This window comes from Bradyrhizobium sp. WSM4874, assembly GCF_055811835.1.
The window spans coordinates 1-57081 of sequence record NZ_JBVVPR010000018.1; the positions used below are offsets into that span (position 1 = coordinate 1).

Annotated in this window: 48 protein-coding genes (1 of these 48 only partly in view); 27 read left to right on the plus strand and 21 right to left on the minus strand. The window is 64.4% G+C overall.

The genetic code is table 11. From position 1 onward, the window contains the following. Positions 1 to 189 precede the first annotated feature (189 nt). The 4 genes from AC0L3P_RS19475 to AC0L3P_RS19490 form a co-directional block, all read right to left on the minus strand. Positions 190 to 1263, minus strand: coding sequence for a malate/lactate/ureidoglycolate dehydrogenase (locus AC0L3P_RS19475; protein WP_473304085.1), 1074 nt, complete (start codon positions 1261 to 1263; stop codon positions 190 to 192). A gap of 11 nt (positions 1264 to 1274) precedes the next feature. Further along, on the minus strand, positions 1275 to 2186 hold the full coding sequence (locus AC0L3P_RS19480) for an NAD(P)-dependent oxidoreductase (protein ID WP_473304087.1): 912 nt from the start codon (positions 2184 to 2186) through the stop codon (positions 1275 to 1277). A 12-nt stretch (positions 2187 to 2198) separates the two neighbouring features. Continuing rightward, positions 2199 to 3449, minus strand: coding sequence for an allantoate amidohydrolase (locus AC0L3P_RS19485; protein ID WP_473304089.1), 1251 nt, complete (start codon positions 3447 to 3449; stop codon positions 2199 to 2201). A 79-nt stretch (positions 3450 to 3528) separates the two neighbouring features. Next, on the minus strand, positions 3529 to 4446 hold the full coding sequence (locus AC0L3P_RS19490; RefSeq protein WP_275170535.1) for a LysR family transcriptional regulator: 918 nt from the start codon (positions 4444 to 4446) through the stop codon (positions 3529 to 3531). 120 nt (positions 4447 to 4566) lie between these two features. Here AC0L3P_RS19490 and AC0L3P_RS19495 point away from each other — a divergent pair, with 120 nt between their 5' ends. The 6 genes from AC0L3P_RS19495 (at position 4567) to AC0L3P_RS19520 (ending at position 10166) form a co-directional block, all read left to right on the plus strand. After that, entirely contained in the window at positions 4567 to 5382 is an 816-nt protein-coding gene (locus tag AC0L3P_RS19495; protein ID WP_473304091.1) for a putative hydro-lyase, read from the plus strand. 90 nt (positions 5383 to 5472) lie between these two features. Then, positions 5473 to 6717 (plus strand): ABC transporter substrate-binding protein, encoded by a 1245-nt coding sequence (locus tag AC0L3P_RS19500; protein ID WP_473304094.1) that lies wholly within the window; start codon positions 5473 to 5475, stop codon positions 6715 to 6717. Positions 6718 to 6888: 171 nt separating this feature from the next. Next, positions 6889 to 7767, plus strand: coding sequence for a branched-chain amino acid ABC transporter permease (locus AC0L3P_RS19505; RefSeq protein WP_026233279.1), 879 nt, complete (start codon positions 6889 to 6891; stop codon positions 7765 to 7767). Continuing rightward, positions 7767 to 8750: a branched-chain amino acid ABC transporter permease gene (locus tag AC0L3P_RS19510; protein ID WP_275170537.1), complete on the plus strand. Its 984-nt coding sequence runs from the start codon at positions 7767 to 7769 to the stop codon at positions 8748 to 8750. The genes AC0L3P_RS19505 and AC0L3P_RS19510 overlap by 1 nt, the downstream gene beginning before the upstream one ends. Then, positions 8747 to 9478: an ABC transporter ATP-binding protein gene (locus AC0L3P_RS19515; protein WP_007593737.1), complete on the plus strand. Its 732-nt coding sequence runs from the start codon at positions 8747 to 8749 to the stop codon at positions 9476 to 9478. Before AC0L3P_RS19510 ends, AC0L3P_RS19515 begins: the two co-directional genes overlap by 4 nt. Continuing rightward, positions 9462 to 10166, plus strand: a complete 705-nt coding sequence (locus AC0L3P_RS19520; protein ID WP_473304097.1) for an ABC transporter ATP-binding protein — start codon at positions 9462 to 9464, stop codon at positions 10164 to 10166. The genes AC0L3P_RS19515 and AC0L3P_RS19520 overlap by 17 nt, the downstream gene beginning before the upstream one ends. A 159-nt stretch (positions 10167 to 10325) precedes the next feature. On the opposite strand, the gene otnC is transcribed toward AC0L3P_RS19520, so the two are convergent. Continuing rightward, positions 10326 to 10994 (minus strand): 3-oxo-tetronate 4-phosphate decarboxylase, encoded by a 669-nt coding sequence (gene otnC / locus AC0L3P_RS19525; protein ID WP_473304099.1) that lies wholly within the window; start codon positions 10992 to 10994, stop codon positions 10326 to 10328. 103 nt (positions 10995 to 11097) lie between these two features. Between otnC and ltnD the strand changes: the two genes are divergently transcribed. From ltnD to AC0L3P_RS19555, 6 genes are all read left to right on the plus strand, one after another. Beyond that, positions 11098 to 12015: an L-threonate dehydrogenase gene (ltnD, locus tag AC0L3P_RS19530; protein WP_007593728.1), complete on the plus strand. Its 918-nt coding sequence runs from the start codon at positions 11098 to 11100 to the stop codon at positions 12013 to 12015. 14 nt (positions 12016 to 12029) lie between these two features. Next, positions 12030 to 12812 (plus strand): 2-oxo-tetronate isomerase, encoded by a 783-nt coding sequence (gene otnI, locus AC0L3P_RS19535; RefSeq protein WP_275170541.1) that lies wholly within the window; start codon positions 12030 to 12032, stop codon positions 12810 to 12812. Continuing rightward, positions 12809 to 14098: a 3-oxo-tetronate kinase gene (gene otnK / locus AC0L3P_RS19540; RefSeq protein ID WP_473304103.1), complete on the plus strand. Its 1290-nt coding sequence runs from the start codon at positions 12809 to 12811 to the stop codon at positions 14096 to 14098. Before otnI ends, otnK begins: the two co-directional genes overlap by 4 nt. Before the next feature lie 167 nt (positions 14099 to 14265). Continuing rightward, positions 14266 to 15957 carry a methyl-accepting chemotaxis protein gene (locus AC0L3P_RS19545; RefSeq protein WP_275170543.1) on the plus strand — a complete coding sequence of 564 codons (1692 nt, stop codon included), beginning with the start codon at positions 14266 to 14268 and terminating at the stop codon, positions 15955 to 15957. A 246-nt stretch (positions 15958 to 16203) separates the two neighbouring features. Next, positions 16204 to 19383, plus strand: coding sequence for an efflux RND transporter permease subunit (locus tag AC0L3P_RS19550; protein WP_354207036.1), 3180 nt, complete (start codon positions 16204 to 16206; stop codon positions 19381 to 19383). After that, positions 19370 to 20572 (plus strand): efflux RND transporter periplasmic adaptor subunit, encoded by a 1203-nt coding sequence (locus AC0L3P_RS19555; protein ID WP_354056421.1) that lies wholly within the window; start codon positions 19370 to 19372, stop codon positions 20570 to 20572. The genes AC0L3P_RS19550 and AC0L3P_RS19555 overlap by 14 nt, the downstream gene beginning before the upstream one ends. A gap of 103 nt (positions 20573 to 20675) precedes the next feature. Here AC0L3P_RS19555 and AC0L3P_RS19560 read toward each other — a convergent pair whose 3' ends face one another. Next, positions 20676 to 22193 carry an acetyl-CoA acetyltransferase gene (locus tag AC0L3P_RS19560; protein WP_473304108.1) on the minus strand — a complete coding sequence of 506 codons (1518 nt, stop codon included), beginning with the start codon at positions 22191 to 22193 and terminating at the stop codon, positions 20676 to 20678. A gap of 117 nt (positions 22194 to 22310) precedes the next feature. Beyond that, positions 22311 to 23444 (minus strand): nitronate monooxygenase, encoded by a 1134-nt coding sequence (locus tag AC0L3P_RS19565; protein WP_473304110.1) that lies wholly within the window; start codon positions 23442 to 23444, stop codon positions 22311 to 22313. A gap of 265 nt (positions 23445 to 23709) precedes the next feature. Between AC0L3P_RS19565 and yghU the strand changes: the two genes are divergently transcribed. Continuing rightward, positions 23710 to 24591, plus strand: coding sequence for a glutathione-dependent disulfide-bond oxidoreductase (gene yghU / locus AC0L3P_RS19570; RefSeq protein WP_473304112.1), 882 nt, complete (start codon positions 23710 to 23712; stop codon positions 24589 to 24591). A 167-nt stretch (positions 24592 to 24758) separates the two neighbouring features. Here yghU and AC0L3P_RS19575 read toward each other — a convergent pair whose 3' ends face one another. The 3 genes from AC0L3P_RS19575 to AC0L3P_RS19585 form a co-directional block, all read right to left on the minus strand. Further along, positions 24759 to 26036 carry an acyl-CoA dehydrogenase family protein gene (locus AC0L3P_RS19575; protein WP_027568951.1) on the minus strand — a complete coding sequence of 426 codons (1278 nt, stop codon included), beginning with the start codon at positions 26034 to 26036 and terminating at the stop codon, positions 24759 to 24761. Positions 26037 to 26339: 303 nt separating this feature from the next. Continuing rightward, the gene (locus AC0L3P_RS19580; protein WP_473304116.1) at positions 26340 to 26720 is read right to left on the minus strand and encodes a VOC family protein; all 381 of its coding nucleotides are present in this window, start codon (positions 26718 to 26720) and stop codon (positions 26340 to 26342) included. A gap of 111 nt (positions 26721 to 26831) precedes the next feature. Further along, positions 26832 to 27611 carry an SDR family NAD(P)-dependent oxidoreductase gene (locus tag AC0L3P_RS19585; protein ID WP_473304119.1) on the minus strand — a complete coding sequence of 260 codons (780 nt, stop codon included), beginning with the start codon at positions 27609 to 27611 and terminating at the stop codon, positions 26832 to 26834. Between the two features lie 167 nt (positions 27612 to 27778). Between AC0L3P_RS19585 and AC0L3P_RS19590 the strand changes: the two genes are divergently transcribed. Genes AC0L3P_RS19590 through AC0L3P_RS19600 form a run of 3 tightly spaced genes read left to right on the plus strand, consistent with a single transcriptional unit; the run spans position 27779 to position 29930 of the window. Continuing rightward, a complete protein-coding gene (locus tag AC0L3P_RS19590; RefSeq protein WP_473304122.1) occupies positions 27779 to 28567 on the plus strand; it encodes an enoyl-CoA hydratase/isomerase in 789 nt (262 codons plus the stop codon). Further along, entirely contained in the window at positions 28564 to 29550 is a 987-nt protein-coding gene (locus AC0L3P_RS19595) for a phosphotransferase family protein (protein ID WP_473304125.1), read from the plus strand. Before AC0L3P_RS19590 ends, AC0L3P_RS19595 begins: the two co-directional genes overlap by 4 nt. Before the next feature lie 2 nt (positions 29551 to 29552). Further along, positions 29553 to 29930 (plus strand): DUF6285 domain-containing protein, encoded by a 378-nt coding sequence (locus tag AC0L3P_RS19600; RefSeq protein WP_473304127.1) that lies wholly within the window; start codon positions 29553 to 29555, stop codon positions 29928 to 29930. Between the two features lie 221 nt (positions 29931 to 30151). Here the strand turns inward: AC0L3P_RS19600 and AC0L3P_RS19605 are convergent, their stop codons facing one another. After that, complete coding sequence (locus AC0L3P_RS19605) at positions 30152 to 30931, minus strand: enoyl-CoA hydratase-related protein (protein ID WP_473304129.1); 780 nt, start codon at positions 30929 to 30931, stop codon at positions 30152 to 30154. 209 nt (positions 30932 to 31140) lie between these two features. On the opposite strand from AC0L3P_RS19605, the gene AC0L3P_RS19610 reads away from it, so the two are divergent. Further along, complete coding sequence (locus tag AC0L3P_RS19610; protein ID WP_473304131.1) at positions 31141 to 32415, plus strand: acyl-CoA dehydrogenase family protein; 1275 nt, start codon at positions 31141 to 31143, stop codon at positions 32413 to 32415. 197 nt (positions 32416 to 32612) lie between these two features. Here AC0L3P_RS19610 and AC0L3P_RS19615 read toward each other — a convergent pair whose 3' ends face one another. Beyond that, entirely contained in the window at positions 32613 to 34193 is a 1581-nt protein-coding gene (locus AC0L3P_RS19615) for a fatty acid--CoA ligase (protein WP_473304133.1), read from the minus strand. Between the two features lie 236 nt (positions 34194 to 34429). Further along, positions 34430 to 35302 (minus strand): SDR family oxidoreductase, encoded by an 873-nt coding sequence (locus AC0L3P_RS19620; protein ID WP_473304135.1) that lies wholly within the window; start codon positions 35300 to 35302, stop codon positions 34430 to 34432. Positions 35303 to 35418: 116 nt separating this feature from the next. On the opposite strand from AC0L3P_RS19620, the gene AC0L3P_RS19625 reads away from it, so the two are divergent. Both AC0L3P_RS19625 and AC0L3P_RS19630 read left to right on the plus strand, forming a co-directional pair. Beyond that, positions 35419 to 36228, plus strand: a complete 810-nt coding sequence (locus AC0L3P_RS19625) for a crotonase/enoyl-CoA hydratase family protein (protein WP_473304137.1) — start codon at positions 35419 to 35421, stop codon at positions 36226 to 36228. A 141-nt stretch (positions 36229 to 36369) separates the two neighbouring features. Then, the gene (locus AC0L3P_RS19630) at positions 36370 to 37914 is read left to right on the plus strand and encodes an acyl-CoA synthetase (protein WP_473304140.1); all 1545 of its coding nucleotides are present in this window, start codon (positions 36370 to 36372) and stop codon (positions 37912 to 37914) included. Positions 37915 to 37959: 45 nt separating this feature from the next. Here the strand turns inward: AC0L3P_RS19630 and AC0L3P_RS19635 are convergent, their stop codons facing one another. Beyond that, entirely contained in the window at positions 37960 to 38523 is a 564-nt protein-coding gene (locus tag AC0L3P_RS19635) for a MarR family transcriptional regulator (RefSeq protein ID WP_275170560.1), read from the minus strand. 384 nt (positions 38524 to 38907) lie between these two features. Here AC0L3P_RS19635 and AC0L3P_RS19640 point away from each other — a divergent pair, with 384 nt between their 5' ends. Together AC0L3P_RS19640 and AC0L3P_RS19645 are read left to right on the plus strand one after the other, a co-directional pair. After that, complete coding sequence (locus AC0L3P_RS19640) at positions 38908 to 39312, plus strand: YccF domain-containing protein (RefSeq protein ID WP_275170561.1); 405 nt, start codon at positions 38908 to 38910, stop codon at positions 39310 to 39312. A 63-nt stretch (positions 39313 to 39375) separates the two neighbouring features. Next, entirely contained in the window at positions 39376 to 40125 is a 750-nt protein-coding gene (locus AC0L3P_RS19645; RefSeq protein WP_275170562.1) for a chemotaxis protein CheB, read from the plus strand. Positions 40126 to 40905: 780 nt separating this feature from the next. Here the strand turns inward: AC0L3P_RS19645 and AC0L3P_RS19650 are convergent. Beyond that, entirely contained in the window at positions 40906 to 41823 is a 918-nt protein-coding gene (locus AC0L3P_RS19650) for an NADP-dependent oxidoreductase (protein ID WP_473304144.1), read from the minus strand. A 1238-nt stretch (positions 41824 to 43061) separates the two neighbouring features. On the opposite strand from AC0L3P_RS19650, the gene ppc reads away from it, so the two are divergent. Next, entirely contained in the window at positions 43062 to 45851 is a 2790-nt protein-coding gene (gene ppc, locus AC0L3P_RS19655; protein ID WP_354056392.1) for a phosphoenolpyruvate carboxylase, read from the plus strand. Positions 45852 to 45911: 60 nt separating this feature from the next. Here the strand turns inward: ppc and AC0L3P_RS19660 are convergent, their stop codons facing one another. The 4 genes from AC0L3P_RS19660 to AC0L3P_RS19675 form a co-directional block, all read right to left on the minus strand. Beyond that, a complete protein-coding gene (locus tag AC0L3P_RS19660; protein ID WP_473304147.1) occupies positions 45912 to 47075 on the minus strand; it encodes an SMP-30/gluconolactonase/LRE family protein in 1164 nt (387 codons plus the stop codon). A gap of 115 nt (positions 47076 to 47190) precedes the next feature. Next, on the minus strand, positions 47191 to 48105 hold the full coding sequence (locus tag AC0L3P_RS19665; RefSeq protein ID WP_247288650.1) for an SDR family oxidoreductase: 915 nt from the start codon (positions 48103 to 48105) through the stop codon (positions 47191 to 47193). Positions 48106 to 48211: 106 nt separating this feature from the next. Continuing rightward, on the minus strand, positions 48212 to 49351 hold the full coding sequence (locus AC0L3P_RS19670; protein WP_473304150.1) for a thiolase C-terminal domain-containing protein: 1140 nt from the start codon (positions 49349 to 49351) through the stop codon (positions 48212 to 48214). Positions 49352 to 49354: 3 nt separating this feature from the next. Continuing rightward, positions 49355 to 49768 (minus strand): Zn-ribbon domain-containing OB-fold protein, encoded by a 414-nt coding sequence (locus tag AC0L3P_RS19675; protein ID WP_473304154.1) that lies wholly within the window; start codon positions 49766 to 49768, stop codon positions 49355 to 49357. Between the two features lie 173 nt (positions 49769 to 49941). On the opposite strand from AC0L3P_RS19675, the gene AC0L3P_RS19680 reads away from it, so the two are divergent. The 5 genes from AC0L3P_RS19680 to AC0L3P_RS19700 all read left to right on the plus strand — a co-directional run bounded on the left by AC0L3P_RS19680 (position 49942) and on the right by AC0L3P_RS19700 (position 54833). Beyond that, positions 49942 to 51291 (plus strand): amidase, encoded by a 1350-nt coding sequence (locus AC0L3P_RS19680; protein ID WP_473304157.1) that lies wholly within the window; start codon positions 49942 to 49944, stop codon positions 51289 to 51291. Then, the gene (locus tag AC0L3P_RS19685) at positions 51284 to 51970 is read left to right on the plus strand and encodes a DUF2848 domain-containing protein (protein WP_473304159.1); all 687 of its coding nucleotides are present in this window, start codon (positions 51284 to 51286) and stop codon (positions 51968 to 51970) included. The genes AC0L3P_RS19680 and AC0L3P_RS19685 overlap by 8 nt, the downstream gene beginning before the upstream one ends. A 157-nt stretch (positions 51971 to 52127) precedes the next feature. Further along, positions 52128 to 52874 (plus strand): 2OG-Fe(II) oxygenase, encoded by a 747-nt coding sequence (locus AC0L3P_RS19690; RefSeq protein WP_473304162.1) that lies wholly within the window; start codon positions 52128 to 52130, stop codon positions 52872 to 52874. 9 nt (positions 52875 to 52883) lie between these two features. After that, positions 52884 to 53537, plus strand: a complete 654-nt coding sequence (alkB, locus tag AC0L3P_RS19695) for a DNA oxidative demethylase AlkB (protein ID WP_354206987.1) — start codon at positions 52884 to 52886, stop codon at positions 53535 to 53537. Positions 53538 to 53591: 54 nt separating this feature from the next. Further along, complete coding sequence (locus AC0L3P_RS19700) at positions 53592 to 54833, plus strand: MFS transporter (RefSeq protein WP_473304166.1); 1242 nt, start codon at positions 53592 to 53594, stop codon at positions 54831 to 54833. Here the strand turns inward: AC0L3P_RS19700 and AC0L3P_RS19705 are convergent. Together AC0L3P_RS19705 and AC0L3P_RS19710 are read right to left on the minus strand one after the other, a co-directional pair. Further along, complete coding sequence (locus tag AC0L3P_RS19705; RefSeq protein WP_473304168.1) at positions 54811 to 56439, minus strand: thiamine pyrophosphate-dependent enzyme; 1629 nt, start codon at positions 56437 to 56439, stop codon at positions 54811 to 54813. The genes AC0L3P_RS19700 and AC0L3P_RS19705 overlap by 23 nt on opposite strands. Positions 56440 to 56464: 25 nt before the next feature. Beyond that, a protein-coding gene (locus AC0L3P_RS19710) for a fumarylacetoacetate hydrolase family protein (RefSeq protein WP_473304170.1) crosses the window boundary here: on the minus strand, positions 56465 to 57081 show its 3' portion. 253 nt of this gene lie beyond the right edge of the window; only the last 617 of its 870 coding nucleotides appear in the window; its start codon lies off the right edge, out of view — the gene reads right to left on this strand; its stop codon occupies positions 56465 to 56467.

The window sequence follows — 57081 nt, forward strand, 5'->3', positions numbered from 1 at the left end:
AAGGCGGTTGCGGAGATGGTGGATTGAGCCGAGTTACCAACCACGGGTCGTCCCGGCGAAGGCCGGGACCCATAACCCCAGGAGTGGCTGTGGAGTGAAGCTGGTAACTCCGAGCCTTCGCCAAACTGCTTTTTGTGGTTATGGGTCCCGGCTTTCGCCGGGACGACCAATCTGAGTCTATGACTCCAATCAGCCCGCGATCTTCTCGATCGCCGCCTCGTCGAGCCCGAACGTTTTCCCAGCCAGCAAAATATCCCGCCATGTGGTCGGATCGACCGGGATGCCTTCCGCGAGCCGCTTCTTCTTCGTCTCGCGTTCGGGCTCACCCGCGATCTTCACCTTGTCGACACCGGGGGCCGGAGGTGAGCCGGTGTGCCATGCGACGAAGCTCTCGACTTCGCGCGCGAGATTCTCCGCGGTGCCGAGTTTGGTCGGATCTATGATGATCGAGAGCATGCCGTTGAGGACGTTGTACTTGCCATCGGATGGGCCCTTGACCACTTGCCCGCCGGAGAGTGCGCCGCCGAGGATTTCGCACACCAGCGCGAGCCCCGAACCCTTGTGCTCGCCGAACGGCAGGATGGCGCCGTGCGGCGGGATCACGGTGTACCGCGGGTTGGTGGTCGGCTTGCCCTCGTTGTCGATGATGGTGCCGGGCTCGAGCTCGACGCCCTTGTTGTGGGCGACGCGGGTCTTGCCCTGCGCGATCCTGCTGGTGGCGAAGTCGAGCACGATGGGGTCTTTGCCCGCGCGCGGGATGCCGACGCAGAACGGGTTGGTGCCGTGACGCCCATCGCTGCCGCCCCACGGCGCCACGATGGGACGCGAGATCACGTTGACGAAGTGAATCGAGACCAGTCCGTGGTCGATGCACTGCTCGGCCCAGTGGCCGATGCGCCCGATGTGGTGCGAGTTGGAGAGGCCGACGAGACACACGCCGTTGCGCTTGGCGCGCTCGGCCGCCAGCTCCATCGCTTCATGGCCGATGACTTGGCCATAGCCAGTGAGGCCGTCGAGCGTGAGAAGCGGACCGGTGTCGAGCACGATCTTGACGTGCTGGTTCACGGCGAGACCGCCCGTGGTGACGCTTTGGACATAGCGCGGGATCATGCCGACGCCGTGGGAGTCGTGCCCCTTGAGGTTTGCCTCGACCAGGTTGGTGGACACGAGCTCGGCCTCGCGGTCCGTGGAGCCGCCGGCCTTGACGATGGCACTGATGGCTTCGATGAGCGGCTGTGCCTTGATGGTGCGGTAATCGGCCATTGGTGTTGCTCTTATCCCTTCACGATCCGGCGGCAGTGCTCCCACGCCGCGCCAATCAGGTTTTCGCTCGCCTCCGGGGTCCGGAACGCCGAATGCGCCGACAACGTCACGTTCGGCAGTTTTGTCAGCGGATGATCGCCGGGCAATGGCTCGATATTGAAGACGTCGAGGCCGGCATGGCGGATGTGGCCCGACTTCAGCGCGTCGATCATGGCGGCCTCGTCGATGACGGCGGCGCGGGCGGTGTTGATGAGGATGACGCCCGGCTTCATCTTCGCGATCATCTCGCGGGTGATCATGCCGCGCGTCTCATCGTTGAGCAGCAGATGCAGCGATACGACGTTTGCTCTCGCCAACACCGAATCGAGATCGAGGAATTCCACGCCCGGATAGCTCTTCGGCGAGCGGTTCCAGGCGATCACCTTCATGCCGCTGCCCGAGGCAATGCGCGCGACTTCCCCGGCAATGCCGCCGAAGCCGATCAGGCCGAGCGTCTTGCCGGTGAGCTGCATGCCGTCTTCGCGCAACCAGTTTCCGCCGCGCATCTCGCGGTCCATCATCGCGATGACGCGGGCCGAAGCCCACATCAGCGCGATCGCGCATTCCGCCACCGCCGTGTCGCCATAGCCCTTGATCAGGTGCACGGAGATGCCGAGCTCGGCGAGCTCTTCCGGGTTCATGTAGCTGCGCGCGCCGGTGCCGAGGAACACGACGTGCTTCAGCCCCGCGCACTTCTTCGCGACATCGGTCGGCAGCGCGGTGTGGTCGACGATCGCGATTTCGGCGCCGTCGAGGATTTCAGGATATTGCTCGGGCTTGATGTCGGGATCCCTGTGGATCCGCACCTTGGGATCGCCGGGCTGCTCCAGCCGCTCCATGATTACGGCCAAGGCTTCATTGGCGTCGACGAAAACTCCGCGCATGGCTCTCTCCGGTCAGGATGCGACGCCGGCGATCGCCAGCACAGTGTGCATGAGGACGTTGGTGCCCGCGGCGCAATCGGGCTGCGTGGCGTCCTCCAGCTCGTTATGGCTGATGCCGTCCTTGCAGGGCACGAACACCATTGCGGCCGGCATGATTGTGTTGAGGTTGCAGGCGTCGTGGCCGGCGCCGGAGGTGATGCGGCGAGAGGAATAGCCGAGCGTCTTCGCCGCGTTCTCGACGGCTGCAATCAACTTGGGATCGAAATGCGTCGGCGGCTTGCGCCAGACCAGGTCGATCTTCACCTCGACCTTGCGGCGTGCGGCGATCTCGGCAATCGCGCTGCGCAGATCGCGATCGAGCGCATCCATGATCGCGCCATCCGCACTGCGGCAATCCATCGTGAAGGCGATCTCGCCGGGAATGACGTTGCGGGAGGGGTTTGCGATCACGGCCTCGCCGATGGTGCCGACTGCCTTCGGCCCGTGCTTCCTCGCAATGGTCTCCATCGCCAGCACGATCTCGGACAGCGTCGCCAACGCATCGCGCCGCAGCGGCATCGGCGTCGATCCGGCATGGCTCTCGAAGCCGGAAATCTTGCCGTCGTACCAGAGCACGCCCTGGCCGGAATCGACCACGCCGATGGTCTTGCCTTCGGCTTCCAGGATCGGACCCTGCTCGATGTGCAGCTCGACGAAACAGCCGAGCTTCTGGAAGCCGACCGGCTTGTCACCGCGATAGCCGATGCCGTCGAGCGCCTGGCCGACGGTGACGCCTTCGACGTCCTTGCGCGACAGGATGTCGTCGGTGGTGAAGTCGCCGACATAGGCGGCGGAGGCCATCATCGCGGGAGCGAAGCGCGAGCCCTCTTCGTTGGTCCAGTTGACGACGCAGATCGGAGCCTCGGTTTCGATCCCGGCATCGTTCAGCGTGCGGATCACTTCGAGCGCACCGAGCGTTCCCAGAATGCCGTCATACTTGCCGCCGGTGGGCTGCGTGTCGAGATGCGAGCCGATGCCGACGGGCAGCTTCGACATGTCGCGTCCCTTGCGCAGGCCGAACTGCGAGCCGAGCGCATCGGTGTGCACCTCTAAGCCCGCGTTCTCGCATGCCTTGCGGAACCAGTCGCGCACCAGCTTGTCCTCTGCGCTCAGCGTCAGCCGCCGCACGCCGCCCTTGGCCGTCGCGCCGAACTGCGCGGTCTCGTGGATGGAGCCCCAGAGGCGGGCGGAATCGATTTGCAAATTTGTGGCGGCTCGGCTCATGCGGTCAGTCCATCTTAGCTGTCATTCCGGGTTCGCTCTTCGAGCGCCCCGAACGACGAAAGAAAATCCGGCGCCTGTTTCAATGACGCGCCGGCGCGGGCGCGTCAACTGCGAGGCTGCTCTGCGCGATCTGACATGCAAGCTCGGCGACCCGTTCCACCGCCACGACATCGGGCGAGGCGAGCCAGCTCGCGGTGAATGTCAGCGGCGCGATTTTGAGATCGGTGTCGAGCAGTTGCAACCGCCCGTCTGCGAGCTCGCTCTCGACTATGGCGTCGGGGATCACGGCGATGCCGAGGCCCTCCACCGCCATGTGGATGACGGTCGCAAGCGAGGCGGAGGCGTGCAGCCGGATCGGCGGCAGCTCCGGCCGATCGAACACTTCGCGCACGACCTCGTAAGGCTTGGTCTTGCGCGGGAAGGTGATGATCGGAAAGCGCGCGAGATCCGCCGGCGTCACTGGACCCTTGCCGAGCCCGAGCGAAGGACTTGCCAGAAAGCCGATCGGATAATCGGCGAGCACGCGGTTGTGGACGCCGGAGGCCGACAGCGGCCCGACCACGAACGCCAGCTCGATCTCCTGGGCGAGCAGGCGCGCGGTCAGGTTCGGCGTGATGTCGACCTCGATCTCCAGCGACAGGTTCGGGTAGACCTCGTTCATGCTCTTCACCAGCCGCGGCAGCCAGGTGTGCACGATGGTTTCGGCGACGCCGAGCCGCATCACACCGCGCATCGCCGAGCGGTCGCCGATCTCGGCGATCATCGCCGCCCGCAGGCCGATCAGCTTCTCCGCGTAGACCATCATCTGCCGGCCGCTCGGCGTCGGCGAGGCCACGCGATGGTCGCGATTCAGGAGCTTCACACCCATCTCGCGCTCGAGCTGGGCGATGCGCTGGGAGATCGCCGGCTGGGTCGTGTTGAGGCGTGCTGCGGCCCCGCGAAAGCTGCCGAGCTTCACAACCCAAAGAAACGTCTCGATCGATCTGAAGTCCAGCATTGGAAGGATTTTCCCATCCGATAAATGAAATTTATCGATATTGATTAGAAAGGAAGATTAGACTTTATAGCACGCGTGGTGTTGGCTTGTCTTTGTCGAGTTTATAGGCAGGTCCATCCCATGACTGTTTTGGTGGCAGTGCAGCAAACTGAAACGCCCGACACGCTCCCCAGCCGCAAGGCAAGGCTTGCGTACCGCGAGGGGCTGGTCGCCTCCACCGCCGGCGTCGCCCCCGGCTTCGTCCAGGGCAATCTGGCGATCCTGCCGGCCGAATATGCCGGCGCCTTTCACCGCTTCTGCCAGCTCAATCCGAAGCCGTGCCCGATCATCGGCATGTCCGACGTCGGCAGTCCGCACATCCCGGCGCTGGGCGCCGATCTCGACATCCGCACCGACGTGCCGCGTTATCGCGTCTGGCGCGACGGCGAGGTGGTGGACGAGCCGACCGACGTCACCCAGTACTGGCGCGACGATCTCGTGACCTTCGTGCTCGGCTGCTCGTTCTCGTTTGAAGAGGCGCTGCTCGACGAGGGCATGCCGATCCGCCACATCGAGCACAATGTGCGCGTGCCGATGTATCGCACCAACATCGCCTGCGGCGAATCCGGTCCCTTCGCCGGTCCCATGGTGGTGTCGATGCGTCCGTTCAAACCGGCGGATGCGATCCGCGCGGTGCAGATCACCTCGCGCTATCCGGCTGTGCATGGCGCGCCCGTGCATCTCGGCCATCCGCATCTGATCGGCATCAAGGACATCGCCAAGCCCGATTATGGCGATCCGGTGCCGGTCGCCGACGACGAGATTCCGGTGTTCTGGGCCTGCGGCGTGACACCGCAATCGGTCATCAACGCCGCCAGGCTGCCGTTCGCGATCACGCATTCGCCCGGCCTGATGCTGGTGACGGATCTCAAGAACAGGACCATGGCCGTGATTTAGTGGGCAGCGTTTGCTGCTTCTTCGGGCTTTACCGCATCCACCAATCGCTTCATTCGATCAGCCGAAATTCAGTAACAAGAGGACTTTGCCATGACGATCACTCGCCGCGACGTATTGTTGGGAGCCACCGCTACGGCCGCGCTAGTGCCGCTGGCAGCGCGCGCTCAGACTTCGGAAGTCGTGATCGGCGTGATCTATCCGTTCTCCGGCGGCAGCGCGCAGCAGGGCGTCGACGCGCAGAAGGCGTATGAGACCGCGCTCGAGGTCATCAACAAGGACACCGATTTCGACCTGCCGCTGGCGAAGGGCGCGGGCCTGCCGGGTCTCGGCGGCGCCAAGGTCCGGCTCGTTTTCGCCGACCACCAGGCCGATCCGCAGAAGGGCCGCGCCGAGGCCGAACGCCTGATCACGCAGGAGAAGGTCTCCGCCATCATCGGCACCTATCAGAGCGCAGTCGCCGTCACCGTCAGCCAGATCTGCGAGCGCTACCAGATCCCGTTCGTCTCCGCCGACAACTCCTCGCCGAGCCTGCATCGCCGCGGCCTGAAATATTACTTCCGCGCCTCGCCGCACGACGAGATGTACTCGGCCGCGATGTTCGACTTCTTCGATGCCTTGAAGAAGAAGGGCACCAAGATCGAGACGCTGTCGCTGTTCCACGAGGACACCATCTTCGGCACCGATTCCGGCAACGCCCAGGCCAAGATCGCCGGCGAGCGCGGTTACAAGATCGTTTCCGACATCAAGTATCGCGCCAACTCGCCCTCGCTCTCGGCCGAGGTGCAGCAGCTCAAGAGCGCGAACGCCGACGTGCTGATGCCCTCGAGCTACACCACCGATGGCATCCTGCTGGTGAAGACCATGGGCGAGCTCGGTTACAAGCCGAACGCGATCGTGGCGCAGGACGCCGGCTTCTCCGAGAAGGCGCTCTACGACGCCGTCGGCGACAAGCTCGAAGGCGTGATCTCGCGCGGCACCTTCTCGCTCGATCTCGCGCAGAAGCGCCCGATGGTCGGCAAGATCAACGATATGTTCAAGACGCGGTCGGGCAAGGATTTCAACGATCTCACCTCGCGTCAGTTCATGGGCCTGATCATCCTCGCCGACGCCATCAGCCGCGCCAAGTCGACCGACGGCGAGAAGATCCGCGACGCGCTGGCCGCCACCGACATCCCGGGCGAGCAGACCATCATGCCCTGGAAACGCGTCAAGTTCGACGAGATGGGTCAAAACAACGACGCTGACCCGGTGCTCCTGCAATATGTCGGCGGCAAGTTCGTCACCATCTTCCCGCCGCAGGCCGCAATCGCCGAGGCGATCTGGCCGATGAAGTAAGACACGGCGAGCGGGAGCAGGGAAGCAAATCGAGATCGTCGCAAGAGCCTCGTCATTGCGAGGAGCGAAGCGACGAAGCAATCCAGACTGTCTCCGCGACGAGATTCTGGATTGCTTCGCTTCGCTCGCAATGACGGAGCAGACGATGATATTTCGAGCAGGGGACCACCGGTGACAGCCCAAACCATTATCCAAAGTCTCGCGAGCGGCCTTCTCATGGGTCTGCTCTACGGACTGATCGCCGTCGGCCTCGCGCTGATCTTCGGCCTGATGGACGTCGTGAACTTCGCCCATGGCGAGTTCCTGATGATCGCGATGTATGTGAGCTTCTTCCTGTTCACGTTCTTCGCCATCGACCCCTTGCTGTCGGCGCCGCTGGTGGCCGCCGCGCTGTTCGTATTCGGAGCGGTGGTCTATTTGTTGATCGTACGCTTCGCCATGCGGGCCAAGGCCAATGCCGGCATGGTGCAGATCTTCTCCACCTTCGGCCTCGCCATCGTGATGCGCGGCCTCGCCCAGTTCTTCTTCACGCCCGACTATCGCAGCGTTCCGCAGTCCTGGCTTGGCGGCAAGACGATCTCGATCGCCGGGGTCTTCCTGCCCGAGCCGCAGCTCATGGGTGCGCTGGTTTCGATCCTGGCGTTTGCCGGCCTCTACTTCTTCATCCATCGCACCGATTTCGGTCGCGCGCTGGAGGCCACCCGTGAAGATCCCGGCGCGGTGGCCCTCGTCGGCATCGACAAGAATCGCGTGTTCGCGCTCGGCTGGGGGCTTGGTGCCGCGCTGGTCGGCCTTGCCGGAGCGATCATGGCGAGCTTCTTCTATATCTATCCTGACGTCGGCGCATCCTTTGCGCTGATCGCCTACGTCACGGTCGCGCTCGGCGGCTTCGGCAGCGTGTTCGGCGCTTTCGCCGGCGGGATCATCGTCGGCCTCGTCGAGGCCACGACCGCGCTGGTGCTGCCGCCGTCGCTGAAATCGGTCGGCATTTACGCTGTCTACCTGCTGGTCGTCTTCATCCGGCCGCGCGGCCTGTTCGGATCGATGTGATGGACAAGGATTTCGCCACGCGGCGCCGCCGCGACCTCATCATCGCCGCGGTGCTGACCGCCCTGGCGGCGCTCGCTCCCCTGTTCATCAAGGACGTCTACGTCCAGAATATCCTGATCCTGACCTTGATGTATGCGGCGCTGTCGCAGAGCTGGAATATTCTCTCCGGCTATTGCGGGCAGATCTCGCTGGGACATGCGCTCTATTTCGGCATCGGCGCCTACACCACCGAGCTCCTGTTCACCAAGTTCGGCGTGCTGCCATGGTTCGGCATGCTCGCCGGCGGCGCAGTCGCGGCCGCGATCGCGATGGGGCTCGGCTATCCCTTCTTCCGCTTGCGCGGCCATTACTTCGTGATCGCGACCATCGTGATCGCCGAGATCGGGCTGCTGCTGTTCCAGAACTGGGAATGGGCGGGGGCCGCGATGGGAATCACCATTCCGGTGCGCGGCGACAGCTGGCTGAAATTCCAGTTCATGCGCAGCAAGCTGCCATACTTCTATTTCGCGCTGGTGCTGTGTAGCCTCGCCTGGTTCGTCACCTGGTGGCTGGAGGACTCCAAATGGGGCTTCTGGTGGCGCGCGGTGAAGGACAATCCGGAAGCGGCCGAGAGCCTCGGCGTCGTCGTGTTCAACTCCAAGATGGGCGCGGCTGCCGTCTCCGCTTTCCTCGTTGCCATCGGCGGCGCCTTCTATGCGCAGTTTCTTGCCTATATCGATCCTGAAAGCGTCATGGGCTTCCAGTTCTCGCTGCTGATGGCGTTGCCGGCCGTGCTCGGCGGCATCGGCACTCTCTGGGGGCCCGTGTTGGGGGCGGCCATCCTGATCCCGATGACGGAGCTGACGCGCTCCTATATCGGCGGCTCCGGCCGCGGCGTCGACCTGATCGTCTACGGCACGCTGATCGTGCTGATTTCGCTCGCCCTGCCGCAGGGTCTGGTGAGCCTGTTCTCTCGTGCGAAGCGGAAGGGAGCGACGCGATGACCCCGCTGCTTGAAACCCGCGGCGTCTGGCAGCGGTTCGGCGGCCTCGTCGCCAACAGCGACGTCTCGATCTCGGTCGGCCGCGGCGAGATCGTCGGCCTGATCGGCCCGAACGGCGCCGGCAAGTCGACGCTGTTCAATCTCATCGCCGGCGTGCTGCCGCCGACGCAAGGCTCGATCTGGTTCGACGGCGAGGATGTCACCAGCATGCCGGCCGCCGAGCGCTGCCAGCGCGGCGTCGGTCGCACCTTCCAGGTCGTCAAGAGCTTCGAGACCATGACTGTCATCGACAACGTCATCGTCGGTGCGCTCGTGCGCAACACCGTGATGCGCGAGGCCCGCCGCAAGGCGCATGAGGTGCTGGAATTCACCGGCCTTGCCGCGCGGGCCAACGTGCTCGCGAGCGACCTCGTGCCGGCCGAAAAGCGCCGCCTCGAAGTCGCGCGCGCGCTTGCGACCGAACCAAAGCTGCTGCTGCTCGACGAAGTCCTCACTGGTCTTACGCCGACAGAGGCGCAGACCGGTGTGGCGCTGGTGCGCAAGGTGCGTGATGCCGGCATCACCGTGCTGATGGTCGAGCACGTCATGGAGATCGTGATGCCGCTGGTCGATCGCGCCATCGTGCTTGACCTCGGCAAGGTGCTGGTCGAGGGCAAGCCCACTGAAATCGTCCGCGATCCCAAGGTGATCAGCGCATATCTGGGAGATCGTCATGCTGTCGGTGCGTGAAGTCACGACCGCCTATCAGGGTCTGGTCGCGATCTCCGCGGTCAGCATCGAGGTCGCCAAGGGCGAGATCGTCTGCGTCGCCGGCGCCAACGGCGCGGGCAAGTCGACGCTGCTAAAATCCATCGCCGGCGCCGAGCGACCGCGTTCGGGCACGGTGACGTTCGACGGCAAGCGCCTCGACGGCATGGCGCAGCATCATATCACCGCCACGGGCATCGCCTATGTGCCGGAGAACCGCCGCCTGTTTCCGCGCCTCTCCGTGCGCGACAACCTGCGCCTCGGCAGCTATCTCTACCGCGGCGAGGCCGACCGCGAGAGTCCGCTCGATCTCGTGTTCCAGCTGTTTCCGCGTCTCTCGGAACGCCTTGACCAGCGCGCCGAGACGCTCTCCGGCGGCGAGCAGCAGATGCTCGCGATCGGCCGCGCACTGATGACGCGCCCGCGGCTATTGATGCTGGACGAGCCCTCGCAGGGCATCATGCCGAAGCTGGTCGACGAGATCTTCCAGGCCGTCAAGCGCATCCGCGATGCCGGCATGACAGTCTTGATTGTCGAGCAGCGCATGGCGGAGTGCCTGGAAATCGCCGACCGCGCCTACATCCTGCAAACCGGCCGCGTGCTGATGCAGGGCGCAGCAAGCGAGATCAAGGGCAATCCGGACGTGCGCAAGGCGTATCTGGGGCTGTAACTAGACTGCCGCAGCAATCTCTACCGTCATCCTGAGGTGCGCGCCCTTCGCGCGCCTCGAAGGATGAGCCGCAAGCGCCTGTAGCCCATCCTTCGAGGCTCCCGGCACGATGCTTCGCATCGCGCCACTCGCACCTCAGGATGACGGCGGTACGTGTGGTTAGTGCCCATGCTCCGGCAGCGATACCCCGAACACCTTCACCAGATCCGTCACCTGCTCCGGAGACAAATACCGCGGGTTCATCCCGCGCAGCAGCAGGTACAGCTTCGCCGTCTCCTCCAGCTCCTCGGTCGCGAACACCGCGGCTTCCAGCGTATCGCCGGCAACGACCGGACCGTGATTGGCGAGCAGCACCGATGAATATTTCCCCGCCAGCCCCTTGATCGCATCGGGGACCGCGGGATCGCCGGGGCGGTAATAAGGCACGAGCGCGGTGGCGCCGCATTTCATCAGATAATAGGCCGTCATCGGCGGCAGCGCGGCGCGCGGGTCGATCTCCGGGAGCATCGACAGCGCGACCGAATGGGTGGAATGCAGATGCACGATCGCCCTTGCGCTCCCGCGCGTGGCGTAGAGCGCGGTGTGCAGCGGAACTTCCTTGGTCGGCGCATCGCCCGAAACCAATCGGCCCTGATCGTCCAGCCGCGACAGTTTTGCGGGATCGAGAAAGCCGAGCGAGGCATTGGTCGGCGTCACCAGCCAGCCGCCACCGTCCAGCCTGACGCTGATATTGCCGGAGGAGCCGGGCGTCAGCCCACGCTCGAACAGGGACCGTCCGAAGCGGCAAATGTCTTCGCGCAGCCGCGTCTCGTTGCTCATGGCCGTCATGTCCGTTTGTCTCACGCTTTGGCAGCGCGGCCAAGCCGTGTTATTCGGTTGCCAAGCTGCCGCAAAGGGCGGCCCTCCGGGAAACGTCGCAAGGATCAGTTGTATGTCCGCCTCCACGTCACAGAATCAGCGCATCGCCGTCATCGGGCTCGGCTCGATGGGGTTTGGCATGGCGACCTCGCTGAAGCGCGCCGGTCATGTCGTCACCGGCTGCGACGTCTCGGCTGATGCGGTCGCGCGTTTCGTGACGGAGGGCGGCGCGGGCGCCAAGACGCCGGCTGAAGCCGCCAAGGGCGCCGACATCGTCGTCAGCGTCGTCGTCAATGCCGCGCAGACCGAGACGATCCTGTTCGGCAAGGATGGCGTCGCCGAAACCATGGCCAAGGACAGCGTCTTCCTGTCGTCGGCAACCATGGATCCCGACGTGGCGCGGCGTCTCGCCAAGCAGTTGGAGGCGACCGGCCGGCACTATCTGGATGCGCCGATCTCCGGCGGGGCGCAGCGCGCAGCGCAGGGCGAGCTGACGATCCTCGCCTCCGGCAGTCCGGCTGCGTTTGAGAAAGCGCGGCCCGCGCTCGATGCCATGGCCGCAAAGCTCTACGAGCTCGGCGATGCCGCAGGCCAGGGCGCCGCCTTCAAGATGATCAATCAGTTGCTCGCCGGCGTGCATATCGCCGCGGCCAGCGAGGCGATCGCGTTTGCGGCCAAGCAGGGTCTCGACATCCGCAAGGTCTATGAGGTGATCACGGCGTCCGCCGGAAACTCCTGGATGTTCGAGAACCGCATGCCGCACGTGCTCGACGGCGATTACACGCCGCGCAGTGCGGTCGAGATCTTCGTCAAGGATCTCGGCATCATCCAGGACATGGCGCGCAGTGCCAGATTCCCGGTCCCGGTCTCCGCCGCAGCGCTCCAGATGTTCTTGATGACGTCAGCCGCCGGTATGGGCCGCGACGACGACGCCTCGGTGGCACGAATGTATGCGCAGGTCACGGGCGTCAAGCTGCCCGGCGACAAATAGACAAGAGGATTCCCATGCCCCGTTTTGCCGCCAATCTCTCGATGATGTTCACCGAGGTGCCGTTCCTCGACCGCTTCGACGCCGCAGCGGCGGCCGGCTTCACCGCCGTCGAGTTCCTCTTTCCCTATGAGCATCCGGCCGAGGCGGTCGGCGAGCGGCTCAAGCGCAACGGCTTGACCCAGGCGCTGTTCAATCTGCCGCCGGGCGACTGGAATGCCGGCGAGAAGGGCTTTGCGGCACTCCCGTCGCGATTCCCCGAGCTGAAGGCGAGCCTGGAGACGGCGCTGCCCTACGCCAAGGCGACCGGCGTCAAGCGGCTGCATTTGATGGCGGGCATCGCCAACCGCGGCGAGCGCGTCGCCATCGAGGCGTTCTACAAATCAGTGGCGTGGGCCGCCGAGTTCTTTGCGCCGCACGGCATCGACATCGTGCTCGAGCCGATCAATGCGCGCAACGTGCCCGGTTATTTCCTCAACGATTTCGGATTCGCGCGCGACCTGATCCAGGAGCTGCGGCTTCCGAACCTCAAGCTCCAGTTCGACATCTATCACTGCCAGATCATCCATGGCGACGTCACGATGCGGCTGCGCGAGATGATGCCGCTCATCGGCCACATCCAGATCGCCAGCATCCCCTCGCGCAACGAGCCTGACGGCGAGGAGCTGAACTATCCGTTCCTGTTCGACGAACTCGACCGGCTCGGCTATGCCGGCTTCGTCGGCTGCGAATATAATCCGCGCGGCAAGACCACCGACGGCCTTGCCTGGTTCAGGCCTTATGCGGGAGTGAAGCCGTGACATTTGCAGCGAAAATATCTCTTGGCTGCATTGCCGACGACTACACCGGCGCCTCCGACCTCGCCAACACGCTGACGCGCGCCGGCCTGCGCACCGTGCAGACCATCGGCGTGCCCGCGGACGATCTTGCGCTGCCCGAGGTCGACGCCGTCGTGGTGTCGCTGAAGAGCCGTTCGATCGAGGCCGGCCTTGCCGTGTCGCGCTCGCGCGCGGCCGAGACATGGCTGCGCGGCCGCGGTGCGAGCCACGTACTCTTCAAGATCTGCTCGACCTTCGATTCCACCGATGCCGGCAACATCGGCCCGGTGATGGACGCGCTGCGCGCCGATTGCGGCGAGGCGACCGTGCTGGTGACGCCGGCCTTTCCGGAGACCGGCCGCACCGTCTACCAGGGCAATCTGTTCGTCGGCGCCGTGCCGCTGAATGAGAGCCCGCTGAAGGACCATCCGCTCAACCCGATGCACGATTCCAACCTGGTGCGCGTGCTGGCGCGCCAGAGCAGGACGCAAATCGGCCTCGTCGACCTCGCCACCGTCACGCGCGGCGCGGATGCCGTGCGGGCGCGGCTGGCCGAACTCGCCGGCAAGGCCGTTGGCGCGGCGATCATCGACGCCGTGTTCGACCGCGACCTTGAGACCATCGGCCTCGTGGCTGTCCAGCATGGGGTGTCGGTCGGCGCCTCCGGCATGGGTCTTGGGCTGGCGCGGGCGCTGGTCTCGACAGGCAAGGTCACATCGACCGCGGCGAGCAGCGAGGCGGGGGCAGCGATCGGAGGACCGGCGGCGTGCCTTGCCGGAAGCTGCTCGCAGGCGACGCTTCAGCAGATTGCCAATGCGGAGCGTGTCATGCCGGTGCTGCATCTCGATCCGGACCGTATAACTACGGGCGAGGACGAGGCGCAGCGCGCGCTGGCCTGGGCGAAGCCGCGACTGGCGGACGGTCCGGTTCTGATCGCATCGAGCTCGACGCCCGATGAGGTCGCCGCGCTCCAGGCGCGCCATGGTCGCGACGCGGCCGGTCATGCCATCGAGCAGGCGATGGCCGACATCGCCGAGGGTCTGGTGCAAGCCGGCGTCAAGCGCCTGGTCGTTGCCGGCGGAGAGACATCCGGCGCCGTGGTCGATCGGTTGAGGATTCCCGGCTTTCTCGTGGGAGCGGAGATCGCGGCGGGCGTTCCGGTGCTGCGCGCGGTCGGTGCTGAAAAAAGCGACATGTTGCTCGCCTTGAAATCCGGAAACTTCGGCGGCGCGGAGTTTTTCTCCGACGCGCTTGGGCTCATGCGCTGAGCGCAGGGCATTTTTAGCGCCCTGTTCATTTGTTTCGGGCTTCGTACTCGTACGGAGTCGTCGTTAACATCTGCTCAGGTGCTTTCGTGTTGGATGTCGGTGCTGCTCCCTTAGGTTGATTCGTAAAATTTCCGGACGCGCCGCCGCGCCAGCACAAGAGACTCCATATGCTCGCCACCATTTCCATTCGCGCCAAGATCATCAGTGTCGTGGCGTTCCTGCTGGTCGCGATGGCCGGCATGGGTCTGCTCGCCGTCATGAAGATGCGGTCGATGAATGCCAACACCGTCGACATCACCACGAGCTGGATGCCCAGCGTGCGCGTGCTCGGCGACCTGCGTGCCGGCGTGATCACTTACCGCAACGTCATCCGAGAGCATATGCTATCGGAAACGCTGGACGAGAAGCTCGCGATGGAAAAGACGCTCGCGACCGTGATCGAGGCCAACATGAAGTTTCGCAAAACTTATGAAGGCATGATCACCTCGCCTGAAGAACGGGCGCTCTACGGAGAATGGTCGAAGCTCTGGGAGGAGTACAAGAAGGGCACCCAGGAGGTCATGGCGCTGTCGCGCAAGGACGCGGGCAAGGTCCCGCACGAAGCGCATGAGCTGAACACGAAGACGGTCAACAAGATCGGGCTTCAGGCCGACGAGGTCCTGAGGAAGGACATCGAGCTGAACACCAAGGGTGGAGACCAGGCGGCTCAGGACGCTGCAGATAGCTACAATTATGCCTTCATGCTGGTCTCGATCATTCTCGGCGCGGCCGTCATCATCGGGATTGGCGTTGGCTTCTACCTCGTCCAGGACGTCTCGAACGGCATCAACTCGATTACCGAGCCGATGCAGGCGCTGGGCAAGGGCGACCTTTCCGCCGAAGTCCCTCATCGCGGCGAGAAGACCGAAATCGGCGCCATGGCCGACGTGCTCCAGATCTTCAAGGAAGCGCTGATCGCCAAGAAGGCCGCCGACGAGGCTGCCGCCGCCGACGCGGAAGCCAAGATCGAGCGCGGTCGTCGCGTCGACAACATCACCCGCGAATTCGAAACCATGATCGGCGAGATCGTCCAGACCGTATCGTCGGCCTCGACCCAGTTAGAGGCCTCCGCCTCGACGCTGACCTCGACCGCCGACCGCTCCCAGCGGTTGGCGACCACGGTTGCCGGAGCGTCGGAGGAAGCCTCGACCAACGTGCAGTCGGTGGCCTCGGCGACCGAGGAGATGGCTTCATCGGTGAGCGAGATCAGCCGCCAGGTGCAGGAATCGGCGCGGATGGCGGGCGATGCCGTCGGCCAGGCGCGCTCCACCACCGAACGCGTCAGCGAGCTCTCGAAGGCGGCCTCGCGCATCGGCGACGTCGTCGAGCTCATCAACACCATCGCCGGCCAGACCAACCTGCTGGCGCTGAACGCGACCATCGAAGCCGCACGTGCCGGCGAAGCCGGCCGCGGCTTTGCAGTGGTGGCCTCCGAGGTGAAGGCGCTCGCCGAGCAGACCGCGAAGGCCACCGGTGAGATCGGCCAGCAGATCTCCGGCATCCAGGCGGCGACCAATGACTCGGTCGGCGCCATCAAGGAGATCTCGTCGACCATCGAGCGTCTGTCGGAGATCTCGTCAGCGATCGCGGCGGCCGTGGAAGAGCAGGGCGCGGCGACCCAGGAGATCGCCCGCAACGTCCAGCAGGCGGCGCAGGGCACCCAGCAGGTCTCATCCAACATCACCGACGTGCAGCGCGGCGCAACCGAGACCGGCACGGCTTCCTCACAGGTGCTGTCGGCGGCGCAGATGCTGTCCAACGACTCCGGCCGGCTCAAGACCGAGGTCAGCAAGTTCCTGACCAACGTCCGCGCCGCTTAGGCCGGCGGGCACGAAATTCCTGAAAGCGGCGTCCTTCGGGCGCCGCTTTTTTTACGCGGGGGACAGCGGCTTCTGTCATCTTTCGGGCATGAGCTGCATATCTGGAATGCGATTTCGCAGTGCGATAGCAGGGAAGTTACCGCACGTGACGCGGCGTCGTTGGCCATTTGGGCGGTCTTCAGGTAAATCAGCCGAGGAACCCGCGGGGGCGGTGTTTCCTGTCCCTGATCTGGAATTGCCCAACGAATGATTGCTCTGGTCCGTATTGCCCTGAGCCGGCCCTACACGTTTGTCGTGCTCGCGCTCCTGCTTCTGATCATCGGACCGCTGGCGGCGCTGCGGACGCCGACCGACATCTTCCCGGACATCCGCATCCCCGTGATCGGCGTGGTCTGGCAATACACCGGCCTGCCGCCCGACCAGATGTCGGGCCGCATCACCACGCCGTTCCAGCGCGCGCTGACGACGACGGTCAACGACATCGAGCACATCACCGCCAATTCCTATAACGGCTTTGGCATTATCAAGATATTCTTCCAGCCGAACGTCGACATCCGCACCGCCAATGCGCAGGTCACCGCGATCTCGCAGACGCTGATCAAGCAGATGCCGCCGGGCGCGACGCCGCCCCTGATCCTGAACTACTCCGCCTCCACCGTGCCGATCGTCCAGGTGGCGCTGTCGGGTGACGGGCTGACAGAGCAGAACCTCGCCGATATCGGCATCAACCAGCTCCGTACGCCGCTGGTCACCGTGCCTGGCGCAGCTATCCCCTATCCGTTCGGCGGCAAGCAGCGCCAGGTCCAGATCGACCTCGACCCCACCGCGCTCCAGGCCCGGGGCCTGTCCGGCCAGGACGTCGCCAATGCGCTTGCGGCCCAGAACCTGATCACGCCTGTCGGCACCCAGAAGATCGGGCAGTTCGAATACATCATTCAGCTCAACAACTCGCCGCTGAAGCTCGAGGAGCTCGGCAATCTCCCGATCAAGACCGTCAACGGCGCGATGGTCTATGTGCGCGACGTCGCGACCGTCAGGGACGGCAACCCGCCGCAGACCAACATCGTCCATGTCGACGGCAACCGCTCGGTGCTGATGATGGTGCTGAAGGCGGGCGCGACCTCGACGCTCGACATCATCGCGGGCATCAAGCAGAAGGTGATCGACGTCAAGGACCAGCTTCCGGACGCGCTCAAGATCGGCTTCATCGGCGATCAGTCGGTGTTCGTCCGCGGCGCCATCGAAGGCGTCGCGGTCGAAGGCGTGATCGCGGCGCTGCTCACCAGCATCATGATCCTGCTGTTCCTCGGCAGCTGGCGCTCGACCGTCATCATCGCGGTCTCGATCCCGCTCTCCGTGCTCGGCGCCATCATCATGCTGTCGGCGATCGGCGAGACGCTCAACATCATGACACTCGGCGGCCTCGCGCTCGCGGTCGGCATTCTCGTCGACGACGCCACCGTCACGATCGAAAACATCAACTACCATCTGGAACAGGGCAAGCCGGTCGAGCAGTCGATCCTCGACGGCGCCAACCAGATCGTGACGCCGGCTTTTGTTTCGCTGCTCTGCATTTGCATCGTGTTCGTACCGATGTTCTTCCTCACCGGCGTGGCGCGCTTCCTGTTCGTGCCGATGGCGGAAGCGGTGATGTTCGCGATGATCTGGTCGTTCCTGCTGTCGCGTACGCTGGTGCCGACCATGGCGAACTATTTGTTGCAGGCACATGTCCATCACGAGGACGGCCCGCCGAAGTCGCGCAATCCCCTGGTGTGGTTCCAGCGCGGCTTCGAGGCTCGCTTCGAGCGCATTCGCGGCGGCTATCACAATTTCCTCGGGCTCGCGCTTGCGCACCGTCCACTGTTCGTGATCGGCTTCCTCTGCGTGGTCGGCGCGTCCTTCGCGCTGGTGCCGTTCCTCGGACGCAACTTCTTCCCGGCGGTCGATGCCGGCAACATCCTGATGCATGTCCGCACCCAGGTCGGCACCCGCGTCGAGGAGACCGCGAACCAGCTCGCCGACGTGCAGAAGGCGATCCGCAAGCTGATCCCGGGCGAGATCGAAACGCTGACCGACAACATCGGCATGCCGATCTCCGGCATCAACATGACCTACAACAACACCGGCGTGATCGGCCCGCAGGATGGCGACATCCAGATCAAGCTGAAGGAAGGCCACAAGCCGACCGATGAGCATGTGCGCGTGCTGCGTGAGCAACTTCCGCGGCTGTTCCCCGGCGTCAGCTTCGCCTTCCTGCCGGCCGACATCGTCAGCCAGATCCTGAACTTCGGCGCGCCGGCGCCGATCGACCTGCAGATCCGCGGTGCCAATCTCAGCGCCAACTTCGCTTATGCCAACAATCTGCTGGCCAAGGTCCGCAGGATTCCCGGCGTCGCGGATGCGCGCATCCAGCAGTCGCCGAACAATCCGACCTTCAACATCGATGTCGACCGCACCCGCGCGCAATATGTCGGCCTGACCGAGCGCGACGTCACCAACAGTCTCGTGGTTAACCTTGCCGGCTCCTCGCAGGTGGCGCCGACCTACTACCTCAATCCGGATAACGGCGTGTCCTATTCGATCGTGATGCAGACGCCGCAATACCAGATGGATTCGCTCAGCGCGCTTCAGACGCTGCCGATCACGGCCGCCGGCAATTCGCAGTCGCCGATCCTCGGCGGCATCGCCGACATCAGGCGCTCGACCTCGAGCGCGGTGGTCTCGCAATACGACATCCAGTCGATGGTGCAGATCTTCGCCACGACCTCGGGCCGCGATCTCGGTGCGGTCGCGACCGACATCCGCCAGGTGATTGCCGACACCGCCAAGGAGGTGCCGAAAGGCTCTTCCGTGGTGCTGCTTGGCCAGGTGCAGACCATGAACAGCGCCTTCACCGGCCTGTTGTTCGGCCTGCTCGGGGCGGTCGTCCTGATCTATTTCCTGATCGTCGTGAACTTCCAGTCCTGGTCCGATCCCTTCGTGATCATCACGGCGCTGCCCGCCGCACTCGCCGGCATCGTCTGGATGTTGTTCGCCACCGAGACGACGCTGTCGGTCCCGGCGCTGACCGGCGCCATCATGTGCATGGGCGTTGCCACCGCCAACAGCGTGCTCGTGATCTCGTTCGCCCGCGAGCGCTACGAAGAGCTCGGCGATCCCATCGCCGCGGCGCTCGAGGCCGGCTTCGTCCGGTTCCGCCCGGTGCTGATGACCGCGCTCGCCATGATCATCGGCATGGCGCCCATGGCCCTCGGACTCGGCGAGGGCGGCGAGCAGAATGCGCCGCTCGGCCGCGCCGTGATCGGCGGCCTGATCTTTGCAACTTTCGCCACGTTGATGTTTGTTCCCGTGGTGTTCAGCATGGTCCACAAGAAGCAAGGCGCCAAAGCCGCCGCCTCATCGGAGTCTCCGCATGTCGCCCACTGAACCCCGCTCCCCGGTGTCGCACCGGAAACTGGGCATTTTCGGCGTGGTGGCGCTGATCGCGGCAGGCTTGGTCGTGGGCACCGGCATCCGCGCCCGCGAGGAGCAGGGCTCCAGACTGAAGGCATGGACCGATGACCAGGCTGTTCCCAGCGTCGCGGTGACGCTGCCCAACGCCAAGGCCCTCAATTCCACCATCGATTTACCGGGCCGCCTCGAAGCCTATTATCGCGCGCCGATCTTTGCCCGCGTTCCCGGCTATCTCAAAAGCTGGAGCGCCGACATCGGTGCACGGGTGAAGGCCGGTCAGGTGATCGCCGAGATCGAGGCGCCCGACCTCGACCAGCAACTGCTTCAGGCCCGCGCCGACCTCGCTAGCCAGCAGTCCAGTGCCAGGCTGTCGGAAGCCACCCTCAACCGCCGCAAGACGCTGGTTGCCTCCAACTTCGTCTCCGCGCAGGAGATCGACGAGCGTACCGCCGATCTCTCCAACAAGAACGCGGCGGTTCGCTCGGGCCAGGCCAATGTCGAGCGCCTTGAAGCGCTGGCCGGTTACAAGAAGATCACCGCTCCGTTCGACGGTGTGGTCACGGCGCGCGACACCGACGTCGGTGCGCTGATCAATTCGGGCGGGGGCTCGGGCCCGGCGATGTTCGTGGTCTCCGACATCACCAAGCTGCGCGTCTACATCAACGTTCCCCAGAACTACGTGCCCGCGATCAAGATCGGCGCCAAGGCCGCCATCGTGCTGCCGGAGTATCCGAACCGGACTTTCCAGGCGACGGTGGAGGCTTCCTCGCAGGCGGTTGATGTCGCCTCCGGCACGACGCGCATGCAACTTGGTCTCGACAATTCCGCAGGTGAGCTGATGCCCGGCGGCTACGCCAGCGTGAAGCTCAGCCTGCAGCGCGACACCGCGCCGCTCAGCATTCCCGCCAGCGCGCTGATCTTCAACGGCAGCGGCCTGCGCGTTGCGACCGTCGGTGCGGACGACAAGGTGCTGTTCAAGCCGGTGACCATCGCGCGCGATCTTGGCAAGGAGATCGAGCTCGCCTCGGGTATCGCGCCCGACGACCGCGTCATCACCGCACCACCGGACGGCCTCTCCGACGGCGACCAGGTCCGCGTGACCGGCGCCGGCGCCAAGGGCAAGCCGGCGACGGCGTCGGAGAAGCAGGCGCCGAAGGGGTAGGGCGGTCCTGTAGGGTGGGTTAGCGAAGCGTAACCCACCACTGTTCGTCTCCGAGCAAGCAAAAGAGGTGGGTTACGCCTTCGGCTAACCCACCCTACGAGGCCTACACCACCCGCCACTCCGGTACGCCATCCGCGGCCATCGTGATCTCTCCAAGCGAACCCACCGGCGTCCTGTTCATGTCGAGCAGATGCGCCAGCGTCGCGGTATCGCCCGCCGGAATCCGCGCCAGCGTGCGTCTGTCGTTTTCCGTCCGCAACATCACCACGCCGTGCTCGACATCGCCACCACGGCCGTAGAGCACCGTAAAGCTCTCCACCTTGCCCTTGTCTGAGACATCCGTGACGAACTCCGGCACCGCGCGCTTGTTGCTGTCCGCCGCCGCCTGCACGTTCGTCTCCTGTGCCAATGCTTCACGCGGCGGGGCCTTCGACACCACCAGCGCATGATGCTTGGTGACGAAGCCGCCCTGGCCGTAGAGCAGGCCGAGCTTTGCGCCGTCGCGAACACGCCGCACCATCGCGCAGGCCGCATGGGTCATGTAGGTGTTGAGCGGCGCGCCGAAGAAGGTGAGGCCGCCGGTCACGGTCGGCTGCACGTCCCCATCCAGCCCCAGGGTCCGCCGCGCCATCTTGGGCACGCACGGGAAGCAGCTATAGAGCTCGATCGCGTCGAACTTCTTGCCGTCGCCGCCGGCGAAATCCATCACGGCCTTCAAGACTGCGTTCTGCGGATGGCTTTCATAAAACTGGTCGCGCAGGAGATAGTCGCGCGGCTCTTCCGCCGAGGCGCCGCCGAGCGGGTAGACGAGCTTGTCCTCGGCAATGCCGGCCGCACGCGCCTTGGCGAGGCTGGTGAGCAGTAGCGCACCGCCCATGTTGACGCTGGGGTTGGCGACCATGAGCTTGTTGTAGGGCCAGGCAATCAGCCGGTTGTCGGCGGTCGGCGTCGTGATCTCGTCCGGCGCATAGCGTCGCTTCAACCAGGCATTTGGATTTTGCGCAGCGGCCTCGGAATAGCGTGACCAGAGTGTACCCGACTCCGCCATCGCCTCGCGCGGCGTCTGGCCCCAATGGGCGGACGATGCCGCTTCGTAGAACGGATAGACGGTCACGGGCCGGAACACGCCGAGCTTCACGGCCAGCGGTTTCTGAAACGCTGCGCCGCGTTTCGGCTCCTCGACGTCATGGGCGAAGGGCGTCCATGGCAGCTTCGCGCCGGAGCGCTCCGCCTTGGTTGCGGTCGACTGCGCCTCCGCGCCGCAAACGGCGGCCACACTGCATTCTCCGCGCGCGATGCGCTTTGCGGCTTCGTGAATATTGCGGATCGGGCTCTCGCCGCCGACCGGCCCGTAATAGCAATGCGACGGCGTGATTCCGAGCCGCTGCGCCAGCAGCTGCTCCGGATCGCGATATCGCCAGCTCAGGAAGTTGACGACGTCGAGCGATTGCACCTCGCCGAGCAGCTCTGCGCCCGCATCTGCTTCCGCGCGGCGCAGCGCCCGTTCGAGCAGGTCGAGCGGCTCGAGACCCTTGGTGATCTCCTTGGGGCGGTCGACGATCTCGCCGACGCCGACAATGACGGGGATGCGGTCTTCGGGGGTATTTTTCTGGTCTGTCATGCTTCAAATTCACGATGTCAGTTGTTCGTCATTGCGAGCGTAGCGAAGCAATCCAGGGTCTTTCCGCGATGGTAGTCTGGATTGCTTCGCTGCGCTCGCAATGACGGTGTGTGGCAATCACTCCGCCACCAGCGCATTCATGTGCTCGACGGCTTCGGCAAACTCTTCCTTGAACTCCTGCACCACCGCGCCGGCCGATTTCACGCTGTCGATCAGCCCGACGCCCTGGCCGACGAAGTAACTCACGAGATCGCGCGCCTTCGCGTTGCCGCCCGCAGCGGCGCGGTCGATCGCGTTGAAGGCGTCGCGGCTGACGATGCTTTGCAGCGGCATCGACAATGCGCCGGGGCTCTCGGGTGCGCGGTCCCAGGCGTCGGTCCACACCGAGCGAAGTTGCCGTGCCGGCTTTCCGGTGCGGCCCTTCGAGCGCACCGCATCGCGCGACGACGCCGCAATCATCTTCTCGCGAAAGATCTCCGTGGTCTCGGACTCGACGGTGGCAAGCCACACCGAGCCGGTCCAGGCGCCCGCGGCACCCATCGCCATGCAGGCCGCCATCTGCCGTCCCGTCATGATGCCGCCGGCCGCCAGCACCGGCACGTCGCGGATATTCTTGATCGCCTTGATCACCTCGGGCACCAGCACCATGGTCGAGACCTCGCCGCAATGGCCGCCGGCCTCGGTGCCCTGGACCACGAGGATATCGACGCCGGCCGCGACCTGGCGCAGCGCGTGCTCCTTGGCCCCGACCAGCGCAGCGACCGGCACGCCGTGCTTCCTGCCCATCTCGATCATCGCCTTCGGCGGCACGCCGAGAGCATTGGCGATCAGGCGGATCGGGTGCTTGAACGAGATCTCCAGCAGCTCCAGCGCCGTCCTGCCATCGAACGGCTGCGGCTGGTTGTCGGCGACCTCGGTGGTCGTGAGTTCGATGTCGTATTTCTTCAGGAGATCGCGCGTGTAGTTGCGGTGCTCCTGTGGCACGCGCGCTTCAAGGCTCTTCCAGGTGACGTCCTTCTCGCCCGAGGTCGAGATGTTTTCGGGGATCAGCACGTCGATGCCGTAAGGCTTGCCGTCAACGTGCTCGTCGATCCATTTCAGTTCGCGCTCCAGCGTATCCGGCGTGTGCACGGTCGCACCTAACACGCCAAATCCGCCGGCGCGGCTGACCGCGGCGACGACATCGCGGCAATGGCTGAACGCGAGCAGGGGGAAATCGATGCCCAGCATGTCGCAGATCGGCGATTTCATCGTTCCCTCCGGCGGCCTGCGCATCTCGTTGCTTTCGCTGGCGAAGCGGTGACGACGCTAACTCATCACTGTCGGCGATCCCATGCCGGATTCCCCCGCTGTTCTTGCGTGCAGGCGTCGTCAATCGGGAGCCCGCGAGGGTATGGTGACGGCTGATCGCATGACGCGGTCGCGAGGCCCGCGCCGGACGCAGGGCCGGCAGGGCTTGCCATCGGCCGTCCGTGGGCTAATTAATGCACACGCATCTTTTTGCCGGAGCCCTCGCATGACCGACACCCCCGCCTACGTGCCGCCCAAGGTCTGGACCTGGAACAAGGAGAACGGCGGACAGTTCGCCAGCATCAACCGTCCCATTGCCGGTCCCACCCATGACAAGGAGCTGCCGGTCGGCAAGCATCCCTTCCAGCTCTATTCGCTGGCGACGCCGAACGGGGTGAAGGTCACGGTCATGCTGGAGGAGCTTCTGGCGCTCGGCCACAAGGGCGCGGAATACGACGCCTGGCTGATCAAGATCGGCAACGGCGACCAGTTCGGCAGCGGCTTTGTCGACATCAATCCGAATTCCAAGATCCCGGCGCTGATGGACCGCTCCGGCCCGGAGCCGATCCGGGTGTTCGAGTCCGGCTCGATCCTCTTCTACCTCGCGGAAAAGTTCGGCGCCTTCCTGCCGAAGGACATCAAGAGCCGCACCGAGGCGATGTCGTGGCTGTTCTGGCAGATGGGCAGCGCGCCCTATCTCGGCGGTGGCTTCGGCCATTTCTACGCCTACGCGCCGACCAAGATCGAATATGCCATTGACCGTTTTGCGATGGAGACCAAGCGCCAGCTCGACGTGCTCGACCGCCGGCTCGCCGACAACGAATATCTCGCCGGGAGCGAATACAGCATTGCCGACATGGCGGTGTGGCCGTGGTACGGCGCGCTCGCCAAGGGGTTGGTCTATGGCGCGGGCGAGTTCCTGTCCGTGCAGGACTACAAGCACGTGCAGCGGTGGACCGACCAGATCGCCAAGCGCCCGGCCGTCAAGCGCGGCCGGATGGTCAACCGTGTCTCCGGCGACCCCGCCAGCCAGCTCCACGAGCGGCACGATGCCGGCGATTTCGAGACCAAGACGCAGGACAAGGTCGGCGAGACTACCGCGTCGTAGGTGGTGCTCGCTTCACCTCGCCCCGCGTGCGGGGAAAGGTCGGATTGCATCGAAGATGCAATGCGGGTGAGGGGGAGTCTCCGCGAGTCCGACTGACAGCGTCCTCGCGGAGACTCCCCCTCATCCCAACCTTCTCCCCGCAAGCGGGGAGAAGGGGAAGAAGGACCTCACGCCATGCTCAGCTCGTGGCGTCCCACCACCATCCAGTGCACCTCGTCCGGACCGTCCGCGAAGCGGAGATGGCGGACGTCCTGGTACATTTCGGCGAGCGGGGTCCAGTGCGAGATGCCGGTGGCGCCGTGCATCTGGATCGACTGATCGATGATCTTGCAGGCGCGCTCCGGCACCATGGCCTTGACCATGGAGACCCAGACACGAGCCTCCTTGTTGCCGAGCACGTCCATGGCCTTGGCGGCCTTCAGCACCATCAGCCGCATCGCCTCGATCTCGCAGCGCGCCTGCGCGATGATCTGCATGTTGCCGCCGAGATGGGCGATCTTCTTGCCGAAGGCTTCGCGGGTGAGGCCACGCTGCACCATCAAATCGAGCGCCTTCTCGGCCTTGCCGATGGTGCGCATGCAGTGATGGATGCGGCCCGGGCCTAGCCGAAGCTGCGAGATCTCGAAGCCGCGGCCTTCGCCGAGCAGAATGTTCTCCTTGGGCACGCGCACGTTGTTGAAGCGCATGTGCATATGGCCGCGCGGCGCGTGGTCCTGGCCGAACACGTACATGGGACCGAGCACCTCGACGCCGGGGGTGTCGCGCGGCACCAGGATCTGCGACTGCTGCTTGCTCGGCGCCGCATCCGGGTTGGTCTTCACCATCACGATGAGGATCTTGCAACGGGGATCGCCGACGCCCGAGATGTAATATTTCTCGCCGTTGATGACCCATTCGTCGCCGACGAGCTTTGCGCTTGTCGAGATGTTCTTGGCATCGGAGGAGGCGACGTTCGGCTCGGTCATCACATAGGCCGAGCGGATCTCGCCGTTCATCAGCGGCTTCAGCCACTTCTCCTTCTGCTCCTTGGTGCCGACGCGCTCCAGCACCTCCATGTTGCCGGTGTCGGGCGCCGAGCAGTTCATGCTCTCCGAGGCCAGCGGACTCTTGCCGAGCTCGGATGCGATATAGGCGTAGTCGAGATTCTTCAGGCCCTGGCCGGTCTCGTCGTCGGGCAGGAAGAAGTTCCAGAGGCCTTCCTGCTTGGCCTTGTTCTTGGCTTTCTCCAGCACCTCGAGCTGCTTGGGCGTGAAGCTCCAGCGGTCTTGCTTGCCTTCGCCGGCCTTGGCGAATTCGATCGACATCGGCTCGACGGTGTCGCGGATGAACTTCCTGACGTGATCATAGAGCGGCCGGACCTGGTCCGACATCCTGAGGTCGTTGAGCTCGTCGCCGGGATTGAGGGTGTAGTTGGTGGTGCGGGGAATATAGGTGTGTTTTGTCATTGTTCCTCCCGGGGGCGCTGAGATCGTGCTGCAGGCGAGAATAGTCGCGGCGTCGCCGAAGTGCGAGCGCGCATTTTTCCAACGCAAGCCATGCCACGCGATGGAATATCGCGAGCGTTTGAAATGTTGTTTGAATGGGGGCGAACACTCTCCAGCGTCGTCCCGGACAAGCGCAGCGCAGATCCGGGACCCATAACCACAGGGAGGAGTTTGACGAAGACTCGGAGTTACGAGTTTGCGCTACAACCACTCCCCGTGGTTATGGGTCCCGGCGTTCGCCGGGACGACACTGAATATGCCGATCTAGCTCGCCATCCGATGCATCGCGCAGATCTTGTTGCCGTCGAGGTCACGCAAATACGCAATATAGAGGTTGACGCCCGGGCCCTGGCGGATGCCGGGAGGATCTTCGCAGGGAACGCCGCCGGCGGCGATTCCGGCCGTATGCCATGCATTGACCTGCTCCGGCGAGTTGGCAGCAAAGCCGATGGTGCCGCCATTCGCGCACGTCGCTGCCTCGCCGTTGATCGGCTTCGTGACCGAGAACACGCCGGTTTTGGTGATGTAGAAGATGCGATGGCCGTCGACGCGCGCCGGCCGCACCTCGAGCGTGGACAGCAAATTGTCATAGAACGCCTTGGCCTTGTCGAGGTCGTTGGTGCCGATCATCACGTGTGAAAACATTCTGCCGTTCCCCTCATTATGATTTGTAGCCCGGATGGAGCGCAGCGTAATCCGGGTCTTGTTTGCTTTGGCGGTCCCGGATTGCGCTGCGCTCCATCTGGGCTACAAGAATCAAAACGCCGTATAGCCGCCGTCGATCACGAACGTATCCGCGGTGTGATACGACGAGGCCTTGCTCATCAGATACACCGCGATGCCGCCGAAATCGCTGGCCTCGCCGAAGCGTCGCACCGGAATGCGCGGCATCACGTTGGCCACGAACTTCTCGTTGGCCATCAGGCCTGAGGTCATGTCGCTCTTGATCCAGCCGGGCAGGATCGCATTCGCGGTGACGCCGTGGCGCGCCAGCTCGACGCCGAGCGCGCGCACCAGGGCGTTGATCGCAGCCTTGGTCGCCGCGTAGTGCTCGTTGCGTGCGGTGCCGAAGATCGAGGCGAGGCTCGAAGTCGCCACCAGCCGGCCGAAGGGATCGCCCGCCTCGGCGCGTTGGGTCATGTGTTTTGCGGCCGCCTGGAACGCGTGGAACACGCCATCGAGATTGGTCGCAAACATCGTGCGCCATTCTTCCTCGGTGCGTTCGATGAAGGAGCGCCGGCCGCCGCCGCCGATACCGGCATTGGCGAAGCAGCCGTCGACCCGACCGAATAGGTCGAGCGTGGCCTTCATCGCGGCATTGACCGAGGCCGGGTCGGTAACGTCGCAGACCCGCGCGTCGACCTTGCCTGATAGCCCCGCCAGGCTCGCGGCAGCGGCCTTGTTCTTGTCAGCATTCCGGCCCCAGATCGAGACGTTGCAGCCCTGGCCGGCGAGCGCCTGCGCGATGCCGAGTCCGATCCCGCCATTGCCGCCGGTGATCACGGCGACCCGTCCTGAAAGGTCGAAAAGGTTCATGGCGCGTTTCCTGTTTTTTTGGCATGCGCGCATCAGCCGCTGCGCGCAAGATTGCTTGCTATGCTCCGATCACCATGGACAAGACCGCGCCAAAAATCAAATATGCGCTCCGGCAAAAGCAATTCCGGTCTGCGAAACTGGCGCAGGCCGCAACTCACGAGGAAACCATGCAGTTCAAACACGTCACGCTCGATCTCGACGGTGCGGTCGCGGTCCTCAAGCTCGACCACCAGGAGGTGATGAACGCAGTCTCCGTGGACATGCTGGGCGGTCTCTCAGAAGCGCTCGACGCGATCGAGGAGAAGAAGGACGAGGTGCGCTGCGTGGTGCTGACGGGCGCGGGGCGAGCGTTCTGCACCGGCGCGAATCTCCAGGGCCGCAACAACCAGTCGAAGAAGACCAAGGCCGGCCTGACGCTTGAGACTGGCTTCCATCCCTTCCTGCGCCGCATCCGCAACCTGCATTGCCCGATCGTGACCGCGGTCAACGGCCCGGCGGCCGGCGCCGGCATGAGCTTCGCGCTGCTCGGCGACATGATTTTATGCGCGCGGTCCTCTTACTTTCTTCAAGCCTTCCGCCGTATAGGCCTCGTGCCGGATTGCGGCTCGACCTGGCTCTTGCCGCGGCTGATCGGCAAGGCACGCTCGATCGAATTGTCGCTGATGGGCGAGCGGCTCCCGGCCGAGAAGGCGCTGGAATGGGGCCTCGTCAACCGCGTCTATGATGACGGCGTGCTGATGGAGGAGGCGATGAAGCTCGCGCGCGACCTCGCCAGCGGCCCGACGGTCGCGCTGTCGCTGATCCGCAAGCTCTATTGGGACAGCCCGGAAAATTCCTTCGAGGATCAGCTCAATCTCGAATTCCAGTGCCAGCTCCGCGCCGGCGACACGGATGATTTCCGCGAAGGCGTCGGTGCGTTCCTGGAGAAGCGCCCGGCACAGTTCAAAGGCAAATGATCGAGGCCGAACTCTCCCGCAGCGTTGCGCGCTGGTGCCCGGGCGCGACCGGTGTCGCCGGCGTGGCAAGGCTGTCCGGTGGGGCCAGCCAGGAAACCTGGCGCTTCGACATTGCGCATCCTAATGGCGTGATCGGCGCAATCCTGCGCCGCTCACCGAAGGGCTATGGCGCGGCGCCGACGCGCGCGGCGGGTCTTGCCGCAGAAGCGCAGCTGATGCAGCTCGCCTATGAGGCCGGCGTGCCGTCGCCCCGCGTGATGCATGTGCTGGTGCCCGACGACGATCTCGGCACCGGCTTCGTCATGCAGCGGGTCGAGGGCGAGACCATCGCGCGCAAGATTCTTCGCGATGACGAGTTCGCGGCGGCGCGGCCGCTTCTCGCACGGCAGATCGGCGGCGTGCTTGCGGGCCTGCACAGGCTCCCGCTGGACAAATTGCCCGAGCTGCGCAGTCGCGATGCGAGCAAGGAGATCGCCGAGTTCGAGCGCGATTATGACAGCCTGGACTGGCCAAAACCCGTGTTCGAGCTGGCGCTGCGCTGGTTGCGCGATCGCGACCCGGGCCCTGCCGCCGAGACGACGCTGGTGCATGGCGATTTCCGCAATGGCAATCTCATCATCGGTGCCGACGGCGTGCGCGCGGTGCTCGACTGGGAGCTCGCCCATCTCGGCGACCCCATGGAGGACCTCGGCTGGGTCTGCGTCAACTCGTGGCGCTTTGGCGAGATCGACAAGCCGGTCGGCGGGTTTGGTTCGCGTGAGGAGCTGTTCGCGGGCTATGAGGCCGCGGGCCGGAAGGTCGATGCAGCGCGCGTAAATTTCTGGGAGGTGATGGGCACGCTACGCTGGGGCATCATGTGCGGCGGCATGATGCAGCGGTTTCGCGAAGGCCCGGACCATTCGATGGAACGCGCCATGATCGGCCGTCGCGCTTCCGAGACTGAGATCGATCTGTTGCGGCTGCTGGCGCCGCGGGGGAGTTGACCATGCAAGACGAACCGACCCCGGTCGAGCTGACCAAGTCGGTCGCCGATTTCCTCCGCAACGACATCACGCCGCTGATCTCCGGCCATCAGGCCTTCAAGCTGCGCGTCGCCATCAACATCCTCGATCTCGTGACGCGTCAGTTGACGCGGGAGGAGGGGAGCGATGCCGCGGAGGTGGAGCGACTGCGTGCTCTGCTCGGCATGGACGGCTCGGTCACCGACCTCAACCGCGCACTCGCCGAGCGCATCGCCAAGGGCGAGGTCGATCTCGCAACGCCAGGCCTCGCCGAGCATCTGTGGGCGACCACGATGGACAAGCTCGCAGTCGACCAGCCGAATTACGCGTCGTACAAGCGCGAGCTGTCGCGAGGCGGGTAGACCTCTCCTCGCCATTGCGAGGAGCGTAGCGACGAAGCAATCCAGACCGTCTCCGCGGAGACAGTCTGGATTGCTTCGCTGCGCTCGCAATGACGGCGTTGATGCAGGCGCGCTACTCTCTCCACATCGTCATGCCCGGGCTCGTCCCGGGCATCCACGTTCTTCGCGCCGTGCGGTGAGGCGTGGATGGCCGGGACAAGCCCGGCCATGACGGAAACAGTTTACTTCCCCATCCATTTCGGCGGCCGCTTCTCCGAGAACGCCTTCGGTCCTTCGATGTAATCCTGCGAGGCCACCATCGCCTTCACCGCCGGATACTCCCGCTGCTCCTCGATCGCCTTCTCCAGCGACACGCCAAGCCCCTTCTGAATTGCCTGCTTCGAGGCGCGGATCGACATCGGCGAATTCTTGGTGATCATGTCGGCCCAGCGCAGCGCGGCCGTGAGCGCCTCGCCCTGCGGCACCACCTCGTTGACGAAGCCGAGTTCAAGACCTTCCTTGGCGCTGACATGGCGCGCGGTGAGGATCATGCCCATGGCGCGCTTCAGCCCGATCTGGCGTGGCAGCCGGTGCAGGCCTCCGGCGAGCGCGGCAAGCCCCACGCGCGGCTCGGGCAGGGCGAAGGTCGCGTTCTCCGAGGCAATGATGAGGTCGCAGGCCAGCGCGATCTCGAAACCGCCGCCCATGGCGACGCCATTGACCGCGGCGATGATCGGCTTGTCGCAGTCGAAGCGCGCGGTGAGGCCGGCGAAGCCACCCTTGTCCCAGCCGCGCTTGCCGCCGGCTGCCTGCCACTTCAGATCATTGCCGGCGCAGAACGCCTTGTCGCCGCTACCTGTGACGATCGCGATCCACTGCTCGGGATCGGCGGAGAAATCGTCGAACACCTTTTGCAGCTCGAAATGCGCATCGGTGTGCAGCGCGTTGTAGACCTCGGGCCGAGACAGCGTGACGATCGTGATCGGCCCCTTGCGTTCCACCTTCGAGAACTTCAGCTCCATGGTCGCTCCCGCATTTTCTCGTGAAGGAATATTGCGGCTATACTAGCGCGCAGGCGCGTTTCAACACCATCGAATTGCGCGGGCGCGCCTTGCGCCTCTCACACATCTCGCATCGCTTGACTTGCGCGGACTCTTCTCACCTTAATCGTGAGAAGCAAAAGTGCGTATAGCGCCTTAACGCAAAACGAAAAATCATCCGGGAGAGAACCGTGGATTTCTCACTGCCTGCCGATCTCGTCGCCTATCTCGCAGAGCTCGACCGTTTCATCGAACGCGAGATCAAGCCGCTGGAGGAGGCCGACGATAACATCCGCTTCTTCGATCATCGTCGCGAATGGGCGCGCACCGATTTCGAGAATGGCGGCCTGCCGCGTCACGAATGGGAAGCGCTGCTGCGCAAGGCCAAGGATCTCGCGGACGCTGCCGGTCATTTGCGGTTTCCGGTGCCGAAGCAGTATGGCGGCAAGGATGGCTCCAACCTCTGGATGGCCGTGATCCGCGAGCATTTTGCCGCCAAGGGGCTCGGCCTGCACAACGACCTCCAGAACGAGCATTCCATCGTCGGCAACTTTCCTGTCGCCACCATGCTCGACCGCTACGGACGCGACGACCAGAAGGCGATGATCGACGGCTCGATCAAGGGCAAGTACCGCATCACCTTCGGCCTGACCGAGCCGCATCACGGCTCGGATGCGACCCATATGGAAACGCGCGCAGTGCCGGCGACCCGCGACAACGTCAAGGGCTGGATCATCAACGGCGAGAAGATGTGGACGACCGGCATGCATGTTGCCACGCATTGCGCGCTGTTCGCGCGCACCAGCGGCAATGACGGCGATGCGCGCGGCATCACCTGTTTCCTGGTGCCGGCGAAGAGCGATGGCGTGAAGATCGAAGAGTACATGTGGACCTTCAACATGCCGACCGATCATCCGCGCGTCAGCTTCACCGACGTGTTCGTGCCGGAGGACGCGCTGTTCGGCGAGGTCGGCCGCGGCCTGTCGCTGGCGCAGTGTTTTGTCCACCAGAACCGCATCCGGCAGGCGGCGAGTTCATTGGGGGCGGCGGTCTACTGCATCAATGAAAGTGTAAAGTACGCGCGCGAGCGAAAGCCGTTCGGCAAGGCGCTGGCCGAGAACCAGGCGATCCAGTTCCCGCTGGTCGAGCTGGCGACGCAAGCCGAGATGCTGCGGCTGCTGATCCGCAAGACCGCCTGGGAGATGGACAAGCTCACCGAGGAGCAGATCGAGCGCACGCTCTCCGACCGCGTCTCGATGTGCAACTACTGGGCAAACCGCCTCTGCTGCGAGTCCGCCGACCGCGCCATGCAGGTCCATGGCGGCATGGGCTACTCACGCCACAAGCCGTTCGAGCACATCTACCGCCACCACCGCCGCTACCGCATCACTGAGGGCAGCGAGGAGATCCAGATCCGCAAGGTGGCGGGATTTTTGTTTGGCTATATGGGGCCGGGGAAGCATTAGGGGATTGTCGCGAGCGAAGCGATCCAAAGTCTTTCCAGAGAGACAGTCTGGATTGCTTCGTCGCAAGGGCTCCTCGCAATGACGGCGGAGAGAGGCGCGCATCTGCCTCCACACCGTCATTGCGAGCGAAGCGAAGCAATCCAGAGATGTCGCCATGGACGGAGCTCCCGATTGCACGATCGCTTCTCAAAGCGAGCCTAATTCACCCTTCTGTCCTTCCCCGCCCAATACGGCTCCCTCAGCTGCCGCCGCAAAATCTTGCCGCTTGGATTCCTCGGCAGCGCCGGCAAAAACTCCACGCTCTTCGGCGTCTTGAACCCGGCGATACGCTCGCGGGTGAAATTGATGATGTCGGTGGCGCTGGCCTGCTTGCCCGGCTTCATCACCACGACGGCCTTCACTGCCTCGCCCCATTTGTCGTCGGGGATGCCGATCACGGCAGCCTCGGCGACGTCAGGATGATCGCACAGCGCGCTCTCGACCTCGGCCGGGTAGATGTTCTCGCCGCCGGAGATGATCATGTCCTTGATGCGGTCGTGGATGTAGAGGTAGCCGTCCTCGTCCATGTAACCGGCGTCACCGGTGCGCAGCCAGCCGTCGCCGCGCAGCGTCGCGGCGGTCGCTTCCGGCAAATTCCAGTAGCCTGCCATGTTGGAGCCCGAGCGCGTCGCGATCTCGCCGACCTCGCGCGGCGGCAGCGGCTTGCCGTCGACATCAAGGATCGCGATCTCGACGCCCGGCAGCGCCTTGCCCGCCGAGCGCATCCGCTCCAGCCCCTCGACATGATCCTCCGGCGGCAGCGCGACGATGGTGCCGGTGGTCTCGGTCATGCCGTACATCTGCACGAAGCCGCATTTGAAGATCTCGATGCATTCCTTCAGCAGCGCCGCCGGGATCGGCGAGGCGCCATAGAGCATGTATTTCAACCGTGAGAAATCGACCGTCTTCGCGCGTGGCTGCCGCACCACGAACTGCATCGCGGCCGGCACCATGAACAGCTTTGTGATGCCGGACTGTTCGAAGAAATCCAGCACCTTGGTCGGATCGAACTCGCGCGCGATCACGCCGCGGGCGCCGTGATAGAGCCCCATCACGCCCCAGCCGGAGCCGCCGATATGGAAGATCGGCATCGCGACCAGCGACACGTCGTCGGTCGACCACCGGTTCCACTCGGGCTTGTCCTCGGCATTTCCGGTCTGCACGAGGTTGAGGAAGTTCGCATGCGACAGCATCGCGCCCTTCGGCTTGCCTGTCGTACCTGACGTGTAGAGCTGGATCGCAATGTCCCGGGGGTCGATCGGCACCTTGGGATCGTCGCCACTCTGTGCATCGCGCCAGGCTGTGAAATCCTGCCATTCCGGTGCGCCGCCTTCGGTGGTAATGACGCTGCGCACGCCCGGCAACTGCTCCTTGATCTGGCGGACCTGGGTGATGAACTCAGGCCCGACGAACAGCACCGGCGCTTTGCAGTCGCTCACGATGAAGGCGACCTCGGGGCCCGCGAGCCGCCAGTTCACCGGCGCCATTACCACGCCGGCCTTCATGGCGCCCATCAGCAGCTCGAAATAGATGTCGCTGTTCTTGCCGAGATAGGCGATGCGCTCGCCGCGTTTCACGCCCATCGCGATCAGCGCATTGGCGACGCGATTGGTGTTGATGTCGAACTCGGCGAAACTGGTGACGTGGCCTTCGAACTCGAAGGCGATGGCGTTGCCGCGGCTCTTGGCGCGCTCGCGCACCATGTCGGCGAGGTCAGCCAATGGCTGTGTGGTGGACATGTCTCTCCCGTGACGTCTTGTTTTTATGGTGGGGAGTGTGGCGTCATCCGCGGGCGATGACAAGATGGGAGAAGTTCAATGGCGGTTTCGTGTCCCGGACGCGCTGCAGCGCTCTCGCGCTGCTGCGCAGAGCCGGGACCCATTCTATCGACGTGCAAGAAACGTGGGCCCCGGCTCAGCAGCGCACCACGCCGAAGGCGGCGCGCTGCGCTGCGTCCGGGGCACGAGAGAGCGAACTACCCCCGCTTCGCCCGGTCCTTCTCGTTCTGCGCCATGATGCTCTCGCGCGCGGTTTTCCAATCGTCGTCGCTCCAGTCGCGGAGCTGGTAGAAATTGCCGCCCATCGCGAGCGCCTGCGCGCCGTCCATGGCGATGGTCTCGCCGCTGATCCAGTCGCAACCGCCGGAGATCAGGAACACGGCGACGTTCTGCAATTCCTCCATGGTGCCGACGCGGCCCATCGGGTTCATCGCCTTGGTGCGCGCGCCGGCTTCGTCGCCGGGCTTGATGCGCTTGCTCATGCCCTCGGTCGGGATCTCGCCCGGCGCGATCGTGTTCAGCCTGATGCCGTAGCGGCCCCATTCGGTGGCGAGCGACATCGTCATGGCATGGATCGCCGACTTGCTCATCGCCGACGGCACCACGTAAGGCGAGCCGTTGCGCACCCAGGTCGTGGTGATCGAGACGACGTTGCCGGGCTGCTTCAACGCGATCCAGCGCTTGCCGACCGCATGCGTCACGTAGAATGTGCCGTGCATGACGATGTTGGCGACGGCGTCGAAGCCGCGCGGCGACAGTTCTTCGCTGCGCGAGATGAAATTGCCGGCGGCGTTGTTGATGAGATCGGTGAGGGGGCCGTCGCGAAAGATGGCCTCGATCATCTCCTCGACGGCGAGCGCGTTGCGGATGTCGACGCCGTGGCTGCTCACGCGGCCGCCATACTCGGCCATCAGCTCGGTCGCGGTCTCGTCGCAGACGATCTTGCGCCGGCCGCAGATATGCACCTCGGCGCCGAGCTGGAGAAAGCGCGCCGCCATCGACTTGCCGAGCCCGGTGCCACCGCCGGTCACGAGGATGCGCCGTCCCGCCAGAAGATTTTCCTTGAACATGGCTGTTTCCCCTGTCGCGATTGTCGGTTAATTGATCGATTGACTAAATCCGGCCGCCGGCTTCCTGTAAAGCGGCACCGAACAAGAACAGCAGGGAACCAGGGGAGAATTCATCCATGGAAGAGCGCGTCTCGATCTCGATCTCGGAAGGCGTTGCCGACGTGCGGCTGGTGCGCGCGGACAAGATGAATGCGCTGGATCAAGCCATGTTCGAGGCGCTTGTTGCCGCAACGGACCGGCTTTCGAAGGACAAGAGCGTGCGCGTTGTCGTGCTGTCCGGCGAAGGCCGCGCCTTCTGCGCCGGTCTCGACATGGGGCGTTTTGCCGCCATGAAGGAAAAGGGCGGCAACGGAATTCCGGGTGGCGAAAATCGCGACCTCACCGCGCGCACGTACGGCCAGGCGAATTTTGCGCAACAGGCCGTGTGGGGCTGGCGCCAGCTTCCGGTCCCGGTGATCGCAGCAATCCAGGGCGTCGCCTTCGGGGGCGGCTTCCAGCTCGCGCTCGGCGCCGACATGCGCTTCCTCACGCCCGATGCGCGGATGTCGGTGATGGAAATCAAATGGGGTCTGGTGCCCGACATGGCCGGCACGCCGATCCTGGCTTCACTGGTGCGCGATGACATCTTGCGCGATCTCACCTACACGGGCCGCATCTTCTCCGCGCAGGAGGCGATGGCTTACGGTCTCGCCACGCGCATCTGCGACGACCCGCGCGCTGCCGCGTTCGACGTCGCGCGCGAGATCGCCGGCAAGAGCCCCGATGCGATCCGCGCCGCCAAACGCCTGCTCAACAATCTCTCGGTCGATCCGGGCCCCGCGCTGCTCGCCGAGTCCGTCGAGCAGCAGAAGCTGATCGGCAGCGCGAACCAGACCGAGGCGGTGCGTGCCAACCTGGAGAAGCGCGTGCCGAAATTTGCGGACTGACTCTTGTCTCCGTCATGGCCGGGCTTGTCCCGGCCATCCACGTTCTTTGGCAAGGCGACGAAGCAGAACGTGGATCACCGGAACAAGCCCGGTGATGACGACCAACTGGCACCGCTACTAATTAACAAAGAAAAATCAACAATGAGCGAAATCTCAAATTTCCTCGGCATCGTCTCCGGCGAGCGCAGCCGCTCCCATGCCGACGTCGCCAACCGTGCCGACCGCATCGCCGCTGGCCTCAGCAAGATCGGCGTCAGGCAGGGCGATTGCGTCTGCATGCTGATGCGCAACGACATCGCCTTTATCGAAGCTGCCTACGCCGCGATGCGGCTGGGCGCCTACGGTGTGCCGATCAACTGGCACTTCAAGCCGGAAGAGATCAACTACATCCTGAACGATACCGGCACCTCCGTGCTGATCGGCCATGCCGACATGCTGCATGCCTTGCGCGATGAGATCCCGAAAGGTGTCACCGTGCTCAGCGTGCCGACGCCGCCGGAAATCCTGTCCAGCTACAAGATCGATCCCGATCATCTGAAGACGCCGGACTTCGCGATCGATTTCGAATCCTGGCTCGCGCAGCATCAGCCCTATGACGGACCGATCGTGCCGCAGCCCATGAACATGATCTACACCTCGGGCACGACAGGCCATCCCAAGGGCGTACGGCGCAATGCGCCGACGCCGGAACAGGCAGCCGCCGGCGAGCGCATGCGCGCGATGATCTATGGCCTCAAGCCCGGCGCCCGCACGATCCTGCCGGGCCCGCTCTATCACTCCGCGCCGAACTCGTTCGGCATCCGCGCGGGAAAACTCGGCGGCGCACTGGTGCTGATGCCGCGCTTTGAGGCCGAAGAATTTCTCGAGCTGATCGAGCGCTACAAAATCGACACCATCTTCATGGTGCCGACCATGTTCATCCGCCTGATGAAGCTGCCGGAGAACGTGCGCAAGCGATATGACGTCTCCTCGCTGCGCCATATCATCCATGCCGCAGCACCCTGTCCGGCGGACGTCAAGCGCGCCATGATCGAATGGTGGGGGCCGGTGATCTACGAATTCTACGGCTCGACCGAATCCAGCGCTGTCACCTTTGCGACCTCCGAGGACGCGCTGAGGAAGCCCGGCACTGTCGGCAGGATTTCGCCCGGCGCCGAGCTACGCTTCATCGGCGAGGACGGGCGCGTGCTGGGCGTCGGCGAGATCGGCGAGATCTACTCGCGCATGGCCGGGATGGCCGATTTCACCTATCACAACAAGCCGGAGAAGCGCGCCGAGATCGATCGCGACGGCTTCATCACCTCCGGCGACGTCGGCTACATCGACGAAGACGGCTACGTCTTCATCTGCGACCGCAAGCGCGACATGGTGATCTCGGGCGGCGTCAACATCTACCCGGCCGAGATCGAGTCCGTGCTGCACGCCGTGCCCGGCGTGCATGATTGCGCGGTGTTCGGCATCCCCGATGCCGAGTTCGGCGAAGCGCTGATGGCCGTTGTCGAGCCGCAGCCGGGCATCGCGCTCGACGCCGGCGATATCCGCGCGCGGTTGAAGGCCTCACTCGCCGACTACAAGGTGCCAAAGCACATCGAGATCCGCACCGGGCTGCCGCGCGAAGATTCCGGCAAGATCTTCAAGCGCCGCCTGCGCGATCCCTATTGGGAGCAGGCGGGGCGGAAGATCTGACCGAAGACAGACGAAAAGCCTCCGCCAGGAAAGGCTGCCAAACGCTCAGGTGCGCCTCTCGAAATGGGTGCAGAGCAATTCTGTTTCTTTGAGGGCCAGTTCTTTTCGAAACAAACGGCATTCGAAGTGACTGCCCTTCTGCTTGCTTCTTTCTGCCAAGAACATGCACTCGCTGCAAACGTCTGTATGATGCCGCCTTAGCGCAGTATCGAGACGGAGAAGGGCCTGCCGGAGTGCATCGCGTAGTCGCGTTCTGTCGGCAAGCTCGAGTATCACAACCTGATCCCGAAGGGCACTGATCGGATCGCGATCGAGAAACTTCGTGCCCTGTGGCGTCACGGACAGCGCGATCGAGCGCTTGTCTTCCGTCGACGCCTTGCGCGTCAGCAGTCCTTTTTCTGCAAGTACGGCGGCGATCTGGGATGCGCTCGTCCGAGTCGTGCCTAGATAGGTTGCCAGGGCGCTCGGAGTTTTCGAGAATCTGTTTGCGCGCGCCAGGAAGCGAAGTGCCATCCATTCGCGGTCGGTCAAGCCGGAGCGGTGGCCCTCAAAAAGCCATGTGCCCGCAGACTGCACCAACAGCTCGATGACCTCGTTTGCCACTTTCATGAAAGCCCCATCGTCGACCGCGCGCAGGACACCCCCCGCAGACTCAGCCTCCTCGTTTTGCGAAACTCAATTCCAACACACGGGGACTGCTTGTTTCCGGTATAAAAATACCGACAGGCGTTCTGAAGCGGCCGCTTCCGCAGCTGCGCTCTATGCCATTTTTTCCCGATTGCCGATTTCCGATAGCGCGTCCGTTCCTGCAAGGGAACACCGTAGTTACCCGGTAACGATCACTTTCGAGGGAGGGTCGGCGATGCCCGCTGCGCTCGACCTCGCGCAAAGCGACGACGACATCGATAGCAATCGTGCGCCAACTTGCGGTCGTGAACCATGATCTCGGCGATCATGTTATATGAACGGGATCATCGACCTTCGGATCATCCCATGGCTCCCGTTTCCATCCTGCTGAACCTGCTCTGGATCCTCATCGGCGGCGCCTGGATGGCGCTCGGCTGGCTGGTCGCCGCGGTCATCATGGCGATCACGATCATCGGCCTGCCCTGGGCGCGGGCGGCTTTCAACATCGCGGTCTACACGCTGATGCCGTTCGGCTCGCGGGCCGTCAACCGCTATGAGGTCACCGGTGTCGAGGATATCGGCACCGGCCCGCTCGGGGTGATCGGCAACATCATCTGGTTCGTGCTGGCCGGCTGGTGGCTGGCGCTCGGCCATCTCCTCACCGCCCTGGCCCTCGCGATCACCATCATCGGCATTCCCTTCGCCTGGGCCCACCTCAAGCTCGCGGGCATCGCGCTCTGGCCGATCGGCAAGGTGATCGTGCCGGCTTGAAGCAAACTCGTGGGATGGGTAAAGGGCCAGCGAAACCCATCATCCGTCCGCCGATGAGGGCGCATGATGGGTTTCGCTGTGCTCAACCCATGCTACGCGCTCTCTAGTGAAGTCGCGAGACTAGCCCGATCCAAGCTCATTCGGACCAAACTTGAGGCAGATCAATCCTGTCGCAGTGCAGCCTGCCATTTTGGCGACATGCAGCCAAATCGAGCGGATGAGTTCGGGCCTTGTTTTGTCGCAATCGGCGCTTCCGGTGCTGAGGGCTTGCGCGATTTGGGGGACTTACTCGGAGCGCTTCCTGCCAATCTGGCCGCCGTCGTGCTTGTGGTCCTGCATCGCCCCAGCGACCGCATCAGTTATCTGCGTGAGGTGCTGGCGCGCCGGTCGATGCTGCCCGTGATGATACCGGACGAGGACGAGGAGTTCGAGGTTGGCGTCTGCTACGTCGGCGAACCTGCAGCGCACCTTTCTCTGGCGGCGCGAAGCCGCGTCCACCTGATTGAGGGCCCGCAAGACCAGTATCGCAATCGGACGGTTGACCTGTTGTTCACGTCTGTCGCAGCTCACGCCAGAAGGCGCGCGATCGGAGTTGTATTGCGCGGTGAGCTAAACGACGGATCGCGTGGCTTGGAGGCGATACATTTCGCCGGCGGCGTCACGATGGTGCTGGGGACGCACGGCGCCGCAACGCGCGGTATGCCTTTGAATGCGACGGAATATGATGGGCCTGTCGACTTCATCGGCTCGATCAGCGACATCGCTGCGGAAATCGTCCGCCGGATCGCGATCAGGGCCGTCAAGGCAGCCTAGAACTCGTAAGACGGGTAGAGCGCGAGCAACCCATCAAACCGTCCGCGATGACGAAGCATGATGGCTTCCCAAGGGCCCAACCCATCCGAGGTGTGCTGCGCCCGTTGCCGACCTAACGGAGCGGGAGTGCGTGAAGGCAGCTTCTGATTCGAAGTGGACCACGACTGCTTTCAACCGGGCATAGGTCTCCTGCCCCTCCGCAATGCGCCAGATTTCATTGCAACTTTTTCCCGGCTTCATTGTTGACGAGCGGGAGCGAACGCGGCCGCAATGTGCCGCGGCCGGCTGGCCCTTGGTTTCATTCTTATTGGGAGGCGATTGCATGAAGTGGCTTTGCTTGGTCGGCTTTGTGGCGGGGACCGTTGCTTTAATACCCTCACCTTCAGCTTCGGCGATGCCCGTTGCCAAGCCGGACGCACTGGGCGGGTCTCAGACTGACACCATCGAGGTCAAGGGCGGCCACGGACATGGCGGTGGCCACGGCTGGGGTCATCGCGGCGGCCGTGGTCATCATTACGGCTGGGGCAGAGGCCGAGGCCATCATTATGGCTGGCGGCACCATCACCGCTGGTAACCGTCACGATTGCACCAAACCGGAGTTGGGTGACCTACGTTTAATATGGACCGCGAAGCACATCCGGGAGCTTGAGGACCTAAGCTCGTGGGATGGGGTAGAGCTTGAGCGAAACCCATCAAACCGTCCGCCGATGACGAAATATGATGGGTTTCGCAAGGACTCAGCCCATCCTGCACGCTGCGTGCATCGATGGGCATGCTCCCTCAGGGACGAACGCGAATGATCGTATTCCCCTTGCGTCGCCTGGTCGGGTTTAAGGCGGTGATCGCATCGTCGAAGATCGAGATGTTGCCGATGTTTGTCCGCAATCGTCCGTCCCGCACCCGCTGGACGATCTCACTCAGTTGGGCACGATCGGCCTCGACGACAAAGTCGACCGTCAGGCTGTCGGAGGGTCGCGCCTCTGCGGGCCCGACGATGGTGACCAGTGTTCCTCCGACTCGAATCAATCCTGCGGACCGCTTCTGGATGTCACCGCCGATGACATCGAACACCAAGTCGACTTTGCCGATGTCTTCCAGGGCATCGTTGTCGAGGTCGACGAACTCCTTCGCGCCGAAGTCGAGCACTGTCTGACGGTCGGCGGCGCGTCCAGAGCCGATGACGTAGGCGCCGGCCTCTCGTGCGAGTTGCGTTACCATCGACCCGACTGCGCCGGCCGCGCCGTGTGCGAGGACGCTCTGCCCCGCCTGGAGACGGCCATGCTGGAACAGCCCTTGCCACGCGGTTAGGCCCGAGACCGGCAGGCTTGCGCCCACCGTGAAGTCGACGTCGCCCGGGAGCGGCGCGAGATTGCGTGCCTCGATCGCCACATACTCGGCGAGCGTGCCGTCGCGATACCAGTCCGCGAGGCCAAACACCCGCTGTCCTACCGACAACCCCGTAGTGCCATATCCGAGAGCGGTGACCACTCCAGCCAACTCATGCCCAGGAATCGACGGCGTTCGGTCACGCTCGAGGCGATCGGTCCAGGTCGAGGGCCACGTCAGCTCGGTCGGAACAAATCCCGACGCATGAACCCGAACAACGACGTCGTTTATCGATGCCTGCGGCTCGGGCCGGTCCACCAGCTTCATCCCGGCCGTTCCCGCGGCCCGTTCCGTTACAACGATCGCTTTCATGGGATTATCTCCTCGGTCATTGTCTCTTGATGCAACTGTTGCGGGCAGCTTAAGCAGAACGGCTATCCACAAACTGCCGGGCAGTGTGGAAGTGTCCGCGATCTGCGCTGTCTGCATTGACCGGCTTGTACTGAGACTGCCGATCGGGTTCGCTTCGGTCGCGGTACTAGCGGCTAGATGCGTCGCGCCTGGTCACGAAACCAGTACCAAGATTGCAAATTTTGGCTGTACCAGCGCATCAGGCGGCGCTCAGATTGAGCTCGTAGGATGGGGGAGAGCGTGAGCGGCACCCATCGATCCGTCCGCCGATGACGAACATATGAACGCTTTCGCAATCCTACGCGCTCTGCACTGCGATGCGAGCCCGCACAGTCAGTGCTACGCCCCCAATCCCTCGCGTTGCCTGACAGGCAAAACACGCCACATACAGGTCAAGCACACGTCCCGCAGATATTCTGATTGACCGAATTCATCTCTTCGGGTAAACCGCAGGCATCCTGGCCCGCTAAAAAGGGCGTTTCGCGATCGTCACGATACGTGAGCCGGGATGCGATGGACGCGGCAGCGCCGGCGCGTGACGAGGTGGCAGGGCGGGCGACCCCCGTGAGCCATCACGATCTGCGCGAACGACCCGGAGCTGTCACAGCGCTTCTTTTCGGCTTCGGGAGCGAGCACGCGCAAGCTTCCGGATGTTCGGGGAGGGACGTCCGCGGACGGCAAAAGCGTGTGGTCCTGACGCCCGGGGTCTGTGCGTCAAGGCTTGCGGTGATGTGCGGCCCGACCGGGTGCGCGCATCGATCATCCGCGAGGCGACGGGGGCAATAGTGCATCGCTCCCCGGGGAGAGCGCGCCATAAGCCGTAAAACCATTGCGCAGGGAAGGCCGGATGTTCCGGCATCACCTGTGGTCACCCCCGCGTGCGTTTTTCGCGTGCGGACCCTGGGTGCCAGCCGGCGCCCGGCCTTCCCTGCGCCCTTCTTCTCGACGAGGGCGAAACGGACAGCAAAACTCGGGCGCTCGCGCCGCGAGACCGCGGACGTGTGCAGTGATGCGTTACAGGCAAATCTCTCGTGCCCCGGCTCTGCGCAGCAACGCTTAAGGGCGCTGCAGCGCGTCCGGGACACGACCGCCCCCGGCGGTGTGCGCCGCCACGAAGTTCACCTTGCACTGCGGTAGAAAAATATCGCACACTCGGCTGAGCCGGGCAGTCAAGCGAGCTCGAACCAGGGGAGCGAGCCATGTCCCTCCAGACATTACCATCCGACACCGCCGACCAACGCCCCAACCGCCCCGAGGATGTCCAGGCGCTGGAGGCGGATGCGCGGATGCGCGACGACATCCGCCTGCTCGGTCGCATCCTGGGCGACACCGTGCGTGACCAGGAGGGCGCCGATGTGTTCGACCTGGTCGAGCGCATCCGGCAGACCTCGATCCGATTCCACCGCGACGAGGACCGGCTCGCCCGCCGCGAGCTCGAGCAGATCCTCGACAGCATGTCGACCTCGGAGACGGTGCGGATCGTCCGCGCCTTCAGCTATTTCTCCCACCTCGCCAACATCGCCGAAGACCAGAACAACATCCGGCAGATGCGCGCCAACAAGGGCGGCGGCTCCGGCGTGCTGGCCGAGACGCTCGCCCATGCGAGGGCGGCGGGCATCGGTGCCGATGCCCTGCGCAACTTCTTCAAGAGCGCGCTGGTCAGCCCGGTGCTGACCGCGCATCCGACCGAGGTCCGCCGCAAGAGCACCATGGACCGCGAGATGGAGGTCGCTGGCCTGCTCGATCGTCGCGAGCGCGTCGCGCTGACGGCGGACGAGGCGGCCGCCAGCGACGAGCAGCTCCGCCGCGAGGTGCTGACGCTGTGGCAGACCAATCTGCTGCGCCGGACCAAGCTCACCGTGCTCGACGAGGTCGCTAACGGCCTATCGTTCTACGATTACACGTTTCTCCGCGAGGTGCCGCGGCTGGTCAACGGGCTGGAGGACCGGCTGGAGGAGGGCGGCCAGCAGGCCGCGGGCGAGCTCGCCTCGTTCCTGCGCATGGGAAGCTGGATCGGCGGCGACCGCGACGGCAATCCCTTCGTCACCGCCGACGTCATGCGCGGCACGCTGCGGCTGCAGTCGAGCCGGGTGATGCAGTTCTATCTCAATGAGCTGCACGTGCTCGGCTCGGAATTGTCGATCGCGGCGCATCTCGCCGACGTCTCCGAGGAGCTGCGCACGCTCGCGGAGCGCTCGCCCGATACCTCGCCGCATCGGAGCGGCGAGCCGTATCGTCTTGCGGTCTCCGGCATCTATGCGCGCCTCACCGCCACGGCCGAAATGCTTCAGGTCGAGATCACCCGTCGGCCGGTCGGCAAGGGCGCTCCCTATGACAGCGTCGGGGAGTTCAAGGCCGATCTCGACGTGCTGCACCGCTCGCTGATCTCCAACAACGCCGGCGTCATCGCCCGCGGCCGGCTGCGGCTGCTGCGGCGTGCGGTGGACTGCTTTGGATTCCATCTGGCGCGGCTGGACATCCGCCAGAACTCGGCGGTGCACGAGCGCACCATCGCCGAGCTGATGGACGCCGCCAACCCCGGCATGTCGTATCTCGCGCTCGGCGAGGACGCCCGCATCTCGCTGCTCACCAATGAGTTGCGCTCGACGCGCTCGCTGGTGTCGCCATTCGTCAAGTACAGCGACGAGACCATGGGCGAGCTCAACGTCTTCCATGCCGCCGCCGAAGCGCATGCGAAGTTCGGCTCGGACGCCATCCCCCAGTGCATCATCTCGATGTGCAAGGGCATGTCCGACATGCTCGAGGTCGCGGTGCTGCTCAAGGAGGTGGGGCTGGTGCATCCCTCCGGGCGCAGCGCCATCAACATCGTGCCGCTGTTCGAGACCATCGAGGATCTGCAGGCGTCCTCCACCATCATGGACCGCATGCTCTCGCTGCATGATTATCGCCGCCTGGTCGACAGCCGCGGCAGCGTGCAGGAGGTCATGCTGGGCTATTCCGACTCGAACAAGGATGGCGGCTTCGTCACTTCGGGTTGGGAGCTCTACAAGGCCGAGATCGGCCTCGTCGACGTGTTCGAGCGCCATGGCGTGCGGCTGCGCCTGTTCCATGGCCGCGGCGGTTCGGTCGGTCGCGGCGGCGGACCGAGCTACGACGCCATCATTGCGCAGCCCGGCGGGGCAGTGAACGGCCAGATCCGCATCACCGAACAGGGCGAGATCATCTCGTCGAAATATTCCAACGCCGAAGTCGGCCGCAACAATCTCGAGATCCTGGCCGCTGCGACGCTGGAGGCGAGCCTGCTGCATCCGCGCCAGAGCGCGCCGCGGCGCGAATATCTGACCGCGATGGACGAGCTTTCAAACCTCGCCTTCAAGGCCTATCGCGGCCTCGTCTACGAGACCGACGGCTTTGTCGATTATTTCTGGGCATCCACGGTCATCAACGAGATAGCGACCCTCAACATCGGCAGCCGCCCGGCCTCGCGCAAGAAGACCCGAGCGATCGAGGATTTGCGGGCGATCCCCTGGGTGTTTTCCTGGGCACAATGCCGCCTGATGCTGCCCGGCTGGTACGGATTCGGCAGCGCGGTCGAGCAATGGATCGCGGAGCATCCCGACAAGGGCATGCCGTTCCTGAAAGAGCTCTACAAGGAATGGCCGTTCTTCCGCATGCTGTTGTCGAACATGGACATGGTGCTGGCCAAGAGCTCGATCGCGATCGCCTCGCGCTATGCCGAGCTCGTGCCGGATGAAGCGCTCCGCGAAAAAATCTTCGGCCGTATCCGCCGCGAATGGCATTCCTGCATCGAGACGCTGCTGGACATCATGGGCCAAGACCGTCTGCTGCAGGGCAACCCGCTGCTGGAGCGCTCGGTGCGCCACCGCTTCCCCTATCTCGACCCGCTCAACCATGTGCAGGTCGAACTGCTGAAGGAGCATCGCGCGCAGAACCCGGACGAGCAGGTGCTGCGCGGGATTCAGCTGACGATCAACGGCATCTCGGCGGGCTTGAGGAATACGGGTTGAGAAGCGAGTAGCGAACCGGCGCGCGTCCAAATTATTCGCTACTCGCCACTCTATTATTCTCTACGGCTTCATTGCGCCCTGTACGCTCGTGTAGACGGCGTAGAGCGATGTCGAGCCACAAATATAGAGCCTATTTCGCTGCTGACCTCCGAAGCACAAATTAGCGACCGTTTCCGGAATATGAATCTTGCCAAGCAAGTCGCCCGAGGGCGTATAGCAGCGTACGCCGTCTTCGTTTGCGTCCCCCCAGCCCACCGAGCACCAGACGCGTCCTTCGGTGTCGCAGCGGACGCCATCGGTGATGCTCGGTTTCGGCATCTCAGCGAACACCTTGCTGTTCGACACCTTTGCCCCGGCGACGTCGAGATCGAACACGCGGATATGGGATGGATTGTCCGGTCCGTCGGTGAAACCGGTGTCGCAGATGTAGAGCTTCTTCTCGTCCGGCGAAATAGCGAGTCCGTTCGGCTCCACAAAGTCGTCAACGACGACCTTGACGTCACCGGACTTGGGATCGACTCGGTAGACGTTCTTCTTCTCCTGCTCGGGCTCGGCCTTGATTCCTTCGTAGAAGCCGCCGATGCCGTAGGCCGGGTCAGTGAACCAGATCGCGCCGTCGGCCGTCACGACCGCATCGTTCGGCGAGTTCAGTCGCTTGCCGTTGAATTTGTCGGCAATGATGGTGATCGAGCCGTCGAGTTCGGTGCGCGTCACGCGCCGACCGCTGTGCTCGCACGTGATCAGGCGTCCTTCGCGATCGATCGTGTTGCCGTTCGAGTTCATCGAGGGCTGGCGATAGACACTGACGTGGCCGTCGTCCTCCGAGAAGCGCATGATGCGATTGTTCGGAATGTCGCTGAACAGCAGGTATCGCCCGGCCGCGAAATATACGGGCCCCTCGGCCCAGCGGAAGCCCGTTGCGACGCGCTCGACCGCCATGGTGCCGGCAAAGGCGGGAAAGCCGGGGGGCCCGAATGATGGCGGCCCCTTCTTGGCGGATTCCAAATGGGCGTCCGGATAACGGCTGCCCGGCAGTGGTCCCAACGGTAATGGCGCGGTCGATCTTGTCGGTGCACCCGTCTGGCCCAAGGGCGTTACGGACGCCCCCAGGGCTGCGGTCATGGTGACGCCCGTCGCCGCGACTGCTGCAGCGCCCTTCAGCAGGGTGCGGCGCGCGAGAACAGGCTCATTGACGTCGGTGGAGATGGTCAGTGGGTTTGTCATTAGTCGCCTCCCATTTTTTTGCTTGGGAGAAAACTGTCCGCCTGCAATCGGGCGTAAAGCGGGCGATCCCCGGCTGGACAACCGGAGATCGCAATGCAGCAAAAGTGGAATTCGCTTACACGGGATCCCAGGGAAAGATGTCGGCGGAGCGGTCGAGCTTGTAGAACGATCCCTTCAGCGCCGGCATGCCGTGTTCCGCGATCGATTGCGGCGTCCAGCCTTCGCTCCGATGCACCGAGCGCAGCGGACGGTTCTGGCTGAACAGGAACAGCTCATTCATGCGTGCGCCGAAGATCTGCCCGGAGACGTCCTTGGCGGCATCGGAGAGCAGATAGGCGCAGACCGGCGCGATCTTCTCCGGTCCCATCTGCTTGATCTTCTCGACGCGCGCCTTCTCGGCTTCGGTCTCGGTCGGGATAGTGCCGATCATTCGAGTCCAGGCGAACGGCGAGACGCAGTTGGAACGGACGTTGAAGCGGCCCATGTCGAGCGCAATCGACTTCGACAGGCCGACGATGCCGAGCTTGGCGGCGGCGTAATTGGCCTGTCCGAAATTGCCGATCAGGCCGGAGGTCGAGGTGAAGTGCACGAACGATCCGGACTCCTGCTCGCGAAAGATCCGCGCCGCGGCGTGGCTGACATAGAACGAGCCCATCAAATGCACCTTGATGACAGCCTCGAACGCTTCCACGCTCATCTTGTGGAAGATCATGTCGCGCAAAATGCCCGCATTGTTGACCACGCCGTCGAGCCGACCGAAATGATCGGTCGCGGTCTTCACGATCTTGCTGGCGGGAATGGCTTCGGCCACCGACTCGAAATTGGCAACCGCGGTGCCGCCGCGCTTCTTGATCTCCTCGACCACCTCCTCGGCGGGCGCGGCGCTCGTGCCGGCGCCGTCAGCGGCGACGCCGGGATCGTTGACAACGACCTTGGCGCCCTCGCCAGCGCAAAGCAGCGCGATCTCCCGCCCGATGCCGCGGCCTGCGCCGGTGACGATGATGACCTTGTCTTGCAGTGATTTGCTCATGTGGATGTCTCCTGTTTTGCCCGTCATTCCGGGATGGTGCGAAGCACCAGACCCGGAATCTCGAGATTCCGGGTTCGCGCTGCGCGCGCCCCGGAATGACGGTGCGTTACCTCTCGTTCGTAAACACGATCGTGCCTGACGCGGCGAACATGCCGCCGACGCCGTGGCACACCGAAATCTTCGCGTTGGCGACCTGCGCCGGCGCAATACCGCGCATCTGCCGCACGCTCTCCTGAAGCGCGTACATGCCGTACATGCCCGAATGCATGTAGCTCAAGCCGCCGCCATTGGTGTTGAGCGGCAGCTTGCCGCCCGGGCGCGTGTTGCCGTCGGCGATGAACTTGCCGGTTTCCTCGTGCGGCATGAAGCCGAGATCGCCGAGGCCGAACAGCGGCAAATGCGCAAACGCGTCGTAGATCATGAGATGATCGACGTCCTTATGTGCGATGCCGGCCTCCTTGAAGGCGAGGGGCCCCGCGGTCTTGAACGCGCGCGAGGAGTTGAACGTCTCCATCTGGCTGACCATCGGCGTCTCCACGCTCTCGCCGGTGCCCATGATGTAGACCGGCTTCCTTGGGAAATCCTTGGCACGATCGGCCGAGGTCAGGATCAGCGCGCCGCCGCCGTCGGTGACGAGGCAGCATTGCAGCAGGCGGAACGGATAGGCGATCATGCGCGAGTTGAGGACGTCTGCGACGGTGATGGGATCCTTCATCATCGCGCGCGGATTCTTCGCCGCCCATTCCCGCTGCACCACCGCGACCGAGGCCAGTTGCTCGTGCGTGATGCCGTAGGTCTTCATGAAGCGCAGCACGGGGATCGGGAACATGCTGGGCGGGCCGTAGACGCCGAACGGCGCCTCGAACTGGCCTTGCAGGCTGTCGGCGGGGATCGAACGCGGTGCCTTGCCGATCATCGACTTGCCGCTCTCGGCATGGGTGATCAGCACCGTCTTGCAGAGGCCAGCCTCGATCGCCGCGGCGGCATGGCGGACGTGCAGCATGAAGGAGCAGCCGCCGACCGAGGTGCCGTCCACCCAGGTCGGCTTGATGCCGAGATAGTGGCAGACTTGCTGCGGCGTTTCGACCGCGGTGGCGAAGCCGTCGATGTCGGACAGCTTCAGTCCGGCATCGGCAATGGCATTGAGCGCCGCGTCCGCGTGAAGCTGGAGCTGCGAGGCGTTGGGGATGACACCGAGTTCGGTGGTCTCGGCCGCGCCGACGACGGCAACCTGGTTGCTGCGCATGGTCTATCCCTTCGCCGGACGGAATACGGGGAGGGTGATCTTGTCGTCGAGAGCTTCGAAGGCGACTTCGAGCTTCATGTCGAGTTCGAGCGCCTCCGGCGTCTGCGGGCAGTCGATGATGTTGCTCATCATCCGCGGCCCCTCGGCAAGCTCGACCACCGCGATCGCGTAAGGCGGCGCGAAGCCGGGCGCGGCGGGACGGTGGTTGATCACGTAGCTGTAGAGAAAGCCCTTGCCGCTCGCCTTGAAGATGCTGACCTTGCGCGAGGCGCAGGACGGGCAGAACGGGCGCGGCGGGAAATAGACATGCGCGCAGGCGTCGCAGCGCTGCAGGCGCAACTCGCCCGCCTTGGTGCCGTCCCAGAAATGCTGGGTCTCCGGCGTCGGTTTCGGTCGCGCGCGCCGCGGTTCGGCCATCTCGGCAGGTCCTCCCAAGGCCAAGCGAAGCCCGGCTGTTGCGATCTTGATGCGACAATCGACCATGGCGCGTCAACGGTCCAGCAATGCGCATGCATGCCATCATGCGCACAATGCTTGTGTCGAAGTGAGGCAGCGCTATACATTGCGCGCAAATATTCCGTGAGACAGACATGCCCAATTTTCCGACACTGACGAAGCTCGCCGAAGACCTCGAAAGCGGCCGCACCACCTCCCGCAAGCTGGTCGAGGCTTGCATCGCCAAAATCGCCGATCCGGCCGGCGAGGGGCCGCGTGCCTTCATCCATGTCGACAAGGATGCCGCGCTTGTGGCGGCGGATGCGATGGATGGTTTGCGCAAGGTGAAGGCAGCGCCCTCGCGCTATGCCGGTATCCCGGTCTCGATCAAGGATCTCTTCGACATCAAGGGCCAGGTGACGCGCGCCGGCTCCCGCGCGCTCGACGATTCCTCGCCGGCCGAACAGGATGCCCCCACGGTGGCGCGGCTGCGCAAGGCCGGCTTCGTCGTGATCGGGCGCACCAACATGACCGAGTTCGCCTATTCCGGCATCGGCATCAATCCGCATTACGGCACGCCAAAGGGCGTCTGGAACCGGGCCGAGGGCCACGTGCCCGGCGGCTCGTCCTCGGGCGCCGCGGTCTCCGTGCTCGACGGCATGGCGCATGGCGCGCTCGGCACCGATACCGGCGGCTCCTGCCGGATTCCGGCGGCCTATAACGGCATCGTCGGCTACAAGCCGACGCAGCGGCGCGTGCCGCTCGATGGGGCTGTGCCGTTGTCGTTCTCGCTCGACAGCATCGGGCCGCTGGCACGATCGGTCAGTTGCTGTGCCATTCTCGATGCCGTGCTCGCGAACGAGCCCATCGCCCCGCTGAAGCCGCGGCCTGTCAAGGGCATGCGGCTTGCGGTGCCGACCACCGTCGCCCTCGACGATCTCGACGCGGCTGTGACCGGGACATTCGAGCGGGCGCTCAAGAGTCTCGCCGATCACGGTGCGATCATCGAGCGCATCGAGATGGCCGAATTTCACGACATCGGACCGATGAACGCCAAGGGTGGCTTTGCGGCTTCCGAAAGCTACGCCTGGCATCGCTACCTGCTCACATCCAAGGGCGACGTCTACGATCCCAGAGTCTCCGTGCGTATCATGCGCGGCGAAGCGCAGAGCGCGGCGGACTACATCGATCTTCTCAACGAGCGCCGCTCGCTGATCGCCCGCGTCAATGCGCGCATCGCGTCCTATGACGCGCTGGTGCTGCCGACCACCGCCAACACGCCGCCGAAAATATCGGATCTTGCCGACGACAAGGCGTTCACCAGGGAAAACCTGCGGGCGCTCCGCAATTGCACCCTGATCAACATGATCGACGGCTGCGCCATCTCGCTGCCGGCGCACCGCGAGGGTGAGATTCCCGTCGGTCTGATGCTGGCGGGCGCGGGCGGATCGGACCGCCGTATCTTCGAGCTTGCTGCCGGCATGGAGGCCGTAATTCGTGTTTGACCTGACTTTCACCGTTGACGCCCAGGACACCACCACGCCGCTGACGCTGGCGATCGACCAGATGGTCATCGCCGGCTGGACCGGCCGCGATCCGGTCGCGCGCGACAAGCACATTGCCGAGCTGCAGGAGATGGGTATCGCCCCGCCGGCCTCGACGCCGATCTACTATCGCGCCTCGGCGCGGCGGCTGACCCAGGAAGACAGCATCGAGTGCACCGGCGGCGATTCCTCCGGCGAAGTCGAGTTCGTGCTGATCGGCTGGCAGGGCCGCATCTTCGTCGGCTGCGGCTCCGACCACACCGACCGCAAGGTCGAGGCCTACAACGTCACGGTGTCCAAGCAGATGTGCGACAAGCCGATCGCATCCACGCTGTGGGAGCTTGAGGACGTCATCGGCCATTGGGACAGGATGATCCTGCGCTCCTGGGCCACGATCAAGGGCGAGCGCGTGCTCTACCAGGAGGGCACGCTCGACGCGATGCTGCCGGTCGCCGGCCTCATCGCGCGTGGCTTCGAGGGTGGAAAATTCCCCGATGGCTGCGCCATGTTCGGCGGCACCTTCGCAGCCAAGGGCGGCATCCGGCCCGCCGACCGTTTCGATTTCGAGCTGGAAGACCCCGTGTTGAAGCGGACGATTAGGCACGGTTATGACGTGGTGACGCTGCCGGTGCGAGGCTGATACGCCTCCGCACCGTCATTGCGAGCGAAGCGAAGCAATCCAGACTGGTTCCGCGGTGGCAGTCTGGATTGCTTCGTCGCAAGAGCTCCTCGCAATGACGAGGAGAGAGTCGGGAATCGGGTGGCAGAGGGCGGGTGGGCTTGCGAAAGTCAGAGCCATGACAGCAACAGCACGCAAATCGCCTCAGTCCCCATCAGCGGATATTGCCGCTCGCGTCGATGCCCTCGACTGGCCCCAGATCACCGGCGAACTCGACACCCATGGCAGCGCCGTCCTGAAGGGCCTGCTCGCGCCGAATCAATGCCGCGCCGTCGCCGCGCTCTATCCCGACGACGCCAACTTCCGCAGCCGCATCGTCATGGGCCGCCACGGCTTTGGCCGCGGCGAGTACAAATATTTCTCCTATCCGCTGCCCGACCTGATCGCGCAGCTGCGCCCGGCGCTCTACGGGCATCTCCAGGGCGTCGCCAATCGCTGGAACGAGGCGATGGGAATCGACATCCGCTACCCCGCCGAACACGCGGCATTTCTGAAACGCTGCCACGAGGCCGGGCAGGCGCGGCCGACGCCGCTGCTGCTGCAATACGAGACGGGCGATTTCAACTGCCTGCATCAGGATCTCTATGGCGAGCACGTGTTCCCGCTCCAGGTCGCGATCCTCTTGTCCGAGCCCGGCCGCGATTTCACCGGCGGCGAGTTCGTGCTGACCGAGCAGCGACCGCGCATGCAGTCCCGCGCCGAGGTGGTTCCGCTTGCGCAGGGCGACGCGGTCGCCTTCGCTGTGCATCATCGCCCGGTGCAGGGGACACGCGGCACCTACCGCGTTAATCTCCGCCATGGCGTCAGCCGGATTCGCTCTGGCCAGCGCCACACGCTGGGTGTGATCTTTCACGATGCCAAATGAGCGCTGCGATTGACGGCTGATCTGTTCGACAATGTTGCCGAGGCGCAGCCGTCACGCGAGGAGATCGCCGACGGCGCTGTGCTGTTGCGCGGCTTCGTCAAGCCGATCGAGAGCGAGCTGATCGAAGCCGTGCGCGCCATCGTGGCGCAGTCGCCGTTCCGTCGCATGACCACGCCCGGCGGGCATCTGATGTCGGTGGCCATGACCAATTGCGGCGAGCGCGGCTGGATCACCGATCATACCGGCTATCGCTATGATCCCATCGACCCGCGGACCGGCGCGCCGTGGCCGGCGATGCCGCCCGTGCTCCGCGATCTCGCCCGCCGTGCGGCGGAGCAGGGCGGCTTTGCCGGCTTCGCGCCCGATGCCTGCCTCGTCAACCGCTACGAGCCCGGCACGCGACTGTCACTGCATCAGGACAAGGACGAGCTGGATTATTCAGCGCCGATCGTCTCGGTCTCGCTCGGCCTACCTGCGACCTTCCTGTTCGGCGGCATGGCGCGCAGCGACAAGCCGCGGCGCTTCCGGCTAGTGCATGGTGACGTCGTGGTCTGGGGCGGGCCCAGCAGGCTCGCCTATCACGGCGTGGCGCCGCTCTCCGACGGCGAGCACGCGCTGCTCGGGCGCAAGCGGATCAATTTGACGTTCCGAAAGGTCCGCTGACGCGTTTCCTCGCAGCCCCCGCTCGTCTAAGCTTCCGGCGGGGGAGACGGCGATATGGCGACCACACAGCTCTCGGCCGGCACTGGCGCGGCCAACCGCACCGGCCTGTATCTGGCCGTGCTGCAACTGGCGTTCACGCTTGGCTGGACCACCTACGTCGTCTATCTGCCAAAGCTCGCGGCTGAGGTCGGCATCGCGCCGTCAGCCGTCATCTTCATCCTGATGCTGGACCAGGCGATCTTCACCATCGCCGATACCGTGATGGGGATCGCCGCCGACAAGATCGCTCCCCATCTCGGCAGGCTTGGCCTGTTCGTCGGGCTCCTGGCCGCGATCTCCTGCGGCGCGTTCGTCGCGCTGCCTTTCGTCGCAGGGCGCGGCGTGGCCGCGCAGGGGTGGTTCATTGCCCTGATCGTGGTCTGGTCGATCACCTCGTCCGCGTTGCGCGCGCCACCGCTGACCCTGCTCGGCAGATACCGCGCCCGGCCGCAGGTGCCGTTCCTCGCCGCGCTCGCGATGCTCGGCTATGGCGTCGCTGGCGCGGTCTCGCCCTATCTCGGCGTGGTGCTGCGCGAGCACGACGCGCGGCTACCCTTCGTGATATCGAGCGCAGTGCTGCTGTTGACCGCGCTCGGACTGTCACGGATCGAGCACGACGTGGCCCGCGACACCGCGCCGCCGACACCGGCCGAGGCAGCAAAGCCGCTTGGCCTTGTGCCGATCGCCTTCATCGTCGCGATGGTGGCGCTCGCGCTCGGCTATCAGTTGCACTTCGCTCTGAACAGCGCGCCGTTCTACCTGCGCTTTGCCAAGCCGGATGAGCTGCAATGGCTGATGCCGGTGTTCTGGATCGGTTTCAACATTGCGATGTTTCCGGCAAGCCTCGTCGTCAAGCACCGTGGCGGCGTGATCGTGATGGGCGCGGCCGGACTGCTTGGAGCGGTCGCGATTGCTGCGGCCGAATTCGCCGGCAGCCTCAACACGCTGATCGTCGCGCAGTTTCTCGCCGGCGCGGCGTGGGGCTGCATGCTGATGAGCGCGATCTCGGCCGCGTTGGCGATCGGCTCGACCGGCGCGGAGGGAAAGGTGACCGGCCTCGTCTTCTCGGCGCTGGCAGTCGGGACCTTCGCGCGGATGGCGGCGGTCGCCGGCGGCTTGCAGAAAATGCCTGACTACGCGCCGCTGCTGCACTGGGCCCCGGTCGCCTGCTGGGCGGTCGCAGGCGCGGGCCTGCTGGTGATCGCGGCGGCGCGGCTACAGGGCGGCGTTCACCTCAAGACTTCGGCGGGTGGATGAACGTCCACGGGCTGACTTCCGAATCTCGCATCACTTCGACCGAGATCAGATACGGCCCGCCATGGGCCAGCGCCTTCTCCATCGCCGCCTTGAACTGGTCCGGCGCGGTGACGCGCGCGGATGCGACGCCAAACGACTCCGCGAGCTTGACGAAATCCGGATTGACCAGATCCGACGCCACCACGCGGCCGTCGAAGCGCTCGCGCTGGTCGCGGCGGACATTGCCGTAGGCGTTGTTGTTGAACACCAGCGTCACCACGCCGATGTTGAACTGCACGGCGGTGGCGAGCTCCTGCACACCGAACATGAAGCCGCCGTCGCCGGTGATCGCCACCACCGGCTTGTCGGGATTTGCGACCTTGGCCCCGAGCGCGGTCGGGAAACCCGAGCCGAGCGTGCCCTGATAGCCTGAGGTGATGAAGGTGCGCGGCTCGTAGATCGGGAAGCCGTACCAGGAGGCGAAGCCAAACTGCGACAATTCATCTGTCACGATCGCGTTCGCCGGCAGCACCTCGCGCAGGATGTTGAGATACGCCATCTGCGGCTGGATGCGCTGGATCTCGGCTTGCGCCGTCGCAGTCACTTCCCGGATGTCTCCCCGCCGACCGCTGGTCCTGGCGTAGCCGGCCTTCTTCACGGCGGCGACGAGATCGGCCGCGCCGGTTTTGGCGTCGGCGACGATAGCGACATCGGAGGCGAGCCGCCGCATCTCGGCGGGATCGATATCGACACGAATGGATTTCAGCCCCTTCGGCTGATACGGCCAGCGGAAGCCTGACGCCGGCAGTTCGGCGCGCGTGCCGATCGCGATCATCAAATCGGTTGTCGGCCATAGCTTGTAGGCCGCCGCCATCGTGAGTCCTAGCTCATGCGCATTGGAGACGATGCCGCGGCCGCTGCGGAAGGCGACGACAGGTGCGTCGATCATCTCGGCGAGTTCGAGAATTTCCTCGCGCGCTTCGATCGCGCCGCTGCCGACGAAGATCATCGGCGCCTTGCTGTTCTTGATCAGCGCGGCCGCCTGTTTGATCATATCAGGGTCGGGCTGCGGCGCGGGCAAGGGCTCCAGCACCTGTGCTGCAGCCGTGTCCGCGCGTTGGGTGAAGACGTCCCAGGGCATCTCGACCGAGGCGGGGCCACGCCGTCCGGACGTCATCTCCTGGAAGGCGCGCGCGACCGTGGTCGGCGCGTTGCCGGGATATTCGATGCGGTCCGCCCATTTCACATAGGTGCGCAAGGTCGCGAGCTGGTCCGGCATCTCGTGCAGGTGGCCGCGGCCCTTGCCCAGAAACTGCGTCGGCACCTGGCCGGTGACGCACAACACCGGCTCGTTGCAGCCGAAGGCGGTGAGCAGTGCCGCGCTGGCGTTGAGCACGCCGGGACCCGGCACCACGCTGAACACGCCGGGCCTGCCGCTGGAGCGCGCATAGCCGAACGCCATGTAGCCGCAGGCCTGCTCGTGCCGCGCGCCGATCACCTTGAGCTGAGCCTGGTGGAAGGCGTCGAACAGACCGTAGACCTGCGCGCCTGGCAGGCCGAACACGGTGTCGACTCCGTGGGCGACAAGGCCGCTTACGATCGCTTCGCCGCCGGTGAGGGTGGTCATGGCACTATTCCATTTCAATCAGTGTTCAGGCTTCGTCGACGACGCCGTTGCGCAAGGCTCCGATGCCTTCGGCCGCAACTTCGACGACATCGCCGGGCTTCAGATAACGCGGCGGATCGAACCGCGCGCCGGCGCCGGTCGGCGTGCCCGTGACGATGACGTCGCCGGGAACGAGTGTTGCGAAGGTGGAGATATAGCTGATGAGATAGCGGAACGGAAACATCAATCGGCTGGTGCGGTCGTCCTGCCGCAGCTCGCCGTTGACATGTGTGGTGAGGCGGATGTCGGCGATCTGCGATTCCTGCGTGTAGGGCACCAGCCACGGGCCGAGGCTGCCGCTGGAATCGAAGTTCTTGCCCTGCGTGACGTTGAACTTGGCATGGCGCAGCCAGTCGCGCACCGAGCCTTCGTTGCAGAGCGTCAGCGCGGCGATGTGATCGAGCGCGGCGCTTTCCGCAATGTGCCGGCCGGCCTTGCCGATCACCAGCACGATCTCGCCCTCATAGTCGAGCTGTGCGGATGCGTGCGGGCGCACCAGCGGCGTGTCATGGCCGACGAAGGAACGCGGCGAGCGCATGAACATGCTCGGATATTTCGGTGCGTCCTGGCCGTCCTTGTACTCGGCGTTACGATCAGGGTAGT

What these genes read in the sequence shown, in the direction of transcription:
- AC0L3P_RS19590 (WP_473304122.1), top strand. Translation starts at nt 27,779, where the DNA reads ATGCAGTTCAAACACGTCACGCTCGATCTCGACGGTGCGGTCGCGGTC.
- yghU (WP_473304112.1), top strand. Translation starts at nt 23,710, where the DNA reads ATGACCGACACCCCCGCCTACGTGCCGCCCAAGGTCTGGACCTGGAAC.
- AC0L3P_RS19690 (WP_473304162.1), top strand. Translation starts at nt 52,128, where the DNA reads ATGACAGCAACAGCACGCAAATCGCCTCAGTCCCCATCAGCGGATATT.
- AC0L3P_RS19630 (WP_473304140.1), top strand. Translation starts at nt 36,370, where the DNA reads ATGAGCGAAATCTCAAATTTCCTCGGCATCGTCTCCGGCGAGCGCAGC.
- AC0L3P_RS19605 (WP_473304129.1), bottom strand. Translation starts at nt 30,931, where the DNA reads ATGGAGCTGAAGTTCTCGAAGGTGGAACGCAAGGGGCCGATCACGATC.
- AC0L3P_RS19520 (WP_473304097.1), top strand. Translation starts at nt 9,462, where the DNA reads ATGCTGTCGGTGCGTGAAGTCACGACCGCCTATCAGGGTCTGGTCGCG.
- AC0L3P_RS19560 (WP_473304108.1), bottom strand. Translation starts at nt 22,193, where the DNA reads ATGACAGACCAGAAAAATACCCCCGAAGACCGCATCCCCGTCATTGTC.
- AC0L3P_RS19665 (WP_247288650.1), bottom strand. Translation starts at nt 48,105, where the DNA reads ATGAGCAAATCACTGCAAGACAAGGTCATCATCGTCACCGGCGCAGGC.
- AC0L3P_RS19565 (WP_473304110.1), bottom strand. Translation starts at nt 23,444, where the DNA reads ATGAAATCGCCGATCTGCGACATGCTGGGCATCGATTTCCCCCTGCTC.
- AC0L3P_RS19510 (WP_275170537.1), top strand. Translation starts at nt 7,767, where the DNA reads ATGGACAAGGATTTCGCCACGCGGCGCCGCCGCGACCTCATCATCGCC.
- otnC (WP_473304099.1), bottom strand. Translation starts at nt 10,994, where the DNA reads ATGACGGCCATGAGCAACGAGACGCGGCTGCGCGAAGACATTTGCCGC.
- AC0L3P_RS19675 (WP_473304154.1), bottom strand. Translation starts at nt 49,768, where the DNA reads ATGGCCGAACCGCGGCGCGCGCGACCGAAACCGACGCCGGAGACCCAG.
- AC0L3P_RS19495 (WP_473304091.1), top strand. Translation starts at nt 4,567, where the DNA reads ATGACTGTTTTGGTGGCAGTGCAGCAAACTGAAACGCCCGACACGCTC.
- AC0L3P_RS19515 (WP_007593737.1), top strand. Translation starts at nt 8,747, where the DNA reads ATGACCCCGCTGCTTGAAACCCGCGGCGTCTGGCAGCGGTTCGGCGGC.
- AC0L3P_RS19635 (WP_275170560.1), bottom strand. Translation starts at nt 38,523, where the DNA reads ATGAAAGTGGCAAACGAGGTCATCGAGCTGTTGGTGCAGTCTGCGGGC.
- AC0L3P_RS19640 (WP_275170561.1), top strand. Translation starts at nt 38,908, where the DNA reads ATGGCTCCCGTTTCCATCCTGCTGAACCTGCTCTGGATCCTCATCGGC.
- AC0L3P_RS19500 (WP_473304094.1), top strand. Translation starts at nt 5,473, where the DNA reads ATGACGATCACTCGCCGCGACGTATTGTTGGGAGCCACCGCTACGGCC.
- AC0L3P_RS19650 (WP_473304144.1), bottom strand. Translation starts at nt 41,823, where the DNA reads ATGAAAGCGATCGTTGTAACGGAACGGGCCGCGGGAACGGCCGGGATG.
- AC0L3P_RS19705 (WP_473304168.1), bottom strand. Translation starts at nt 56,439, where the DNA reads ATGACCACCCTCACCGGCGGCGAAGCGATCGTAAGCGGCCTTGTCGCC.
- AC0L3P_RS19615 (WP_473304133.1), bottom strand. Translation starts at nt 34,193, where the DNA reads ATGTCCACCACACAGCCATTGGCTGACCTCGCCGACATGGTGCGCGAG.
- AC0L3P_RS19490 (WP_275170535.1), bottom strand. Translation starts at nt 4,446, where the DNA reads ATGCTGGACTTCAGATCGATCGAGACGTTTCTTTGGGTTGTGAAGCTC.
- AC0L3P_RS19485 (WP_473304089.1), bottom strand. Translation starts at nt 3,449, where the DNA reads ATGAGCCGAGCCGCCACAAATTTGCAAATCGATTCCGCCCGCCTCTGG.
- ppc (WP_354056392.1), top strand. Translation starts at nt 43,062, where the DNA reads ATGTCCCTCCAGACATTACCATCCGACACCGCCGACCAACGCCCCAAC.
- AC0L3P_RS19620 (WP_473304135.1), bottom strand. Translation starts at nt 35,302, where the DNA reads ATGTTCAAGGAAAATCTTCTGGCGGGACGGCGCATCCTCGTGACCGGC.
- AC0L3P_RS19580 (WP_473304116.1), bottom strand. Translation starts at nt 26,720, where the DNA reads ATGTTTTCACACGTGATGATCGGCACCAACGACCTCGACAAGGCCAAG.
- AC0L3P_RS19595 (WP_473304125.1), top strand. Translation starts at nt 28,564, where the DNA reads ATGATCGAGGCCGAACTCTCCCGCAGCGTTGCGCGCTGGTGCCCGGGC.
- AC0L3P_RS19680 (WP_473304157.1), top strand. Translation starts at nt 49,942, where the DNA reads ATGCCCAATTTTCCGACACTGACGAAGCTCGCCGAAGACCTCGAAAGC.
- AC0L3P_RS19550 (WP_354207036.1), top strand. Translation starts at nt 16,204, where the DNA reads ATGATTGCTCTGGTCCGTATTGCCCTGAGCCGGCCCTACACGTTTGTC.
- AC0L3P_RS19660 (WP_473304147.1), bottom strand. Translation starts at nt 47,075, where the DNA reads ATGACAAACCCACTGACCATCTCCACCGACGTCAATGAGCCTGTTCTC.
- AC0L3P_RS19575 (WP_027568951.1), bottom strand. Translation starts at nt 26,036, where the DNA reads ATGACAAAACACACCTATATTCCCCGCACCACCAACTACACCCTCAAT.
- ltnD (WP_007593728.1), top strand. Translation starts at nt 11,098, where the DNA reads ATGTCCGCCTCCACGTCACAGAATCAGCGCATCGCCGTCATCGGGCTC.
- AC0L3P_RS19625 (WP_473304137.1), top strand. Translation starts at nt 35,419, where the DNA reads ATGGAAGAGCGCGTCTCGATCTCGATCTCGGAAGGCGTTGCCGACGTG.
- AC0L3P_RS19555 (WP_354056421.1), top strand. Translation starts at nt 19,370, where the DNA reads ATGTCGCCCACTGAACCCCGCTCCCCGGTGTCGCACCGGAAACTGGGC.
- otnI (WP_275170541.1), top strand. Translation starts at nt 12,030, where the DNA reads ATGCCCCGTTTTGCCGCCAATCTCTCGATGATGTTCACCGAGGTGCCG.
- AC0L3P_RS19475 (WP_473304085.1), bottom strand. Translation starts at nt 1,263, where the DNA reads ATGGCCGATTACCGCACCATCAAGGCACAGCCGCTCATCGAAGCCATC.
- AC0L3P_RS19600 (WP_473304127.1), top strand. Translation starts at nt 29,553, where the DNA reads ATGCAAGACGAACCGACCCCGGTCGAGCTGACCAAGTCGGTCGCCGAT.
- AC0L3P_RS19480 (WP_473304087.1), bottom strand. Translation starts at nt 2,186, where the DNA reads ATGCGCGGAGTTTTCGTCGACGCCAATGAAGCCTTGGCCGTAATCATG.
- AC0L3P_RS19545 (WP_275170543.1), top strand. Translation starts at nt 14,266, where the DNA reads ATGCTCGCCACCATTTCCATTCGCGCCAAGATCATCAGTGTCGTGGCG.
- AC0L3P_RS19645 (WP_275170562.1), top strand. Translation starts at nt 39,376, where the DNA reads ATGATGGGTTTCGCTGTGCTCAACCCATGCTACGCGCTCTCTAGTGAA.
- AC0L3P_RS19585 (WP_473304119.1), bottom strand. Translation starts at nt 27,611, where the DNA reads ATGAACCTTTTCGACCTTTCAGGACGGGTCGCCGTGATCACCGGCGGC.
- AC0L3P_RS19670 (WP_473304150.1), bottom strand. Translation starts at nt 49,351, where the DNA reads ATGCGCAGCAACCAGGTTGCCGTCGTCGGCGCGGCCGAGACCACCGAA.
- AC0L3P_RS19700 (WP_473304166.1), top strand. Translation starts at nt 53,592, where the DNA reads ATGGCGACCACACAGCTCTCGGCCGGCACTGGCGCGGCCAACCGCACC.